Here is a 55,853-nt window from a genome sequence, read left to right as displayed (position 1 = left end):
GCACGCCCCCCATAGCGCGAATGCGCCACTGGTGCTGGTGTTGCACGGCCTGACCGGCTCATCGAATTCGCCTTATGTGGCCGGGATGCAAAAGGCGCTGGGCGCCCAGGGTTGGGCCAGCGTCGCGCTGAACTGGCGAGGCTGCTCCGGCGAGCCCAATCTGTTGCCACGCAGTTACCATTCCGGGGCCAGTGAAGACCTGGCGGAAACCATCAAACACCTGCGAAACCAACGCCCCCTTGCACCGCTGTATGCGGTCGGTTATTCCATGGGCGGTAACGTGTTGCTCAAACATCTGGGCGAAACCGGCAGCAACAGCGGTGTGCTAGGCGCCGTTGCAGTGTCGGTGCCGTTTCGCCTCGATCACTGCGCCGATCGTATCAGCCAGGGGTTTTCCAAATTCTATCAAGCGCATTTCATGCGAGAGATGGTCGCCTACATCAAGAACAAGCAGCGCAGGTTCCAGCATGAAGGGCATCAGGATGGCCTGGCGGCATTGGAGGCGCTGGGCTCACTGGAGAATATGCGCACCTTCTGGGATTTCGATGGCCGGGTGACCGCACCGCTGAATGGTTTCGCCGATGCCGCGGATTATTATCGCCGCGCGTCGAGTCGTTATTTCCTCGGAGAGATTCGCACACCGACCCTGATTATCCAGGCGGCCGATGACCCGTTTGTCTTTCCTCATAGCCTGCCGCAAGCCGACGAGTTGTCTGCCTGCACGCAATTCGAGTTGCAGGCCAAGGGCGGACATGTCGGCTTCGTCGAGGGCTCGTTCCGGCAACCGGGTTATTACCTGGAACGGCGCATTCCCCAATGGCTGGCCACCACAGGGCGCAAGTAACCCATGGATTCCGATCAGGGTGAGTCGATTCACTTCTGGCAAACGGCGCCGTTGGCCGGGGTCGAGTTGTTGTCCGCGCGCTACATCGAACACCGCTTCGCCCCCCACGTGCATGACGGCTATGTGATCGGGATGATCATGGCCGGCGCCCAACGTTATCGCTATCGAGGTGCCGAGCATCTGGCGGGCAGCGGCACGCTGGTGCTGATCAATCCGGATGAACTTCACACCGGCCACAAAGGTACGCAAGACGGTTGGTTGTACCGGGCGTTTTATCCCGACAGCGGGCAGATTCTTTCACTGCTGGACGAGCTCGAACTGCCGACCGATATCTTGCCGGCGTTTGGCGCCACGTTGTATCGCGATCCGGATCTGGTGAAGGGATTCTGCCAACTGCATTGTTTGCTGGAGAGTCCGTCCACGGCGCTGCAGCAGCAAACGGTCTGGCGGGAAATGATGCTGTCGCTGTTACAACGTCACGCAGCCGTTCCGATCGCCAGCAAACCCGGCAAGGAACACCGGGCGGTGGCCCTGGCCAAGGAACTGCTGCAATCACGCTTGGCGGCGCCGCCCTCGCTGGAAGAACTGGCGGCGACGGTGAACCTGTCGCCCTTCCACTTCGCCCGAGTATTCCGCAGAGCCACCGGCATGCCGCCACACACCTGGTTGATGCAGCAACGCATCGCTCGGGCACGGTCACTGTTGCAGGGCGGCTGCCTGCCGCTGGAGGTCGCGACGCAGCTGGGTTTTGCCGATCAAAGCCATCTGAGCCGGCAATTCAAACAGGTTTACGGCGTAGGACCGGGGGCGTATCGCAGTGCGCGGCAGCTACCCGGTTATGGATGACGAAGATCCAAATGTGGGAGCAGGCTTGCTCGCTCCCACAATGGATTGGGGATTACTCGCCCTTGGCGACGCCTCGCGCAGGATCGTTGATCCACTCGCTCCACGACCCGGCATACAACGCCCCCAACGGATAACCCGCCAGGCACAGGGCGAACAGGTTGTGGCAGGCGGTCACACCGGAACCGCAATACGCGACCAACTCCGTCGGTGAACGATCACCGAGCTTCGCGGCAAACCGCTGCTTGAGCTGTTCGGCCGGCAGGAACCGTCCGTCGCTGCCCAGGTTATCGGTGAACGCGGCACATTGTGCACCGGGGATGTGCCCGGCAACCGGATCGATCGGTTCCACTTCGCCCTTGAAGCGCGGCAAGCCACGGGCGTCGAGCAAGGTCAGCGCAGGCTGGGCGAGACGTTGCTGGAGTTGTTCGGCGCTGAGCACCAACGAAGCATCCGGCGTCCCGGTGAAGGTGCCACGGGTAACCGACGGCGGATCAAGACTCAGGGGTAATCCGGCGGCGTGCCAGGCTTTCAGCCCGCCATCGAGAATAAACACACCATCGCGCTTGCCCAGCCACGCGAGCAACCACCAGGCCCGCGCCGCGTAGGCACCGGGACCGTCATCGTACAAAACCACTTCGCTGTCGGCGTTGATGCCCCAGGCTTGAAAGCGTTCGATCAAGTCGGCGGGGTCAGGCAATGGATGACGCCCGGTAACCCCCTTGACCACTGCACCGCTCAAATCACGCTCCAGGTCGGCAAAGCTCGATCCGGCAATATGCCCTTCGGCGTAGCTGCGCTGACCGTAATCAGGGTCTTCGAGGGCAAAACGACAATCCAGAATCACCAGCCCCGGCGCCTCCTTTTTCAGGTCCAACGCTTGCGGGCTGATCAGTTGCGCAATGGGCATAACGGGCTCCTGTGATGTTGTCTGTCTGGAATCCTACTGCACTCTTTATCCCACTTCTTCCAGCGCCTGGGCCAGCGGCACATAAAACTCTTCGAACAGTGCATTCACCGCATCGTGAGCTTGATCCGTGACGAATCCGGCCTCCAGCACCAGCACCTGATACACGCCCCGTTTGATGGCCTGTTCGCTCAGATGGTTGGAGTTTTCCCGCGTGGTGCACAGAAAACGCACCCACGAGGTGAGGATGATCCAGGCATTGAGGGTCAGGGATTCGATCTGAACCTTGTCCATGCACAGAATGCCGGCCTCGACGAAGCCCGCGTAGATGTGCGTGCCCTGGATCAGGCAGCGCTGGGAAAAGCGCCGGTAACGGGCGGCCAGCTCGGGATCGCTGTCGAGCAAATGCTCGAGGTCGCGATGCAGGAAGCGGTATTGCCACATGGCTGCGAGCAATTCCTTGAGGTAGAAGCGCTTGTCTTCGACCGTCGCAGCGCGCCCCTGGGGCGGGCGCAGGAAGCTGTCCACCAGGTTTTCGTACTCACTGAACAACACGGCGATGATCGCCTGCTTGTTGGGGAAGTGGTAGTACAGGTTGCCCGGGGAAATCTCCATGTGGGCAGCAATGTGGTTGGTGCTGATGCTGCGCTCACCCTGCTGATTGAACAACTCCAGGCTGTTCTGCACGATGCGCTCGCTGGTTTTGATCCGAGGGGCCATGGCTTGAGCTTTAATTCAGAGTGCGATGAGGGGCATCTTACGACCTATCCACGCATGGATAAAACAAAGCCGTACCAGAGTGTCATTTGACATTCTAGAGCATAGACTCTAAAAAGTTCCTCATTACAATAAATCCGGAGCCGACCATGCCTGCTGACATCGCCTACCTGAAGAACCTGCAGCAGCCTCTGGACGAACTCCAAGCCCTGTTCGATGCTCAACGCGCAGCGTATGCAGCCAACCCGATGCCACCCGCGGCTCAGCGCCAGCAATGGCTAAAGGCGTTGAAGGACCTGCTGAGCAATGAGCGTCAGGCCCTGATCGACGCCATCAGCCAGGACTTCAGCCACCGCAGCGCCGATGAAACCCTGCTCGCCGAACTGATGCCCAGCCTGCACGGCATTCACTACGCCAGCCGGCACCTCAAAGGCTGGATGAAAACCTCGCGACGCAAAGTCGGCCTCGCCTTTCAACCAGCATCGGCCAAAGTGGTTTACCAACCGTTGGGCGTGGTCGGCGTGATCGTGCCGTGGAACTACCCGCTTTACCTGGCCATTGGGCCGCTGGTGGGTGCGTTGTCGGCGGGCAATCGGGTGATGCTCAAACTCAGCGAATCGACCCCTGCCACCGGTTTGCTGCTCAAGGAATTGCTGGGGCGAGTTTTTCCTCAGGACCTGGTCTGCGTGGTACTGGGCGAGGCCGATATCGGTGTGGCGTTCTCGCGGCTGCGTTTTGATCATTTATTGTTCACCGGCGCCACCAGCATCGGCAAACACGTGATGCGCGCGGCGGCCGAGAATCTGACGCCGGTGACCCTCGAACTGGGCGGCAAGTCCCCGGCCATCGTTTCCCGCGATGTGCCGCTCAAGGACGCCGCCGAACGCATCGCTTTCGGCAAGACCCTCAACGCCGGGCAAACCTGTGTCGCCCCGGACTACGTGCTGGTGCCGGAAGACCGCGTCGGCTCTTTCGTCGAAGCCTATCGTCAGGCGGTTCGCGGGTTTTATCCGACGCTGGCCGACAACCCGGACTACACCGCCATTATCAACGACCGGCAGCTGGCGCGGCTCAACGGCTACCTCAGCGATGCCACCAGCAAGGGCGCGTTGCTGATTCCGCTGTTCGATCAGGGCCAGGGGCGGCGCATGAGTCATAGCCTGCTGCTCAACGTCAGCGACGACATGACGGTGATGCAGGACGAAATCTTCGGACCGCTGCTGCCGATCGTGCCGTACAAGGATCTCGATGAAGCGTTTGCCTACATCAACCAACGCCCTCGCCCGCTGGCGCTGTATTACTTCGGCTACGACAAGCGCGAGCAAAACCGCGTCCTCCACGAAACCCATTCCGGTGGCGTTTGCCTCAATGACACCTTGCTGCACGTTGCTCAGGACGACATGCCGTTCGGCGGCATCGGTGCCTCAGGCATGGGCCACTACCACGGCCACGAAGGTTTCCTGACCTTCAGCAAGGCCAAAGGCGTGCTGATCAAACAGCGCTTCAATGCGGCGAAGTTGATCTATCCGCCCTACGGCAAATCCATTCAGAAACTGATCCAGAAGCTGTTTATCCGCTAACGATCATCACCGCCGGGTAATAACAATAATGAGCCCAAGCCTGTCCGACACACCCGCGCTGTCACGGCGCGGCCTGCTTAAACTCAGCCTCGGCGCCAGCGCCTTTCTGGCCACGGCTGGATTGGGCGCGAGCCTCAGCGGCTGCTCGTCGAGCAACCCGGCCAGCGGTTTCGCGATTCTGCGTAGCGGCGACCTGCTGTTTCTGCGGGCAGTGATCCCGGTGATGCTCGACGGTGCCGTGGCCGTCGAAAAAATTCCGGCCGCCGTCGCCGAGACTCTGCACTGCCTGGATAACGGCCTGAATCACCTGTCGCCGGAAATGCTCAAGCTGACCCGGCAATTGTTCGATGTGTTGGGGATGAGCATTACTCGCGGCCCATTGACCGGAATCTGGGGCAGTTGGGAAAACGCCAGCAGCGAACAGATCCGGCACTTTCTCGACCGCTGGGAAAACAGCTCGTTGAGCCTGCTGCGCATGGGCCATAGCTCGTTGCTGCAAATGGTGATGATGGCGTGGTACAGCCGGGCAGAGTCGTGGGCGCATTGCGGGTATCCCGGGCCGCCCACGGTTTGAGACCGAGTCGACCCTATCGCGGGCAAGCCACGCTCCCGCAGGTTTTGAGATGGAGCACCCTTTTGTGAACGACTCAAACCCTGTGGGAGCGTGGCTTGCCCGCGAAGACGTCAGCCGCCACACCACTGCATCCAAAACATAACAACAAGAGCCCCCCAAACATGCCCGTACCCGATCCGTTCCGCGAAGGCCTGGCCCGTGGCTGGAAAACCTACAACGGCGCCCAACTGACCCAGGACCTGACCCTCGAAGCCGACGTGGCGATCATCGGCAGCGGTGCCGGCGGCGGGACCACCGCCGAAATCCTCAGCGCCGCCGGCTACAAGGTGCTGCTGATCGAAGAAGGCCCGCTCAAGACCAGCAGCGACTTCAAGATGCTCGAAGACCAGGCCTACACCAGCCTCTATCAAGAAGGCATCGGGCGCATGAGCAAGGACGGCGCGATCACCATCCTCCAGGGTCGGGCGGTAGGCGGCACTACGCTGATCAACTGGACCTCGAGTTTTCGCACCCCGGACCCGACGCTGGAACACTGGGCCAAAGAGCACGACGTCATAGGCCACACATCGGCCGAGATGGCGCCCTGGTTCGAGAAAATGGAACAACGCCTGGGTGTCGCCCCGTGGCTGGTGCCGCCCAACGCCAACAACGACGTCATCCGCAAAGGCTGCGAAAAACTCGGCTACGCCTGGCATGTGATTCCGCGCAACGTGCGCGGCTGCTGGAACATCGGCTACTGCGGCATGGGTTGCCCGACCAACGCCAAGCAATCAATGCTGGTCACGACCATTCCGGCGACCCTGGAAAAAGGTGGCGAGCTGCTCTACCTGGCCCGCGCCGAAAAGCTGTCGATCAAAGACGGCAGGGTTACGGGCCTGCAATGTTTGGCGATGGATGAACGTTGCGTCGCGCCCACCGGACGCACGATTACGGTCAAGGCGCGGCATTACGTGCTGGCCGGCGGCGGGATCAACAGCCCGGCGCTGCTATTGCGCTCCGAGGCGCCGGATCCGCACGAGCGGCTGGGTAAACGGACCTTCCTTCACTTGGTAAACATGTCCGCCGGGCTGTTTGATGAGGTGATCAACCCGTTCTACGGCGCGCCGCAGTCGATCTATTCCGACCATTTCCAATGGCAGGATGGCACCACCGGCAAGATGTCCTACAAACTTGAAGTTCCACCGCTCCACCCGGCGCTGGCCAGCACATTACTCGGTGGTTTCGGCACGGAAAGCGCCCGGCATATGGAAAACCTGCCGCACACCCACGCCATGCTGGCGTTGCTGCGGGACGGTTTTCACCCGGACAGCCCTGGCGGCAGCGTTGAATTGCGCGGTGACGGTACACCGGTGCTCGACTATCAGGTTTCACCGTATGCCTGGGACGGGTTGCGCCGGGCGTTCCACAGCATGGCCGAGATCCAGTTCGCCGGGGGCGCCAACGCCGTGATGCCGATGCACGCCGACGCTCGTTACGTGAAAACACTTACCGAAGCGCGCGCATTAATCGACGATTTGAGCCTTGAGTTGTACCGCACGCGCTTGGGCAGTGCTCATGTGATGGGCGGTTGTGCCATGGGTGAAGACCCGAAAAACGCCGTGACCGACAGCCTCGGCCGACATCACCAATTGCGCAATCTGTCGATTCATGACGGCTCGCTTTTCCCCACCAGCATTGGGGCAAACCCACAATTGTCGGTCTACGGACTGACGGCGCAATTGGCCACTTCGCTGGCCGAACGTTTGAAAAACCCATGAAAACGCGGAATATTCCCATCGTCTATAGTGCTTTCTTACCCAACAGGCGACTTGGCCGACCGGGAAGGCTGCGATACCATCCGACTCCCCAACGGACTCCCGCCAGGACGACGCGATGAACCGAGTGTTGTACCCAGGTACCTTCGACCCTATTACCAAGGGCCATGGCGATCTGGTCGAACGCGCCTCGCGCCTGTTCGATCATGTGATCATTGCCGTCGCCGCCAGCCCGAAAAAAAACCCGCTGTTTCCTCTGGAACAACGTGTGGAGCTGGCCCGCGAGGTCACCAAACATTTGCCGAACGTTGAAGTCGTCGGCTTCTCGACGTTGCTCGCGCACTTCGCCAAAGAGAAGAACGCCAACGTATTCCTGCGTGGTTTGCGCGCGGTATCGGACTTCGAATACGAATTCCAGCTGGCCAACATGAACCGCCAACTGGCACCGGATGTGGAAAGCCTGTTTCTTACCCCGTCCGAGCGTTATTCGTTCATTTCCTCGACGCTGGTTCGTGAAATCGCAGCCTTGGGCGGCGATATCACCAAGTTCGTCCACCCGGCGGTGGCCGACGCCCTCACCCTACGCTTTAAAAAGTAGGAGCTGCCGCAGGCTGCGATCTTTTGGGGTTGCCGCAGTCTTCGATCACTGCACTTGATCGTGCCCGCGTGCACTGCGGGCGCCAATGCGGCACAATTGTGCGCATTGATTTATTGCGCCCGGGCCTGCCGCCCCGGCTGGAGTTAGCATGTCCCTGATCATCACCGACGATTGCATCAACTGCGACGTCTGCGAACCCGAGTGCCCGAACGCCGCCATCTCCCAGGGCGAAGAGATCTACGTGATCGACCCGAACCTGTGTACACAATGTGTCGGCCACTACGACGAACCGCAGTGCCAGCAGGTCTGCCCGGTGGATTGCATCCCGCTGGACGAGGCTCATCCGGAGACTGAAGAACAGTTGATGGAGAAGTACCGCAAGCTTACCGGTAAGGCTTGAGTCATCCGGCGACTTCAACGCCGCCATCGCGGGCAAGCCCGCTCCCACAAGGACCGCGTAAACCCTGTGGGAGCGGCGGTGCGGCGATCCGACTTGCCCGCGATGAGGTCATCAGCCACACCGTAGATGTAACTGATTTCACTCCCGCTGCTCAAATCCCTCCCCGATACACCCCAGGCACCGCACAAATGCGGCTTTCGCCGGGTCGACCACCAACGCCTGCCCCGCATCGCCAATGCCGCCACCCAGCGCGGTAAACGGTAACGACACCACAAATGCCCCGGCACCGATCACCGTCGCCACCACCAATAACGGTCGGGCAATCAGTAAATCGCCAAGCATGGCGTAGGCCGGTGGGTTCTGGATGGTGTAACGCGGATCGCCGCTGCCGTTCTCAGCCGCCAGCGCGGATGCACCGACGCTCAGCAGCAGCGTAACAACAAGGGTTCGAAACAGATTCATGGCACGGTCCTTCGGCTAGGCAGTGAGAACACTGACTATAGACCGTAGCCGATATCAGCTCTGGCAGCGCGGACAAAAGACGCTGGCGCGCTGCCCAAGCTTGACTTCCCGCAGCCCTGTGCCACAGACCTTGCAGTGCTCACCACCACGGCCGTACACGAACAGTTCCTGCTGGAAGTAACCCGGTTGACCGTCGCCGCCGATAAAGTCCCGCAACGTGGTGCCGCCGCGCTCGATGGCGAGGGCCAGGATGCGCTTGATCTCGATCGCCAGCTTCAAATAGCGCCCCCGGGAAATGCTCTTGGCTTCGCGACGCGGGTCGATGCCAGCCGCAAACAACGCTTCGGTCGCGTAGATATTGCCGACGCCGACCACCACCGCGTTATCCATGATGAACGGCTTGACCGCCATGGAACGCCCGCGCGATTGCTGGAACAGCCGCTCGCCGTCAAACAGATCGGTCAACGGCTCCGGCCCGAGGCGAATCAGCAATTCGTGGTTCAGGGGATCCAGGCTCCAGAGCATCGCCCCAAACCGTCGCGGGTCGGTGTAGCGCAGGGCCAGGCCCGATTCCAGTTCAATGTCCACATGCTCATGCTTGGCCGCCGGCATGCCGACTTCCACCAGCCGCAGGTTCCCCGACATCCCCAAATGGCTGATCAGTGTGCCCACTTCGGCGTTGATCAGCAGGTACTTGGCGCGCCGCTCCACCAGCACGATGCGCTGGCCGGACAGCCGCACATCCAGGTCTTCGGGGATCGGCCAGCGCAGACGGCGCTCACGCACGATCACCCGGCTGACGCGCTGGCCTTCCAGGTACGGTGCAATCCCGCGGCGGGTGGTTTCGACTTCCGGCAGTTCAGGCATGGGGCTCTCGAATCAGGCGAGGCTCGACACTCAACGAGTGGCGAGGTCGCGAATCTCTTGTTTCTGGGTTTCGAAATCGTATTCCGACAGACCGATGTAATCGAGCACAAGAGGCCCGACACTGTTCCATTCATGGTCTTCAGACTGGTTGCCCAGCACCCGGAAGGAGGCGCAAATGTGCTCGGCCATCTTCAGGATCGCCAGCAAGTTTTTCAGCGGCGTGTTGCGTGACGATTCATCGCTGAAAATAGCCAGGGAGTTGTGATGGTTGGCAATGGCCTGAGTGACGTGTTCCGGCAGGCGCCAGGATTTGGCGGTGTAATACCCGACCACGGCATGGTTGGTGTTGTATTGCTTGTTCTCGGTATCCACCACGCGGCATTCGGCGCTGGCATTGCCATAGGCCTGTTCCAGCACTTTCATGTAGTCGGGGAATTTCTTGAGCATCAACGGGATGCCGCAATCGTGGAACAGCCCCAGCGCATAGGCTTCATCACCGGCCTGGACACCAACGCGCTTGGCCAGAGTCAGGCATGTCATCGCCACGTCCTGCGCCGTGTCCCAGAAACGGTTGAGGGTGCCGATGGCGTCGTCGTTCAGTTCGCCCTTGATCGACTGGGCATTGATCAGGTTGATGATCGAACGGCTGCCCAACAGGTTCACTGCCCGCTGGATCGCGGTGATTTTGTTACTCAGGCCGTAATACGGCGAGTTGACGATTTTCAGCAAGGCGCCGGAAAGGCCTGGGTCCTGGGAGATCAGCTTCGCGATCACTTCCAGGTCCGGGTCGGGCATGTATTGCTCCATCTGCAGATCCACCATGATCTGCGGCTGAGGCGGAACACTGATGCCTTGCAGGGACTGTTGAATCTGTTCGGCCGTCAGCTCTTGGGACATAAGTACACACTCCGGGTCAGGCGGGGATTCTAACCCTTAAGAAGAGGGATCTGACACTGTGGCCGGAACATCGCTTGAAGTTTCATCAGAAAATGCTCAGGCCCTCTTCCAGGTACAAAACAACTCCTGTGGCGAGGGAGCTTGCTCCCGCTCGGCTGCGAAGCAGTCGCAAATCCAGCGAATGCGGCTTGTCTGATGCACTGCAACTACCGATTTTGGGACGGCTTCGCCATCCAGCGGGAGCAAGCTCCCTCGCCACATGTCCACTCGCCGGCCTATCCAGGATCTCAACACGCTATACTCCCGCTCTTTTTTCCGGAGCGACGTCATGTCCCTGCCTAGCCTGCGCCTCAAAGCCAACGCCGACCGTCGCCTGCGAAACGGCCACTTGTGGGTCTACAGCAACGAAATCGATGTAGCCGCTACGCCTTTGCACGGTTTCAAGGCCGGCGACCAGGCGATCCTCGAAGCCGCCAGCGGCAAGCCGCTGGGCATCGTGGCCATGAGCCCGAACAACCTGATTTGCGCCCGCCTGCTGTCGCGCGACATCAAGTTGCCGCTGGACAAGTCGCTGCTGGTGCATCGCCTGAACGTTGCCCTGTCCCTGCGCGATCGCCTGTTCGACAAGCCGTTCTATCGCCTGGTCTACGGCGACTCCGACCTGCTGCCAGGCCTGGTGGTCGACCGTTTCGGCGACATTCTGGTAGTCCAGATCGCCTCGGCGACCATGGAAGCTCATAGAGATGACGTGATCGCGGCACTGACCCAAGTGCTCAAGCCAAGCGGCATTCTGTTTAAGAACGACTCTGCTGCCCGTGATGCCGAAGGCCTCAACCGCTACGTCGAAACCGTATTCGGCCTGGTGCCGGAATGGGTCGCGCTGGAAGAGAACGGCGTGAAATTCGAAGCGCCAGTCATCCAGGGGCAGAAAACCGGTTGGTTCTACGACCACCGCATGAACCGCGCGCGTCTGGCACCTTACGCCAAAGGCAAACGCGTACTGGACTTGTACAGCTACATCGGCGGCTGGGGCGTTCAAGCGGCTGCCTTCGGCGCCAGTGAAGTGTTCTGCGTCGATGCTTCGGCCTTCGCCCTCGACGGCGTCGAGCGCAATGCCGCACTGAACGGTGTCGCCGAAAAAATGACCTGCATCGAAGGCGACGTATTCGAAGCCCTGAAGGAACTGAAAGCCAGCGAAGAGCGTTTCGACGTCATCGTGGCCGACCCTCCTGCCTTCATCAAACGCAAGAAAGACATGAAAAACGGTGAAGGCGCCTACCGTCGCCTGAACGAGCAAGCCATGCGCCTGCTTAGCAAGGACGGCATCCTGGTCAGCGCTTCGTGCTCGATGCACCTGCCGGAAGACGATCTGCAGAACATTCTGCTGACCAGCGCCCGTCACCTGGACCGCAACATCCAGATGCTGGAGCGCGGCGGCCAGGGCCCGGATCACCCGGTACACCCAGCGATTGCCGAGACTCGCTACATCAAGAGCATCACCTGCCGTCTGCTGCCAAACAGCTGAGTACGCTGGTTTGACGGGGAGTCAACAGGCTCTCCGTCAGCCGTTTTAACGCCACACCATCCACTCTTCAGCCTCTGCTTCTTACTCTTGCGGTCCTACTGACTTGCAGGACGTTTCTCTGCATTTTTTATTTAAAAGAATATAACTTACAAACTTACTCCTACCGCCAGATCGCTCCGACAAAATTACTAGAATATTCCTACTTAATATCCCCTTGATAAGAGCTCATTACAGCCTATGATTGAGTTGTCACCGCGAAGTGACACTCACTATCAATGACAAGGAGTCAAAAAACATGAAAGCAATTATTCTGGAAACAAACAAAATCGCTAACCTGGCTTTTCTGGTTGCGCCAAAAACCCGCTAAGTAGATGAAACGCTGGGGAGTGCCGGCTACCCAGCGTTTTCTATGGCACAGCCCAGAGTGAACCGCCCATCATGCAGATAAATCCATACTTGTTCATACTTCCCCGTACGCCCGGCCAAATAGTCTGGGATTACAAAAGCCACAAACAATTTGAACTTAATCTTGAATATTCAACCCGGCTTGCACAACTTATCAACAACCCCGAACTGTATAACAACAGCAACATAGTAGACACTCAACTTCTAAACTCCGGAATACTGACCACCTCAATACAAGGCACTATTGAATGGGGCTGGGATGAACTGTCGAAGATATTCCATATCGGCACCAAGAACATTCCCTGCGAACATGTTCCTCAGAATATTCATGAATGGTCGAGACACTATCTGGACCATTGCACCGAAGTACTGGACGCACCCGCGCCGGACGCCAGGCTCACAGAGCGCCAGGCATACGAGCTGATTACCCTGCCAAAACCGTCCTGTCTGCCGGAGGGCTCTCTTGCCACCGTCCTGATCGGCCGAAAAACCTGCCGCACCTTCACGGATGAAGTGGTTTCACTGGAAGATGTCGGCACACTGCTTTACCTGTCCCTGGGCTACTTGCATGAGCGCGAAAATGACGTCGACGAAACCACTGTCGAAGGTCTCGGTGCCCGACGCAGCAGCCCGTCCGGCGGCGGGTTGAATGCCTGCGAAGGCTTTCTTCATGTACAAAACGTCAGCGGCCTGAATCCAGGGCTCTACGCCTACCATCCCACCGACCATGCACTGAGCTTCGTCAACCCGGTACCTGACTCGCCCCTGGGGCAATTGCTGTGTGGGCAACACTTCATCAATAACCTGCCCGTGGGCTTGTTCATTACTGCTCGCTTCGACAAGTTGTGGTGGAAATATGGACACTCACGAGCCTACCGAATGGCTTACGTCGAGGCAGGCCATATCTCCCAGACCTTTCAACTGGTGGCCACTGCACTGGGGTTGAACACGTGGCTGACCGGAGCACTGACGGACGATCAGGTCGAAACATTGCTGGGGCTCGAGAACAACGCAGAACAACCCCTGTTTTTTGTTGGCTGTGGCCACAGTGATGGACAAGTGATGTGCAAGGAATTGAAGGATCTGCTGAGCAGTCGGGAGTCGCAACAATGATCGACCCCATCATTGCCCCGTTGGACCACACCGTGTCCTGGCCTCTGCGTTTCACCCTCGGCGACTGGAATACCCGCGCGTCGGTGCGAACCAGCGAGCATGACTATCTATTACCGCCAGACCTGGAACAGCAACTGGAAACACGTCACTGGTTTCCCCCAGGCTTGCTGGCTTACCTGAATCACCCGGCTATCAAAGCACTGGGTCCAACCGTCATCCATCGGCTGTCGGCCAATCATCTGGTGTACTTCCTCGACTACACCACCGTGCTCGAACACCGCATCGTCAACCGTTCCGTGGAGACCATCATCCACGGTGAACTGAAGGTCCACATTCCCTCACGGATGAAAACCGCTGCGCTTCAGCTTTACACCGACGAGGGTTATCACGCCCTGTTCTCCAATAGCCTTGCCGAGCAGATCGCCAAATATTATGGAATCGGCCTGCGCCCGGTCATGCCCCACCGCATCACGCGATTGAACACCCTGCTCGACCGCACACCCGACAAACACCGGGCGCTGGCCTGGTTTCTCGTCGGGTTCGTGTCGGAGACGATCATTGCCCGGGAACTGCTCGACGCCTGCCGTGACGATCTGGTGTCCAGCGTCCAGGCAATGCTCAGGGATCATCTCGCGGACGAGGCGCGCCACAGTCGCTATTTCTCTGAAGTGTTCCATTACCTGTGGCTGACGCTGAACAGCCGTCAACGCGCGTTCGCCGCCAGGCTGCTGCTGGACAGCATCCGGATTTTCTTCGAGGCCGATGACGCATGGCTGCGGGAAAGCCTGCGCAGCGCGGGTATCGGCGAGACTGCCGTCACGGAAATTCTCGGCGAACTGACCAGCCCCCAGGCCACCCTTCAGCGTGTGCGATCCGGCGCCGGCGCGACGCTTCAGGCGTTGAGAAAAGCCGGCTTCTTCGCCCTGTCTTACAACCAGCAACTGTTCCTGAAGGCAGGACTTATCGATGGATGAAGGTCACTCTGCCGCAACCTCCAGACACCGCCGAGGAAAGGTCAGCCTGTTGTTGGCAATGGTGCTGCTTGGCGTGTTCCCGCTGGATGTCCTGCTTCCTTCGTTCCCTGCGCTCGCCGAACACTTTCGCAACACGCGCGCCGATATTGCGCTGTCGGTCAGTCTGTTTGCCATCGGCATAGCGGCCTCTCAACTGCTGATCGGGCCGCTGTCGGATGTGATCGGGCGCAAAGGGCTGCTGCTCGCCGGAATAACCGTTTCGATGCTGGGCGCAGTGGGCTGCCTATTGACCACGGACTATGCCTACTTCCTGCTGTTTCGTGTCATTCAAGCCTTGGGCTGCGGGTGTTTCGTACTGTCACAAGCGCTGGTTCAGGATCTGTTCGAGGGTGAGGAACGTACCCGGTTGCGGGTCCTGATGGTCACCGCCAGCGGCATTTTCATCTCGGTCTCGCCATTGGCCGGGACATTCCTGCAAGCCACGCTGGGCTGGCAGGGCAGCTTCTGGATGTTTATCGCAGTGGCTGGCGTGGTACTGCTCAAAGCCTGTCTGTTTCTCGAAAACACCCGTCCGGTGGCAACCGGAGCCCGGCCAAGTATCCTCCAGTCCTATGGTCGGGTCCTGCGTGATGCCGACTTCCTGCCCTACTGGTTGATCTCTGCCTTTGCTTTCGCCTGCCATTTTTCGTTCATCGTCATTTCGCCGCTGATTTTCATGGATCAACTCCAGCTATCGGCCTATGACTTCTCGCTGATTCTGTTGATGTACGGCGGCGCCTACATTGTCGGCGGCATGGTGGCGACTCTCTTGGGTAAACGCATCAGTCCCGGTCATCAAATCATCAGCGGGCTGAGCCTGATCCTGCTGTCTGGCCTCATCATGCTTTACCTCGCGAGCCACTTTGCGCTGTCCCCGATCACCGTCCTGGTACCGATGCTTATCTGTACCGCCGGCACCACCATCACTCGACCGGCCGCCAGTTCCAAAGCCATGAGCCTGTTCCCTGAAAATGCGGGAACCTCCGCGTCGGCCGGCAGCACAGTGACTTTCATCTGCGGCGGATTGATCAGTGCGCTCATCAGCTTGAGCCCGGCCAATCTGCAATCCACTCTTGGATACAGCTTCATCATTTTGAGCTGCGTGGCGCTGGCGCTGAACAGTCGCATCAATCGTCGAGCCAAAAGCCCAAGAGCCAGCCCAAGCGTCGAATAATCCGGCCGATCGTCACCCCACACGCGCCATCAGCGCTGGTTCAACACTTTCCGGCATTCCCTCCTGACGCCAGCGGTGTAGAATCGCGAGATTCATCGCCATTCATCCCCCGGCGGGTTTATGAGCTCAAGCTGAAGCGCGCGGCGATCCCGCAAAGTTATCGGCAACTTCCGGACACACGGCCATTTCTGAGTGTTCCAGACGTCAATAGAAGCTCACTTCCCTTTTGATACCTGATTAGCCGCCCGGAGTGCTTCATGCCTGATTACCGCTCGAAAACATCCACCCACGGCCGCAACATGGCCGGTGCCCGTGCACTGTGGCGCGCCACGGGGATGAAAGATGACGACTTCAAGAAGCCGATCATCGCCATTGCCAACTCCTTTACCCAGTTCGTACCGGGCCATGTGCACCTCAAGGATCTGGGGCAACTGGTCGCTCGCGAAATCGAACGGGCCGGCGGCGTCGCCAAGGAATTCAACACCATCGCCGTGGATGATGGCATCGCCATGGGCCACGACGGCATGCTCTATTCGCTGCCGAGCCGCGAGATCATCGCCGACTCCGTCGAATACATGGTCAACGCCCACTGCGCCGACGCCATCGTCTGCATCTCCAACTGCGACAAGATCACCCCTGGCATGCTGATGGCCGCCCTGCGCCTGAACATCCCGGTGATCTTCGTGTCCGGCGGCCCGATGGAAGCCGGCAAGACCAAACTGGCCAGCCACGGTCTCGATCTGGTCGATGCCATGGTGATCGCCGCCGACTCCAGCGCATCCGACGAGAAAGTCGCGGAGTACGAGCGTAGCGCCTGCCCGACGTGCGGCTCCTGTTCCGGCATGTTCACCGCCAACTCGATGAACTGCCTGGTTGAAGCCCTGGGCCTGGCATTGCCGGGCAACGGTTCGACCCTGGCCACCCACAGCGACCGCGAACAGCTGTTCCTGCAGGCCGGCCGCACCATCGTCGAGCTGTGCAAGCGTTACTACGGCGAGAACGATGAGTCGGTGTTGCCGCGCAACATCGCCAACTTCAAGGCGTTCGAAAACGCCATGACCCTGGATATCGCCATGGGCGGTTCCACCAACACCATCCTGCACTTGCTGGCCGCGGCCCAGGAAGCCGAGATCGATTTCGACCTGCGCGACATCGACCGTCTCTCCCGCCATGTGCCGCAACTGTGCAAGGTCGCGCCGAACATCCAGAAGTACCACATGGAAGACGTGCACCGTGCCGGCGGGATCTTCAGCATCCTCGGTTCCCTGGCCCGTGGCGGTCTGTTGCACACCGACCTGCCGACCGTGCACAGCAAGTCCTTGGCTGAAGGCATCGCCAAGTGGGACATCACCCAGACCACCGACGAAGCCGTGCATCACTTCTTCAAGGCCGGCCCGGCGGGCATCCCGACGCAAACCGCGTTCAGTCAGTCGACCCGTTGGGAAACCCTGGATGACGACCGTGAAAACGGCTGCATCCGCAGTGTCGAACACGCTTACTCGAAAGAAGGCGGCCTGGCCGTTCTGTACGGCAACATCGCTCTGGATGGCTGCGTGGTGAAAACCGCCGGCGTCGACGAGTCGATCCACGTCTTCGAAGGCAACGCGAAGATCTTCGAAAGCCAGGACAGCGCCGTACGCGGCATCCTCGCCGACGAAGTGAAGGCCGGCGACATCGTGATCATTCGTTACGAAGGCCCGAAAGGCGGCCCGGGCATGCAGGAAATGCTGTACCCGACGTCTTACCTGAAATCCAAAGGCCTGGGCAAAGCTTGTGCCCTGCTCACCGACGGCCGCTTCTCTGGCGGTACTTCGGGCCTGTCCATCGGCCACGCTTCGCCAGAAGCCGCTGCCGGCGGCGCGATCGGTCTGGTGCAGGATGGCGACAAGGTACTGATCGACATTCCAAACCGCTCGATCAACCTGTTGATCAGCGATGAAGAAATGGCCGCGCGCCGTGCCGAACAGGACAAGAAAGGCTGGAAACCGGTGGAAGTGCGTCCACGTAAAGTGACCACTGCGCTGAAAGCGTATGCCCTGTTGGCCACCAGCGCCGACAAGGGTGCGGTACGTAACAAGGCGATGCTCGACGGGTTGTAATACTTAACCGTCGAACAAAAAAATGCCCCGCCAAGTGCGGGGCATTTTTTTTCATTTAGCTCGGTTAAATGTGGGAGCGAGCCTGCTCGCGAAGCGGTGTGTCATTCAACATTAATGGTGAATGTTATGGCCCCATCGCGGGCAAGTCGGATCGCCGCACCGCCGCTCCCACAGGGATCTTCGGTGTTCATACAATCTACGTATCACCTCAGCCCCTGTGGGAGCGAGGCTTGCCCGCGATGGGTGCGACCCGGTCTTACTGAATCTCTTCCGGCTTCACGATCACCCAGTTCTTGTCCGCCGTCACCGCCAACCCTTCTTTCGCCTGGGCTGCTGCGTTTTTGGCCATCATGCCGTTAATCTGGGTCATGTATTTGTCTTTGCGGTTCACCCACAAATGGATGCCGCCCTTGGACACGTCGACGCTGTGGAACAGCATGTAACCATCGCTGGTCGGAGTATCACCGCCCACCAGGACCGGTTTTTTCCATTCATCGATGTACGTCAGGATCGCCGCTTGCTTGCCAGCCATCCAGGTGGCTGGGGTCCACAGGTACGGGGTCAGTTCGAGGCCCAGGTTGGCCTTCTCGTCATACTTGCCAGCAGTGACCTGCTTGCGTGCCGTGGTCAATTCGCCGGTCTTGCGGTCCTTGAGCAACAGGCTCACGCCGATCACGTTCTGTGGTTTGACGTTGTAGCCATACTTCGGATCGGAGGCGACCATGCGCACCAGCTCTTCGGAGGCGGCGGTCATCACATAGACCTCGATGCCGTTCTCCATCAGCTTGTTGTAGAGCTCTTTCTGGCCGGTGAAGATTTTCGGCGGGTTGACGTCGATGGTCTTCACCACGTCGCCGTCATAATAAGTGCTCGGCACCGGTTTGCCGGACGCCATCAGCTCATCGACGTTGCCCTTGAGCTCCTGAAGCGTGAACCCGGCAAACACTTGGGCGACCCATGGATAGCAAACCATGTCGTCGATTTCACAGAGGCGATAGTAATAGCTGAACAAGCTTTCCTTATGGTCGGCCGTATCCTTGAACGGGATCAGTTTCAGGGAGGGATCGAGGCTCTCGCGGGTAATCAGGCCCTTGTTTTCCATGAACGGCAACAAGGACTCTTCGAGGTCGTAGCGATAACTGGTGTTGTCCATGTCGAACACCGCGAAGTTACCCTTGTTGGCGTTGGCCGCGATCATCGCATCCAGCGCCTTGGCCTGATCGGCTGGCCAGTGCTTCAGGTCAGTAGCGAACGCCTGGCCGGCAAGGCCAAAGCCCAAACTCAATCCAAGTGCGACAGCCAGAAATTTCGGTGCGAGCTTCATCGGCGTTTCTCCCAGATTCAAAGAAATCGACGCTAACAAATAAGTGTGACAGTCCTCGTCTGTCAGCGACCGCCCGCGTTCCTATAGCGCCAACTGCATCTCCGACAGCGACACCCGCTTATTCCAAAAACGACAGTAGCCATACGTTTTTGATATTAATTCATTAATTTTCAAGCTGTTAGGCTTCCCGGTTCGCAGCTGCCCCGGAAGGCAGTTGGCACACGTCCTATGGGAGTTCCAATGAATCTGCCGCTGATCCTCAATCTGTTGGTATTCCTCGCCTTGCTCTTTGGCCTGGCGCAACCCCGTCACACCACTTGGAGCCTGGCCAAAAAGGTTCTGCTGGCGCTGCTCCTGGGCGTGGTATTTGGCGTCGCTCTGCACACGATTTACGGTGCGGGCAACCCGGTACTGAAAGCCTCAATCGGTTGGTTCGATCTGGTGGGCAACGGTTATGTGCAGTTGCTGCAAATGATCGTGATCCCGCTGGTGTTCGCCTCGATCCTCAGCGCCGTGGCACGCCTGCACAACGCTTCGTCGCTGGGCAAGATCAGCGTCCTGACCATCGGCACGCTGCTGTTCACTACCGCCATCGCGGCACTGATTGGCATCGGCCTGACCAACCTGTTCGGCCTTACCGCCGAAGGCCTGGTCGCCGGCACCCAGGAAATGGCTCGACTGCAAACCATTCAGAGCGATTACGCGGGCAAGGTCGCTGACCTGAATGTGGCGCAATTGCTGCTGTCGTTCATCCCGCAGAACCCGTTCGCCGATTTGGCCCGCGCCAAGCCGACATCGATTATCAGCGTGGTTATTTTTGCTGCATTCCTTGGGGTCGCCGCACTGCAACTGCTCAAGGATGATGTCGAGAAAGGTCAGAAAGTGATCAACGCCATCGACACCCTGCAAGCCTGGGTGATGCGTCTGGTACGCCTGGTGATGAAGCTGACCCCGTACGGCGTATTGGCGCTGATGACCAAAGTGGTTGCCGGCTCCAACCTGCAAGACATCATCAAGCTCGGTAGTTTTGTGGTGGTGTCCTACATCGGCCTGGGCTTGATGTTTGTGGTCCATGGCGTGCTGGTGTCTGCGACCGGGATCAACCCGCTACGGTTCTTCCGCAAAATCTGGCCGGTGCTGACGTTTGCCTTCACCAGCCGCTCCAGCGCCGCGACTATTCCGCTGAGCATTGAAGCCCAGACCAGCCGTTTGGGTATTCCACAATCCATCGCCAGTTTCGCCGCCTCGTTTGGCGCGACCATTGGCCAGAACGGCTGTGCCGGTCTGTACCCGGCAATGTTGGCGGTGATGGTGGCGCCGACCGTGGGCATCAACCCGCTGGACCCACTGTGGATCGCGACGTTGGTGGCGATTGTGACGCTGAGTTCGGCCGGCGTGGCCGGGGTCGGTGGCGGCGCGACCTTCGCCGCGTTGATCGTGCTGCCGGCCATGGGTTTGCCGGTATCACTGGTGGCGTTGCTGATTTCGGTTGAGCCGCTGATTGATATGGGTCGTACGGCGTTGAACGTGAGTGGTTCGATCACGGCGGGTGCGATTACCAGCCAGATGATGCAGCAGACGGATAAAGAGTTGCTGGAGGCGGATGAGCATTCTGAGTTGGCTCACGCTTAAGTCTTTCAGCGACTGGGCGGGCCTCTTCGCGGGCAAGCCCGCTCCCACAGGTTTTTTGGTGTTTACACAATTTGTGTTCCACCTTGATCACTGTGGGAGCGGGCTTGCCCGCGATGCTTTTTAAGCTTTTTCCCACACTTCAAAGCTATACGCCGGCTTGTCACCCTCCGCCGGATTCGGAACATTCGACACCAGTTTCCACTGGTTCAAATCAAACTCCGGAAACCACGCATCCCCTTCCGGGCTCAGCGCCACGCGGGTCAGATACAACCGATCGGCCTGCTCCAGGCCTTGCGCATACAACTGCGCCCCGCCAATCAACATCACCTCATCGACGCCCTGCTCGTTCGCCCATTGCTGCGCGCGAACCACCGCTGCCTCCAGCGACGGATAAACCTCCGCGCCTTCCAGCTGCAGATCCGCCTGACGGCTGACCACGATGTTCAATCGGCCCGGCAGCGGACGACCGAGGGAATCCCAGGTCTTGCGACCCATGATGATCGGCTTGCCGAGGGTGGTGGCCTTGAAGTATTTGAAGTCCCCCGGCAAGTGCCAGGGCATGCTGTTGTCGACGCCGATCACACGGTTTTCACCGAGGGCTGCGATCAGGCTGAGGGGGAGTGATTTAGTCATGTCGGCGAGGATACCAGAGCCTCCCTTACCCCGATAAGCGTCACAGCGGTTATGCTCATCGCTCAATTAAGCGACGGGATGCCGCGTGACTGAACTGACTCCACTGCAAAACCTCTGGCTGAGCGAAACCGTGCGCCTGCGTGAAGAACACGCCGGCCCCTTGGACGATCTGGAAGCCAATCGAATCGCCCGTAGCGCCGGCGGCGACCTGCCGACGCGCATTCAACGCCGCGCCCTGTGGCTGGCCGAGCGCGACGGACAGACCCACGCCCTCAAACATTGGCTGCAAGGCGCGCGACTGGCGCTGATCGTGCTGGCCGTTCTGGCCGTGATCAGCGGCGCCGGCCTGGCGTTTGCCGCGCTGGGCGACGGCCAAACCCCGGTCAATGTGTTCTGGGCGTTGGGCAGCCTGCTCGGGTTGAACTTGATTCTATTGCTGAGCTGGGCCCTGGGTCTGGTGTTTGCCGGTGAGCAGGGTGCAGCCCTTGGACGATTATGGCTGTGGCTCAGTGAAAAACTCGCCCGCGATGCCAACGCCGCGCAACTGGCGCCAGCCCTGCTGCTGTTGTTGCAACGGCAGAAACTCAATCGTTGGGCGCTGGGCGTGCTGGTCAACGGATTGTGGTTGCTGGCGATGCTCAGCGCTTTGGTGATGGTGCTGACACTGATGGCAACCCGGCGCTACGGCTTCGTCTGGGAAACCACCATTCTCGGCGGCGACACCTTCGTCGCCATGACCCAAGCCCTCGGCGCCCTGCCGTCCCTGCTTGGTTTCAGTGTGCCCAGCGTAGAGATGATCCGCGCCAGCGGCGATGCCGCGCTGAACATCGAAAGCGCCCGCCAGGCCTGGGCGGCGTGGCTGGTGGGCGTGTTGCTGGTGTACGGCGTGTTGCCGCGCTTGCTGCTTGCACTGTTCTGCCTGTGGCGCTGGAAAACCGGTCAAGCAGCCCTGCATCTGGATTTGAACCTGCCCGGCTACGCCCAACTGCGCGAACGGCTGATGCCCACCAGCGAACGCCTGGGCATCAGCGATGCCGCACCAGAACAACTTCATCGGGTTGAAAACACTGCCAGCGACCTGCAAAGCGATGGCGCGTTGTTGGTGGCCATCGAACTGGACGACCAACGCCCCTGGCCGCCGCAGTTGCCGAAAACCGTCAACAACGCCGGCGTCCTCGACAGTCGCGAATCCCGGCACAAACTGCTCGAACAGCTGAGCCGTTTTCCCCCGGCTCGTCTGGCCATCGCCTGTGACCCACGGCGTTCGCCAGACCGTGGCAGCCTGGCGCTGATTGCCGAACTGGCTCGCAGCGCCAGCGCCACCCGCGTGTGGTTGTTGCAAGCGCCGCCCGGCGAAGCGCTGGATGCCGAACGCTTGGGCGACTGGCATGTTGCGCTAGGACAACTGGACCTGCCATTCGCCGATTGCGCGCCGTTGAACTGGCTGGAGACGGGTCATGACTGATGCCTGGCATAAGCCATTGAAGCTCGCCGTGGTCGGCCACACCAATGTCGGCAAAACCTCGTTGCTGCGAACGCTGACGCGAGACGTCGGCTTCGGCGAAGTGTCCCATCGCCCCAGCACCACTCGCCACGTCGAAGGCGCGCGATTGTCGGTAGACGGCGAGCCATTGCTCGATCTCTTCGACACTCCGGGCCTGGAAGACGCCATCGCCCTGCTCGACTACCTCGAACGCCTGGAACGACCCGGCGAACGCCTCGACGGCCCGGCACGGCTGGCACGATTCCTTGAGGGCAGCGAAGCCCGGCAGCGCTTCGAACAGGAAGCCAAAGTGCTGCGGCAATTGCTCGCCTCGGACGCCGGCCTCTATGTAATCGACGCCCGGGAGCCGGTGCTGGCCAAGTACCGCGACGAACTGGAAGTGTTGGCCAGTTGTGGCAAACCGCTGCTGCCGGTGTTGAATTTTGTCAGCGGCGCCCAGCATCGCGAACCTGATTGGCGTGAAGCCCTGGCGCGATTGGGCTTGCACGCACTGGTGCGTTTCGACAGCGTCGCGCCACCGGAAGATGGCGAGCGTCGACTCTATGAAAGCCTCGCGCTGCTGCTGGAAAACTCCCGCGAACAACTGCAGCGTTTGATCACCGACCAGCAAGCCCAACGCCTGGCCCGTCAGCAGAGTGCAGCGCGGCTGATTGCCGATTTATTGATCGATTGCGCCGCCTGCCGACGCAGCGTGGTCAGCGAGGCGGCGCAGGAACAGCAAGCGATCAGCGAACTGCGCAAAGCAGTGCGTCAGCGCGAACAACGCTGCGTCGAGGCCTTGCTCAAGCTCTATGCCTTCCGTCCACAAGATGCGGCGGCCAGTGACTTGCCGCTGCTCGATGGCCGCTGGGGCGATGATCTGTTCAACCCGGAAACCTTGAAACAGCTCGGTGTGCGAGTCGGCGGCGGTATCGCGGCCGGCGCGGCGGCCGGGGCCGGGGTGGATTTGCTAGTGGGTGGCCTGACACTCGGCGCGGCGGCACTGGCCGGAGCGATTGCCGGCGGCGCCCTGCAAACCGCTCGCAGTTACGGCAGCCGCCTGCTGGGCAAGATCAAGGGCCAGCGCGAACTGACCGTCGATGACGGCGTGCTGCGGCTGTTGGCCTTGCGCCAACGGCAATTGCTGCAAGCTCTGAATTCCCGCGGGCACGCGGCGATGGACAGCATTCAGGTCGCCACGCCGCAGGATAAAACCTGGCGCGAAGGGAAACTGCCGGATGCGCTGAACAAGGCGCGGGCGCATCCGCAGTGGTCGTCGCTGAATCCTCATTCGAAGTTGAGTCAGGCGGAGCGGCAGGAGCAGGTTGAGGTGTTGGCGCAGCAGCTGTAGAGCCCGAGAGATGTGCTGTTCAGGCGGGCCTCTTCGCGAGCAAGCCCGCTTCCACATTGGATCTGCGTCGTACACAAAAACTTTGGTCACCGAAGATCAAATGTGGAAGCGGGCTTGCTCGTGAAGGCGCCAGACCAGTCACCGCAATTCTTAAGCCGGGGCCTCAGCAAATCGCCTATTTACGCAACAGGCGCAAACCGTTGAACACCACCAACAGGCTCACGCCCATGTCGGCGAACACCGCCATCCACATGGTGGCGATCCCGGCGAAGGTTACCCCTAGAAAGATCGCTTTGATGATCAATGCGAGGGCAATGTTCTGTTTGAGGATATTCGAAGTCTGCCGCGACAGGCGGATGAATGCCGGAATTTTGCGCAGATCGTCGTCCATCAGGGCGACATCAGCGGTTTCAATGGCGGTATCGGTACCGGCGGCCGCCATGGCAAAACCGATCTCGGCCCGCGCCAGTGCCGGTGCATCGTTGATGCCGTCGCCGACCATCCCGACCCGATGGCCTTGGGCATAAAGCGTTTCGATGGCTTGTAGCTTATCGGTCGGCAACAGATCACCCTGCGCCTGATCGATGCCCACATGGGCGGCGATGGCCTGAGCGGTATGAATGTTGTCGCCGGTCAGCATGAGGGTTTTGATGCCCAACTCATGCAACTGCTGGATCGCTTCGCGACTGGAGGCTTTCACGGTGTCTGCCACGGCAAACAATGCCAGTGGACCGGATTTATCGAGCAATAGCACCACCGACTTGCCCTGTTTCTCCAGAGCAAACAGTTTCTCTTCCAGCGCTGGCGAACACAGGCCCAAATCTTCCACCAGGCGATGGTTGCCCAAGTGGTAGAGCTCACCGTTGATCTCGCCGCGCACACCACGACCCGCCAGGGCTTCGAAGTTATCCACAATCAGCGGCTTGAGTTGTTTATCCACAGCCGCATTGGCGATGGCCAGCGACACCGGGTGATCCGAACGACCGGCCAGTGCCGCCGCAATGGCCGGGGCTATTTCATCAGCGATTGGGTCGAGGGATAAATAGTCGGTCTGCACCGGCTTGCCGTGAGTGAGGGTGCCGGTCTTGTCGAGGGCCAGGTAATCGAGTTTGTGGCCGTGCTCCAGATAAACGCCGCCCTTGACCAGAATCCCTTTGCGCGCCGCAGCCGCGAGACCGCTGACGATGGTCACCGGGGTGGATATCACCAATGCACACGGGCAGGCGACTACCAGCAACACCAGCGCCCGGTAGATCCAGTCGAACCACAGCGCATCCATGAACAGTGGCGGGATCACTGCCACGGCCAAGGCCAGGATGAACACCGCCGGGGTGTAGATTTTCGAGAAGGCGTCGACGAAACGCTGGGTCGGAGCGCGCGCACCCTGAGCCTGTTCCACGGCGTGGATAATCCGCGCCAGGGTCGAATTGTTCGCCGCTGCAGTTACCGTGTATTCCAGCGAACCGGACTGGTTGATGGTGCCGGCGAACACCTTGTCGCCGATGGTTTTCTCCACCGGCAGGCTTTCACCGGTGATCGGCGCCTGATCGATGGTCGAGTTGCCGGACAGCACTTCGCCGTCCAGACCGACCCGTTCGCCAGGACGCACCCGCACCCGCGCACCCAGTTCGATGTTTTTAACCGGTTGGGCGACCCAACTGCCGTCGGCCTGCTGCACCGTGGCTTGCTCGGGAGCCATCTGCATCAGCCCACCGATGGCGTTGCGCGCCCGGTCCAGAGACCTGGCTTCGATCAACTCGGCCACGGTGAACAGGAACATCACCATCGCCGCTTCCGGCCATTGGCCGATCAGGATCGCGCCGGTCACCGCGATGCTCATCAGCGCGTTGATGTTCAGGTTGAGATTTTTCAGGGCGATCCAGCCCTTTTTGTAAGTGCTGAGGCCACCGCTGAGGATCGAGATCAGCGCAATAACCGCCACCACCCAATTGGGCGCAGCGTTAGTGAAGTGGATAACTTCAGCCGCCAGCGCACCAACGCCGGACAGCGCCAATGGCCACCAAGGTTTTTTCTCTGGCACAGGAGTTGGCGCTTCGACGCCTTGTTCCAGTGGCTCGGCGTGCATGCCGAGGGACTTGATCGCGTCGATGATCGGCGTGGTGCTTGGCAGGTCATGGGTCACGCCCAACACCCGGTTGATCAGGTTGAATTCCAGTTGCTGCACACCCGAAAGCTTGCCGAGTTTGTTCTGGATCAGCGTCTGCTCGGTCGGGCAGTCCATCGCCTCGATGCGGAAACTACTGAGCCGCGCACTGGCGGTCGGCGTCTCGCTCAACACAATCCGCGAAGGTGCCGCGGCTTTGGAGGAACAGCAGGAATCCCCGCGGCCGCCATGGTCATGCGTCTGCACAGGCTGCAGCTTGTGACTGTGATCGTGCCCGGCCTCGGGTTTGTGGGTGTGAAGAGAATCGCTCATTGGTCGCGTCCATGAAGGTGCCTGTTGCCAAGTAAAGACCCTGTAGCCACTATAGGGTCAAGCATCCTTTTGGAGATTGACGCGATGAAAATCGGAGAACTGGCGAAACTCACCGACTGCGCCGTGGAAACCATTCGCTACTACGAGCGCGAAAACCTGCTGCCGGAGCCGGCCCGCAGCGATGGCAATTACCGCGTCTACACCCAGGCCCACGCCGAACGCCTGACCTTCATCCGCAATTGCCGCACCCTCGACATGACCCTCGAGGAAATCCGCAGCCTGCTGGCCCTGCGCGACAGCCCGCAGGATCAATGCGAAAACGTCAACGCGCTGATCGATGAACACATCCACCATGTGAAAGCTCGAATCGACGGTTTGCTGGCCTTGCAGACACAACTGCTCGACCTGCGCCAACGCTGCAGCGAAGGGCCGGATATCGATCAGTGCGGGATTTTGCAGCGGTTGGAAGTGAGCGGCGGGGTTGTGGCGACGGAGGTTGAGCATTCTCATGTTGGGCGCAGTCACGGCCACTAAGAACACCACAAAAACCTGTGGGAGCGGCGGTGCGGCGATCCGACTTGCTCGCGAAAGCGGTTTGTCAGTCACATCAATGTTGGATGTGGCGCCGTCATCGCGGGCAAGCCCGCTCCCACAGGTTCAGTAGTTGATCTTCAGACCGCCATCGGCGCGGTCATCGGCGCGTGGTGCTCATAGCCTTCCAGCGAAAAATCACTCGGCTCGATCAACTCCAGCCATTCCGGCTGATAAACACCGGTCTTGGCAAACTCCGGCACGCGATCGGAAATCACCAGTTTCGGCATTGGGAACGGCTCGCGCTTGAGCTGTTCGTTGAGCATGTCCAAATGGTTTTCGTAGACGTGGGCGTCGCCGATGAAATAGGTGAACCAGCGCGGTGTGTAACCGGTCAGGCGACCGATCAGGCTCAGCAGCGCGGCGCCTTCGGTGAGGTTGAACGGCGTGCCCAGACCCAGATCGTTGGAGCGAATGTAGAGGGTCAGGGAGATTTCCCTGGTCTCGACGTTCGGGTGGAACTGGTACAGCAAGTGGCACGGCGGCAGGGCCATTTCGTCGAGTTGGGCAACGTTCCAGCCGTGGAACAGAATGCGACGGCTGCCCGGGTCCTTGATGATGGTGTCGACGCACTGGCGGATCTGGTCGATCGCCTTGTACAGCACCACGTAGGCCTGACCGTCTTCTTCGCCTTCGGCAATCTGACGATAACCCTGGCTCAGGGTCTGCTCGATGGCGACCTGGTTGCTGACCGGAATCTGCTTGTACGCCGGCCATTTGCGCCATTGCACGCCGTAGATCTCGCCGAGGTCGTCTTCACCCTGACGGAACGGGCTGGCCAGCCACTGAGCGTTTTCGTTGGCGTTCTGGTCCCAGACCTTGCAGCCCAGCGCACGGAATTCGGCAGCGTTGTTCACCCCGCGCAGAAAACCGCACATCTCGCCGATGGCGGATTTGAAGGCCATCTTGCGAGTGGTGATCGCCGGAAAACCTTCCTGCAGATCGAAGCGCAGCATCGCGCCCGGAAAGCTGATGGTGTTCACGCCGGTGCGGTTGGCCTGTTTGGTGCCGTTCTTGATGACGTGGGCGACCAGTTCGAGATATTGCTTCATGAATTACCTGTGTCCTTGAACCCGGGACCGTCGCCCCGGGGTTCGAATTTATAGCGCCTGCTTCTTATACAGCAGCTGCGGGGGCCGCCGGGGCGCGTCGATAAGCCAGCCAGATCAGGAACAGCCCGCCGACAATCATCGGTACGCACAGCACTTGGCCCATGGTCAGCCAGTTCCACGCCAGATAGCCCAATTGCGCATCCGGGACGCGAACAAACTCGACAATGAAACGGAAGATGCCATAGAACAGCGCGAACATCCCGGACACCGCCATGGTCGGCCGCGGCTTGCGGGAGAACAGCCAGAGGATCGCGAACAGCGCCACGCCTTCCAGCGCGAACTGATACAGCTGCGACGGATGACGCGCCAGTTGCGCCGGATCGGTCGGGAAGACCATCGCCCACGGCACGTCGGTCGCCTTGCCCCACAATTCAGCGTTGATGAAGTTGCCAATGCGCCCGGCACCCAGGCCAATCGGCACCATCGGCGCGACGAAGTCCATCAGTTGGAAGAACGACTTGTCATTCTTTTTACCGAACCACAGCGCCGCCAGCATCACACCGATAAATCCGCCGTGGAACGACATGCCGCCCTTCCACACTTCGAAAATCAGCAGTGGGTTGGCGATGTAGGCGCTCAGGTCGTAGAACAGCACATAACCCAAACGGCCGCCGACGATGACGCCCATCGACATCCAGAACACCATGTCGGAGAGTTTCTCTTTGCTCCAGGTCGGGTCGAAGCGGTTCAGCCGACGGGACGCCAACAGCCATGCACCGCCGATGCCGATCAGGTACATCAGGCCGTACCAATGGATTTTCAGCGGACCGATGGCCAGGGCCACCGGGTCGATCTGCGGGTAAGGCAGCATTGCGACTCCTCGTTAGAGTTGAAACCTTCAAAATTCCCGGGTGACGCTGTCACGCCAGGATTAAGCCAGGATTGCGCTACGCGTCAGAGCAAGAAGCTCAAGCCGACGCAAAACAGCAAAGCGGCAAACAGTCTTTTCAGCAAGCGCGGCGACAGCGTGTGGGCCAGTCGCGCACCGAGGCGGGCGAAAACCATGCTGGTCAGGGCGATCCCCAGCAGCGCCGGCAAATAAACAAAACCGAGACTATGGGCCGGCAACAGTGGATCGTGCCACCCCAGAATCATGAAACTTAATGCACTGGCCAAGGCGATTGGCAGGCCACAGGCCGACGAAGTCGCCACCGCTTGCTGCATCGGCACGCTGCGCCAGGTCAGGAACGGCACGGTCAACGAGCCGCCGCCAATCCCGAAAATCGCCGAGGCCCAGCCAATCACGCTGCCGGCCACGGTCAGACCGACTTTGCCCGGCACCGTTCGGCTGGCCTTGGGCTTAAAGTCCAAAGCGAGTTGAACGGCGATGATCAGCGCGAATACGCCGATGATCTTCTGCAAATGCGGCCCGGAGATCGCCTCCGCAGTCAGCGCGCCGAAACCGGCACCGATCAGAATGCCCAGCGTCATCCAGGCAAAAATCGGCCAACGCACGGCGCCGCGGCGATGGTGCTCGCGAACCGCATTGACCGACGTAAAGATGATCGTCGCCAGCGAGGTGCCGACTGCCAGATGCGTCAGGATCGAGGCATCAAATCCCTGCAAGGTGAAACTGAACACCAGCACCGGGACAATGATGATCCCGCCGCCTACCCCGAACAGCCCGGCCAGCACGCCCGCACAGGCGCCCAGCGCCAGATAGAGCAGAAATTCCATGGCCGCATCCCCAAGCATCCCGAATCAGGAGCGGCATGGTAACGGAAGCATGGCCTCGGGCTCCACTGTGGATGGCGATGGATCGATGAGCGATGTCTGCGTAGAGTGAGCAAAAAACACACAAGGACCACCTTATGTGCCTGATTGTTTTTGCCTGGCGGCCGGCTCATGCCCAGCCACTGATCGTGGCAGCCAACCGCGACGAATTCTATGCCCGGCCCAGCCTGCCCCTGGCGCAATGGCCGCAAGCCCCACACGTGTATGCCGGTCGTGACCTTGAGGCTGGCGGTACGTGGCTCGGTGTCGGCGCCAACGGGCGCTTTGCCGCGCTGACCAACATCCGTGATCCCCTCCAACCGCCGGCGCGCAAGTCACGAGGTGAACTGGTGGCGCAGTTTCTTAGCGGGGACATGTCGATTGACGACTATTTGAGGGACGTTGTTGCACGTTCGCTGGAATATGCCGGGTTTAACCTGCTGATCGGCAATGCCAATGAGCTATGGCACTTCAATGCCCGGGAGACAGAGGCGGTCATGCTCCAACCAGGCATTTATGGGTTATCGAACGCGGGGCTGGATACGCCGTGGCCGAAAGTGCTCAAGGTCAAGGCTGCATTGAGCGAGGTGTTGGGCGATCCGCAGCCGCAGGCGCTATTGGCCTTGCTCAGCGACCCGCAGACGGCGCCGCTTGCCGAACTGCCGGACACTGGAGTGGGGCAGGCTACCGAGACGTTGTTGTCGAGCGTGTTTATCAAGAGCCCGACTTACGGGACACGGGCGAGCACCGCGTTGATTGTTCAGGCAGATGGGGGGCGGCATATGGTCGAACGGAGTTTCGGGCCGTATGGGGGGCATTTGGGGGAGGTAGAGATCAGGATTTGAAGCTCGGGCGATTAATTGTGGCGAGGGAGCTTGCTCCCGCTGGAGTGCGAAGCGCTCCCGATCCGGCCAATGCGTTCTTTCAGAAAGATCGCATCGGCCGGATTACGACTGCTTCGCAGCCGAACGGGAGCAAGCTCCCTCGCCACAGGCCCTCAGCGTTTTAGAGCGTTTTAACCGAAGCCGGATTAATCATCCGCGCCAACCCAAGGTTCTTCAGCGCCAACTGCAGCGAGCTGTGGATAACTTGCGGGTTGTCGATAGTCATCAGCTCAGCCAGCAATTCCTTGGCCTTGCTCAAGTTGATCTGACGCAGCATCCACTTCACTTTCGGCAAGTTGGTGGCGTTCATCGACAGGCTGTCGAAACCCATCGCCATCAACAACACCGCCGCCGCCGGGTCACCGGCCATTTCGCCGCAGATACTCACGGGCTTGCCTTCGGCATGAGCGTCGCGCACGACGTTCTGCAAGGCTTGCAATACAGCCGGGTGCAGGTAGTCGTAGAGATCGGCCACCCGCGGGTTGTTGCGGTCCACGGCCAGCAAGTACTGGGTCAGGTCGTTGGAGCCGACCGACAGGAAGTCCACTTGTCGCGCCAATTCCTTGGTCTGATACACCGCCGCCGGAATCTCGATCATTACGCCAATCGGCGGCATCGGCACGTCGGTGCCTTCGTCGCGGACTTCGCCCCAGGCCCGGTGAATCAGGTGCAGGGCTTCTTCCAGTTCATGGGTGCCGGAAATCATCGGCAGCAGAATGCGCAGGTTGTTCAAGCCTTCGCTGGCCTTGAGCATGGCGCGGGTCTGCACCAGGAAGATTTCCGGGTGGTCGAGCGTCACGCGAATGCCGCGCCAGCCGAGGAACGGGTTGTCTTCCTTGATCGGGAAGTACGACAGCGCCTTGTCGCCGCCGATGTCCAGGCTGCGCATGGTCACCGGTTGCGGATGGAACGCGGCGAGTTGCTCGCGATAGATTGCCAGCTGCTCTTTTTCGCTCGGGAAGCGCTGGTTGATCATGAACGGCACTTCGGTGCGGTACAGACCCACGCCCTCGGCACCGCGCTTCTGCGCCCGCGCCACGTCCGCCAGCAGGCCGGTGTTGACCCATAGCGGCATGCGGTGACCGTCGACCGTTATGCACGGCAGGTCCCGCAGAGCATCCAGCCCGAGGGCCAGTTGTTTCTCTTCCTCGACCACCTCGGCGAACTGCTTGCGCAGCACGTCACTCGGGTTGGTATAGACCTCACCGTGGTAGCCGTCGACGATCATCTGGATCCCGTCGACCTTGGAGTACGGCAAGTCGACCAGGCCCATCACCGTCGGAATACCCATGGCGCGCGCCAGGATCGCCACGTGGGAGTTGCCGGAACCGAGTACCGACACCAGACCGACCAGCTTGCCTTCCGGCACCTCGCCGAGCATCGCCGGCGTCAGCTCTTCGCTGACCAGAATGGTGTTGTCGGGGTAGACCAGGGTCTGCTGCCGCTCTTCCTGCAGATAAGCCAGCAAGCGTCGACCGAGGTCTTTGACGTCCGAGGCGCGCTCACGCAGGTAGGCGTCGTCCATCAATTCGAAACGGTTGACGTGTTCGGTGACCACCTGACGCAACGCGCCCTGAGCCCACTGCCCGGTCTTGATCACTGTGGTGATTTCGCTGCCGAGCGAGGCATCGTCGAGCATCATCAGGTAAACGTCGAACAGCGCCCGCTCTTCAGGCCGCAGCTGGGTCGCCAGTTTGGCGGACAAGGCACGCATGTCGGCGCGCACGCCCTCGATGGCGGTCTTGAACAGGCCAAGTTCCGCGTTGATGTCGGTGATGGTCTTGTCCGGCACCACATCCAGATCGGCCGGAGGCAGCATGACGACCGCGGTTCCGACCGCCGCGCCCGGCGAGCCCGGTACACCGACGAACTTTGCTTCCTGGATACCTTTACCCTGACGGCCCAGGCCACGGATCGAACCGGTGGCCTCGGCGTGGGCGATAACGCCGGCGAGTTGCGCGCTCATGGTCACGAGGAAGGCTTCTTCACCCTCATCGAACTGGCGGCGTTCTTTTTGCTGAATGACCAACACGCCGACGACGCGACGGTGGTGAATGATCGGCGCCCCGAGGAACGAGGCGTAGCGTTCTTCACCGGTCTCGGCGAAGTAACGGTAGCGCGGGTGATCCGCGGCGTTTTCGAGGTTCAGGGGTTCTTCACGCGTGCCGACCAGGCCGACCAGACCTTCGTTGGGTGCCATGCTGACTTTGCCGATCGAGCGCTTGTTCAAGCCCTCGGTGGCCATCAGCACGAAGCGGTTGGTCTCTGGGTCAAGCAGGTAGACCGAGCAGACCTGGCTGCCCATGGCCTCTTTGACGCGCAACACAATAATCCCCAACGCCGCCTTGAGATCCTTGGCGGAGTTAACTTCCTGGACGATCTTGCGCAGCGTATTGAGCATGGCTCGGGGTCGAACTCCGTCGTCAGTCGCGCGCTAAAAGGCGCGGGGCAAGCTCTTTGAGAGCGCGGCGATAAACCTCGCGCTTGAATGTCACCACCTGGCCCAACGGATACCAATAACTGACCCAGCGCCAGCCATCGAATTCCGGTTTACCGGTCAAATCCATCCGCACCCGCTGCTCGTTGGAGACCAGGCGCAGGAGAAACCATTTCTGCTTCTGGCCGATGCACAGCGGTTGGCTGTGCGTCCTGACCAGACGTTGCGGCAAACGATAGCGCAACCAGCCCCGGGTGCAGGCGAGTATTTCAACATCTTCGCGCTCCAGGCCCACTTCTTCGTTCAACTCGCGGTACAAGGCGTCTTCCGGCGTCTCCTGGGGGTTGATCCCTCCCTGTGGAAACTGCCAGGCATCTTGATTGATACGGCGAGCCCATAGCACCTGGCCGGCATCATTCGTCAGAATGATCCCGACATTGGGGCGGAAACCATCGGGGTCGATCACGGCAACAACCTCGCAAACGCATGTCGTCGCATTGTTCCACAAAGGTTGTGAAAGCAGCAACGAGCCGACCTACCTTATGTGCACTCTTGTGAAAAGTCCGTATTCTGGACACCTTTCTACAGACTTTTCAGCGAGTAACTGCAATGCGGCTGGCTTTATTCGACTTGGACAACACGCTTCTGGGCGGTGACAGTGACCACGCCTGGGGCGATTATCTGTGCGAACGCGGTTTCCTCGACGCCGTCGCCTACAAGGCACGCAACGACGAGTTCTATCAGGATTACCTGGCCGGCAAGCTGGATAACGACGCGTACCTGAACTTCTGTCTGGAAGTTCTCGGCCGCACCGAGATGGCCATGCTGGATCAATGGCACCTGGACTACATGCGCGACTGCATCGAACCGATCGTGCTGCCCAAGGCTATCGAACTGCTGGCCAAGCACCGTGAGGCCGGCGATAAGCTGGTGATCATCACCGCCACCAACCGCTTTGTAACCGGGCCGATTGCAGCACGTTTAGGTGTTGAAACCCTGATCGCCACTGAATGCGAAATGATCGACGGCCGTTACAGCGGGCGCAGCACCGATGTTCCGTGCTTCCGTGAAGGCAAGGTGACGCGGTTGAATCGTTGGCTGGAAGAGACCGGCCATAACCTGGAAGACAGCTATTTCTACAGCGATTCGATGAATGACTTGGCGCTGCTGGAACAGGTGGCGAATCCGATTGCTGTTGATCCGGACCCGAATCTGCGGGCCGAAGCGCAAAAGCGCGGTTGGCCGGTGATCAGCCTGCGCGACTAAAAGCCGTCTCAATGCCCACAGTGGTTGCCGCCGCCCCCCCTGTGGGCGTGCTTTCAAGCGGGCTTGGCCGCCATCAGGTAGAAGATCGCCATGAAAGCCAAAAACGCCGGCCAGCCCAAGGCAAACCACCAGCGCATGTAGGTCACTGCCTTGATCGGCATAGGCGTGCCCTCCAGCAAAGCCTTGTCGGCCATTTTGTGCACGCGGATTTGCAGCCACACCACCGGCAACCAGCAAATCCCCGCCAGGCAATAGAGACCGATGCTCCACATCAGCCAGGTCTGTTGCAGCGGCCAGCCTGCCAGATGCATCAGGCCCAAACCGCTCAGCGGCTGGAGAACGGCCGTGGTGGCGGTGAAAGCCCAGTCGGCAAAAACCAGATGTTTGAAGGTGACAGCAATCACTTCGACCTTGCCGGTGCGCCAGGCCCGAAGTGCGTAATAGGCGGACCCGGCTCCAAGGCCAAAGAGAATAGTCGACGACAGGATGTGCAGGGTTTTCAGTAGCAGATAAGCGCTCATCGTCGGGGTTCAGTCCAAAGAAGCCATAAAGTAGCCACCATCAGCACCAGATTCTTGCCAACAGCCGCGTAAGGATCAAACCAGTAATGGGGCAGCACGAAGCTGATGCAGACGGTGTAACCGAGCATCAAGCCCAATTGCAGCCGCAACGCCAATCGGCGCCAGCGCTTGAACAGCATCCCCAACCCCAGCAAGCCGTCACACACGGCGCCACTGATGACTGCAAACTTCGCCCAGCTACCGTGTATGCCGGTTTCAGCCATGATCCGCAGGCTCCACTCGTAGCCGGGGCCGAGACAAACCACTGCCGTCCCCAGCCAGATCAGTGCCAGCACCGCCAACATCAGCGGGCGCAAGGCACGCTGACTGCTTTGAGCCACCGAGGGCCAGTCTTGCAAACAGATTTGCACAGGCGCGGCGCGATAGCAGCAGACCGAAGCCAGTACTTCGGGGTCAGCCAGGTTGTCCCGTTGCGCCAGGGTCACGCTTTGCCGGTTCAAGGCTCGCCAGCCGGATCGGTCTCCCAGCCAGCTGCCCACGCGGGTCAACAAGTCAGGTACCTTTACATATCGCCCGGGCGCCCAACCCTGCGCCGCTCGCATATGATCGATGACCTCGGCTAGCGTCATCGGCTCGGGGCCAACGAGCGGCAACACCATTGACTGAGCCGGCCATTGCCGCAGCAGGGCCATCACAGCACCCACCAGATCATCGATATGCAGGGGTTGCAGCCGAGCCTTGAGATCCAGCAAGGGGATCAACGGCCAAGGGGAAAGGACGGCCAGCCAGGCACTGCTCGCACCGCCCGCGCCCAGCACCAGCGAGGGCCGCAAGACGACTGAGGCGATGTTCAGCCCCAACAGATGCTCGTCTGCCACACCTTTGCTGGCAAGAAACGGCACATCGGATTGAGCCGCCGCCCCCAGCGCGGAAATCTGCAGCACCCGGACACCCTGGCGCGCAGCCTGATCGAACAACACTCGGGTGCCGCAATCCTGAATCAGACTCAGCGTCTGCGCGTCGACGCTCAGGAGACCGGCGGCGTTGATCAACAGATCGACATCGTAGGGAAAAACAAAATGCGCGGGATCGCCCGCCAATAACCCGAGATCCAGTCGCCGCCACTCAACACCCGGCCAACCCGGAGCCTGAGGTTCGCGGCTGGTGGCAATGACCGAATGGCCCGCACCGTGCAGCGCACGCAACAGATGGCGGCCCACAAAACCTGTGCCACCCGCCAATAGAATTTTCATGAACGTCCTTGTTGCTTAAACAGGTTTTGCACCCATCAATGCAGCAATGGAGAGAAAACCGACGCCACTGACGATCGCCAGCCCCAGCGTGAACTTCCAGCTGCCGGCACCGCCGGTGCGCAGGCGATTCAGTCGCGCCAGCAGCCACAGTGCGCTAAACGCCGCGATGACATAGATGACACTGGAACCCAGCACCCATGTCTGACCCAACGGCCAGCCGACCAGATGTACCAGCCACCAGCCTGTGAACGGCATGCTGAGCATGCACAGCAGCGCCAGATACCAGACAAACAACCACGGCCGGCGCAGCGTACTGGCCGGCCCCTCGCCACGCTTACGCCAGGTCAGAACCGCGAGCCCCAGACCGCAAGCCAGCAACACAATGGTCGCCGCGACGTGGAGGACTTTGAGGGTAGTCAGGGTTTCCATGTGTTTTCTTCCTTAGGCCGTGCCCATCAGCGTAGCCGCTCAGCCGAGAAACAGCTGATAGGCAGGGTTATCGCTTTCGTCCCAGTATGGGTAACCGATTTCTTCCAGCGCGGCCGGTACCAGATGACGCTCATCGTGCGGCACTTGCAGGCCCGCGACCACACGGCCATCCGCCGCGCCGTGATTGCGGTAGTGGAACATCGAAATGTTCCAGCGCCCGCCGAGTTTGTTGAGGAAGTTGAACAACGCACCCGGACGCTCCGGGAACTCGAAGCGCAGCACCACTTCATCGACAACCTGGGCAGCACGCCCGCCAACCATATGGCGAATGTGCAACTTGGCCAGTTCGTTGTCGGTCAGGTCGAGCACCGGGAAACCCTGCTCGGTGAGACTGGCGAGCAGCGCACTGCGCGGGTCGTTTTCCGGATGCGTCTGCACGCCGACAAAGATGTGCGCTTCGCTGCCGGTGTTGTAGCGGTAGTTGAATTCGGTGATCTGACGCTTGCCGATGGCTTCGCAGAACGCCTTGAAGCTGCCCGGTTTCTCGGGGATGGTCACGGCGATGATCGCTTCGCGGCCCTCGCCCAGTTCAGCCCGCTCGGCCACGTGGCGCAAGCGGTCGAAGTTGACGTTGGCACCGGAATCAATGGCCACAAACGTATGGCCGGTTACGCCGCGTTGCTCGACGTATTTCTTGATCCCGGCCACGCCCAAGGCGCCGGCAGGTTCAGTGATCGAGCGGGTATCGTCGTAGATATCCTTGATTGCCGCACAGATTTCGTCGGTGCTGACGGTGATGACTTCGTCTACGTAATCTTTGCAGATATCGAAAGTGTGCTGACCGATCTGGGCCACTGCAACGCCGTCGGCAAAAAGCCCCACGGTCGGCAGCACCACCCGCTCGCCGGCCGCCATGGCGGCTTGCAGGCAGTTGGAGTCATCCGGTTCGACGCCGATGATTTTGATGTCCGGGCGCAGGTATTTCACGTACGCCGCGATCCCGGCGATCAGCCCGCCGCCGCCCACCGGAACGAAGATCGCATCCAGGCGCCCAGGGTGCTGGCGCAGAATCTCCATGGCCACCGTGCCCTGCCCGGCAATGGTGTGGGGATCGTCGTAAGGGTGAATGTAGACGTAGCCTTTTTCGTCGACCAGTTTCAGCGAGTAGGCCAGGGCTTCCGGGAACGAATCCCCGTGCAGCACCACTTTGCCGCCGCGCGAACGCACGCCTTCGACCTTGATCTCCGGGGTGGTCTTGGGCATCACGATGGTCGCTTTCACGCCCAGGACCTTGGCCGCCAGGGCCAAGCCTTGCGCATGGTTGCCCGCCGACGCGGTGACCACGCCGCGAGCGCGCTCTTCATCGCTCAGTTGCGTGAGCTTGTTGTAGGCGCCACGAATCTTGAACGAGAACACCGGTTGCAAGTCTTCACGCTTGAGCCAGATATCGTTGCCCAGCCGCTCGGAGAGCTGGCGGGCAGTCTGCAATGGGGTTTCTACGGCAACGTCATAAACGCGCGAGGTGAGGATCTTTTTGACGTACTGTTCGAGCATCGGAAAGCATCACTGAGCGGGTTGGGCAGGGCCAAGGAGTCTAACCCGGCTTTCGGGCGGGCGACCACACTAAACAGGTGGTTTTAGCCGCTCGCGAGCGCAAGAAACTCATTGTGGCGAGGGAGCTTGCTCCCGTTGGAGCGCGAAGCGCTCCCCAAAACGGACACCCCGATCTTTCAGACACACTGCATCGGCAGGCTTTACGACTGCTGCGCAGCCGAGCGGGAGCAAGCCCCCTCGCCACAGGCAAGCCCCTCGCCACCATTCGACATACCGACAATGACCTTCCCCATCGCGAGGCCTATAATGCCGGCCTTTCGTTCCCCTTTCGGCACTTCGGAGCCCGCATGACCCAGGATCAACTCAAACAGGCCGTAGCCCAGGCCGCCGTCGACTTCATCCTTCCGAAACTCGACGACAAGAGCATCGTCGGGGTCGGCACCGGCTCCACCGCCAACTGCTTCATCGATGCCCTGGCCAAGCACAAAGGCGCGTTCGATGGCGCGGTCGCCAGTTCCGAAGCCACCGCCGCCCGCCTCAAGGGCCACGGCATTCCGGTGTATGAGCTCAATACCGTCAGCGACCTGGAGTTCTACGTTGATGGCGCCGATGAAAGCGACGAACACCTGAATCTGATCAAGGGCGGCGGCGCAGCCCTGACCCGCGAGAAGATTGTCGCGGCCGTGGCCAAGACCTTCATCTGCATCGCCGACGCCAGCAAACTGGTGCCTGTGCTCGGTGCGTTCCCGCTGCCCGTGGAAGTGATCCCGATGGCCCGCAGCCACGTAGCCCGCCAACTGGTGAAGCTCGGCGGCGACCCGGTTTACCGTGAAGGCGTGCTGACCGACAACGGCAACATCATCCTCGATGTGTTCAACATGCAGATCACCAACCCGGTGGAACTGGAAACACAGATCAATGCGATCGTCGGCGTGGTCACCAACGGCTTGTTCGCAGCCCGCCCGGCTGATTTGCTGCTCCTGGGCACGAGTGAAGGCGTGAAAACCCTGCGCGCCCAGTAAGCGAAATCGCCCGGATTTATGGGCAAATAAAATACCTGTGGGAGCGGGCTTGCCCGCGATGAGGCCGTCACATTCGACATTGATGTTGACTGAAAGGCCGTCATCGCGGGCAAGCCCGCTCCCACAGTGTTTTGGGTTGTTGGTTAGGGTTGTGCCGGCTTTTTGAAGACGTAGAAAAGGTTCGGCTCGCTGACGAGGTACAAGGTGCCGTCGTCGTCCATTGCGATGCCTTCTGCTTGCGGCACAGTCTTCTGCAATCCCTGACGACCCTTGCTCAGTGACAAGGTGGTCAGCGGTCGCCCATCGACATCCAGCTCCAGAATCAGTCGTGACTCATCGGACAGCGCCAACAGATGGCCACTGCGCTCGTCGTATTGCAGGCTCGACAGGTCTCGCACGAACATCCCGGCATCGCGCTTGGGGTTGTTCACCACATGCACCGCGTAGGATTTCTCCGGGTTGTAATGAGGGAAGCCCTGAACTTCGTAGATCAGCATCGGGTCGCGCTCCTTGGCGACGAACAAACGCTTGCCCGCCGAGTCATAGGCCAACCCTTCAAAACCTTTGTTGCCGCTCATGTGCACGCCGAGGGTCATCTGCTCGGCGTCCGCGGCATCGAGGAACGTCGTGTCCTTTTCCAGATGAATCTTGATCAGCCGTTGCTTGCGCTCGTCGGTGATCACGTAAGTGTCAGCACTGATGAATTCCACCGCCTCCGGGTCGCCAAACCCGACCAACGCCACACGCCGCAGGATTTTGCCTTCCAGGGACAATTCGATCAGTTCGGCATTTTTGTTGGTAACGGTGAACAGGCTTTTACGCACGGGATCGAAGGTCAGCGCCGAAACATCGGCGTCCAGACCATCAATGACTTGCGCCTCGATTGCTACCTGATACTGATCCAGGCCAATGGACTGGGCATTCATCGGCTGCCATAACGCCTGCACATTGAACCAGGTGCGCTCGAACAGACGCAGGTACTGGCCGACGGCAATCAGCACGATCAGCGCAATTACCGACAGGATCAGCATCAGGGGTTTGGGACGGGCAAGTCGGCGCATTCAGGCGAGCTCGGCAACAAGACGGGCGGATGAAATACCACGGCAGTATGAATTCAAGCTTAATGGCCAGTGGCCTTCGACCACAATTACCGAACTCTACGGTTGTTTTTCGAACCGGTAGAACAGGTTCGGTTCGCTCACCATGTACAGCGTGCCCGCTTCGTCCATGGTCACGCCTTCGGCACGAGGAATGGTTTCCTTCAGACCATTGAACCCCCCAAGCAAAGTCATGAAGCTGACCTGCTCGCCTTTCTCGTTCAATTCCAGCAACAAGTGAGAGTCGGCGGACAGCACCAGGGTGTGGCCGGTGCGCGGATCGATAGCCAGGGCCGAGAGATTGCGGATGTCCAGCTCATCGCTGGGCAGCTTTTGCTTGTCGCCCTTGAGGATTTGGCTTCCGTCGCTTTTCCAGCTGAACAGTGCCGGCGGACGCTCTTCACCCAGCAGCAGTTGCTGGTTGCGCGCATCCCAGACGATCGCCTCGAAGGCCTTATTCTGGTTTTTCGACGGGCCAAGGTCATATTTCGGGAAACTGTCGATATTCAATTCGCGAGTATCGGCATCGACCTTGACGATGGAAAGCAGGTGTTTGCGCTCATCGGTAATCGCCAGCAAACCGTTACCCATGGCCGTCACGCCTTCCGGGTTACCCCAACCCACCAGCGGCATCTTGCGTAACACGTCGCCTTGCAACGTCAATTCGACCAGAAACGGGTTCTTGCCCATCACCGCAAACAGGGTTTTGGTCTGCGGGTCATAAGACACGTCCGATGCTTCATCCTTCTCCATGCCCGGCAATAGCTTGGCATCGATCACCGTCCGGTAATCCGGCAGCCAGACACTCTCTTGACGTTCGGCCGGGCTCTCAAAACGTTCCATCACCCAGAGCACGCCGCGATCATCCCAGTGCATCGCAAACATGAGGCCATACACGGCAGCCGCCACCAGCAAAAGCCAGGAATACCACCGCATGACAAAGCGCGAGCGGCGGGCAGTTTTCAGCTTGGGCAGCGGTTGGGTGGCCATGCAGGGATGCGTTCCAGAAATTCAGGCTATGGGTAATAGCACATTGGGACTGGCTCAGACGCCAGAAGCCCCGGAATTATCCGGACAAAATGTGAAAAAAACGGGAAATGGCGGGATTGCCCTGTGTAAACACAGAAACTTGCGAACGCTAAAAACCATTGTGGGAGCGGGCTTGCCCGCGATGAGGCCATAACAGTCAACATTGATGTTGACTGAACGACCGCCATCGCGGGCAAGCCCGCTCCCACAGGGTTTTGCGGTGTTTGTGCTAGCGGACGCTGCTGGTGAAGCGGCTGGCGCCCGGCAGTTCGAGCACCAGTTCGTCACCGACATTCAGCGGACCAACGCCCACCGGCGTACCCGTGAGAATCACATCACCGGCCTGCAGCGAGAAGCAGCCGGCCATGTACTGGATCATCGGCACGATCGGGTTCAGCATGTCCTTGCTGTTGCCATCCTGGCGGACTTCGCCATTGATGGTCAGGCGGATGCCAATGTCGGTCAGGTCGGCGAAGGTACTGCCCGCCACGAATGGTGCAATCACCGCCGCGCCATCGAAGGATTTGGCGATTTCCCACGGCAGGCCCTTGGCTTTCAGCTCGGCCTGTTTGTCGCGCAGGGTCAGGTCCAGCGCCGGGGCGATGCCGGAGATGGCATCCAGCACTTCTTCACGGCTCGGTTTGGTCGACAATGGCTTGCCAATCAACACGGCGATTTCCGCCTCGTAATGCACCGAGCCACGCTCGGCTGGAATGCTGAAACCGCCTTCCAGCGGCACCACGCAACTGCCCGGTTTGATGAACAGCAGTGGCTCAGTAGGCACCGGATTTTCCAGTTCCTTGGCGTGTTCGGCGTAGTTGCGGCCGATGCATACCACTTTTCCCAGCGGGAAATGAATACGCGTACCGTCGACATACTGGTGCTGGTAGCTCATTACCGACTCCTGCTTCGTGCTTTTAAAGTTCGAAGAATCAAACAGCGAAAATCTTGCCCGGGTTCATGATGCCATTCGGGTCGAATACCGCTTTGACGGCTTTCATGTACTCGATCTCAACCGGCGAGCGACTGTAGGTCAAATAGTCACGTTTAGTCATGCCCACACCGTGTTCGGCGGAAATCGAACCGTTGTACTTTTCGACGGTTTCGAACACCCACTTGTTGACAGTCGCGCACTTGGCAAAGAACTCGTCCTTGCTCAGGTTATCCGGCTTGAGGATGTTCAAGTGCAGATTGCCGTCGCCGATGTGGCCGAACCAGACGATTTCGAAATCCGGGTAGTGTTCGCCGACGATCGCGTCAATTTCCTTGAGAAACCCCGGGACTTTCGACACAGTGACCGAAATGTCGTTTTTATACGGCGTCCAGTGGGAAATGGTTTCGGAGATGTACTCGCGCAGCTTCCAGAGGTTCTGCAACTGGGTTTCGCTCTGGCTCATCACACCGTCCAGCACCCAGCCTTCCTCGACGCAGTGCTCGAAGGTTTCCAGGGCATGGTTGGCCACTTCTTCAGTGGTCGCTTCGAATTCCAGCAGCGCGTAGAACGGGCAATCGGATTCAAACGGTGCCGGCACATCGCCGCGCGCCATGACCTTGGCCAAGGCTTTATCAGAGAAGAATTCGAAGGCGGTCAGGTCAAGTTTGCTCTGGAACGCGTGCAACACCGGCATGATCGAATCGAAATCGGCGGTGCCGAGGACCATTGCGGTGAGGTTTTTCGGCGCACGGTCCAGACGCATGGTGGCCTCTACCACAAAACCCAGCGTGCCTTCGGCGCCGATAAACAGCTGACGCAGGTCGTAGCCTGTGGCGTTCTTGATCAGGTCCTTGTTCAGTTCCAGCAGATCGCCCTTGCCGGTGACGACCTTCATGCCGGCCACCCAGTTGCGGGTCATGCCGTAGCGAATCACCTTGATCCCGCCGGCATTGGTGCCGATATTGCCGCCAATCTGGCTGGAACCTGCCGACGCGAAGTCCACCGGGTAGTACAGGCCGTGTTCTTCGGCTTTATTCTGTAATTGCTCGGTGACCACGCCTGGCTGACAAACGGCCGTGCGGTCGGTCAGGTTCACGTCGAGGATCTGGTTCATGTAGTCGAAGGACACGACCACTTCGCCATTGGCGGCCACGGCCGCAGCCGAAAGCCCGGTACGACCGCCGGACGGCACCAGCGCCACCTTGTGTTCATTGGCCCAACGAACAATGGCCTGGACCTGCTCGGTGGTCTTGGGAAACACGATGGCCGTCGGGGCCGGGGCGAAATGCTTGGTCCAATCCTTACCGTAAGCATTCAGGGAGTCGGCGTCGGTCAGCACCTTGCCAGGCTCAACCAGGGTCTTCAGCTCATCAATCAGGGCAGGATTGGTCATCGACAGAACTCTCGAACAATTCATGGTCATCCTGAAGACGCTTCACGTCGCAGGAATGAGTGTTTAGCGGGGTGCATATGCTAGCATACCGACCCCGCAGGATAGTGCCCAAAGGCTGTTCTGCGGTGACGGCTTTCTTGCCGTCCGGGTCAGCGTCTGCTGGCTATCTCCTGCCAATTTTCTCCGGGATACAGGTTTACGCAGATGAGCAAGACTTCTCTCGATAAGAGCAAGATCAAGTTCCTTCTTCTCGAAGGCGTCCACCAATCGGCTGTCGACGTCCTCAAGGCGGCGGGCTACACCAGCATCGAGTACCTCACAGGTTCTCTGCCGGAAGCCCAGCTGAAGGAAAAGATCGCTGATGCTCACTTCATCGGCATTCGCTCCCGCACTCAACTGACCGAAGAGATCTTCGATCACGCGAAGAAACTGGTGGCGGTTGGTTGTTTCTGCATCGGCACCAACCAGGTCGACCTCAACGCGGCTCGCGAACGCGGCATCGCGGTATTCAACGCGCCGTACTCCAACACTCGCTCCGTAGCCGAGCTGGTATTGGCCGAAGCGATCCTGTTGCTGCGCGGCATTCCTGAGAAGAACGCTTCCTGCCACCGTGGCGGCTGGATCAAGAGCGCAGCCAATTCCTTCGAAATCCGTGGCAAGAAGCTCGGCATCGTCGGTTACGGCTCGATCGGCACTCAATTGTCCGTTCTGGCTGAAGGCCTTGGCATGCAGGTGTACTTCTACGACACCGTGACCAAGCTGCCACTGGGTAACGCCACCCAGGTCGGCAACCTGCACGAGCTGTTGGGCATGTCCGACATCGTCACCCTGCACGTTCCGGAAACCGCTGCCACCCAATGGATGATCGGTGAGAAAGAAATCCGCGCCATCAAGAAGGGCGGCATTCTGATCAACGCTGCTCGCGGCACTGTTGTTGAACTGGACGCCTTGGCGGACGCGATCAAGGACAAGCACCTGATCGGCGCGGCCATCGACGTATTCCCGGTGGAGCCGCGCTCTAACGAAGAAGAGTTCGAAAGCCCGCTGCGTGGCCTGGACAACGTGATCCTGACCCCGCACATCGGTGGTTCCACCGCTGAAGCGCAGGCCAACATTGGTCTGGAAGTGGCGGAAAAACTGGTCAAGTACAGCGACAACGGTACGTCGGTATCGTCCGTGAACTTCCCGGAAGTGGCTCTGCCGGCTCACCCTGGCAAGCACCGTCTGCTGCACATCCACGAGAACATTCCGGGTGTGATGAGCGAGATCAACAAGGTCTTCGCCGAAAACGGTATCAACATTTCCGGTCAGTTCCTGCAGACCAACGAGAAAGTCGGCTACGTCGTGATCGACGTCGACGCCGATTACTCGGAAATTGCCCAAGAGAAGTTGCAGCACATCAACGGCACCATTCGTTGCCGCGTGTTGTTCTGATAGTGACTTGAGTGACAAAAAAGGAGACCTTCGGGTCTCCTTTTTCATGGGCGCGACAAATGTTACTTAACGTTGACGGTGATTTTCTCCGACACGATCGGCGGATCGAACGGCATGTGACCGCTGTCGCCCAACTCCAGCTGCAAGGTGTGTTTGCCCGGCGTCAGCTTTACTTCAGCCTGGGTCTGCGCCTTGCCAAAGTGCAGGTGGTTGGCATCGTTGGGGATCGGTGCACCGGCGGCTGGCAGCTCATCGACATCGATCAGCAAGTGGTGATGGCCGGTGTTCTTGGTGACATCGCCCGCAGGCGCTAGCGCAATGTTCTCGACAGCGAACTTGACGACGACGGTTTGCGGAACCGTGGCTCCGTCCACAGGAGAAACGATGGACACTTCTGCACCTTTGGGAGCCGGTGTAGCAGCCGTTGCCAACATCGATGCACCCAGCAACAGGCCAGCCAACGCTGCACGTGACATAAAGCTTTTCATTCTCTTCTCCAGTTTTTCCGTAAAATCCGCTCGACCGTGACAACTTCACGGCCATTCGTTGTCGAAGTCACTCAATAACCATAGCAAAGCGAGCCTGAACAGCGCGTCGCGATAAATGAATTCAAAGGAGTGACCATGCGCTTTTTGCCTGGCCTGATCTGCCTGCTACCCCTTTTGAGCCCTTTGGCTCATGCCGAACTGATTGACGATGTAAACGACCGCGGCGAATTGCGCATTGCCCTTGAGGCTAATACACCGCCCTTCAATTTCAAGGAGGACGACAAACTGACCGGGTTCGAGGTCGAGCTGGGGCAGTTGTTGGCCGCTGAGCTGGATGTGCGCGCCGACTTTGTCGTCACCGATTCCAGTGATTTGCTGACCGGCGTCGAAAGTGGCAAATACGACGTGGCCATCAACCACATCACAGAGACCCCGGCGCTCACGGAGCGTTTCGACTTCAGCCAACCTTACATTCAAACCGATGCGCAATTGATCGCGCAGAAGGAAGAACCGCGCTCAATACTATTGGTGCAGTCACTGACGGAGGAAAAGCCGAAAGCCAGCCAGACCGTGAGCCTGGCGATTCCGTTTCAGAAGGGTAACCCGGCGTTCCACGTCAGCCTCGAAAACGCCTTGCAGCGGATCAAGGGGGATGGCCGATTGGAAGCGTTGTCGCAAAAGTGGTTCGGGGCGGATACGAGCGTGGCGCCGAAACCCTGATTCAAGGCTGACGAGTAACCCTGTGGGAGCGGGTTGTGGCGAGGGGGCTTGCCCCCGTTGGGTCGCGCGGCGGACCCAGAATCTGCGAGCGCTGCGCACTCGAACGGGGCAAGCCCCCTCGCCACATAGCCCGCTCCCACAGGGATTTGTGCAGGGCCGTTAGTCGAGGGTTGCCAGAGCTATCGCCGCTTCGGCCAACTCCCGCTCGCTGAAAACCTGGACACCATTGCGCTTGAGCAATGCCGCGGTGACACCCTCACCACTGACCTTCACGCCACTGAACGTCCCGTCATAGGTCAGCAGATTCCCGCAAGACGGGCTGTTGGCCTTGAGCACGGCAATGCGGATGCCGTGCTGCTGCACCAGTTCCAGCGCCTGATAAGCCCCCGAAAGAAACTCGGCACTGACGTCCTCGCCCTCGGTGGTGATGACCGATGCAAGGCCATCAAGCACTTCAGCGCCCTGCCCGCCCGGAATCTCCGCCTCGGCCCTTGGCGTCGGTAAACCGCCGGCGACTTCCGGGCACAACGGCACCACCCGGCCTTCGGCAATCCACTGTTCCAACAGGTTGAATGGCCCACTGGCGCCGCCGTCGTAACGGACGCGGTGACCAAGCAAACAGCGGCTTACCAGAATCTTTTGCATGATCAGAACGGCTCGTTGCCACGACGCCGGAACCAGCCCGTCAACGACAGGCGATCTCGGGTCGCAGGCAGGACTTCGTGAGGGACTTCGCCCGACAGGAACACTACCAGGCATCCGCCGGTAGGCACCACATCGTGTTCGACGCCTTCGTCGAGGTACATGCGCAGCTGACCGCCATGCTCGGGCAGCCAGCCGTCATTGAGGTAGATCACCGCCGAGACCATGCGCCGGTCGTCGTCGCGGAAACGGTCGACATGCTTTAGGTAGAAAGCGCCAGGCGGGTACAGGGCGAAATGGCTTTCGAAATCTTCCAGGCCCAGAAACAAACCGCGATTCATCGCCTCACGCAGGCTGTCCATCAACCCCAGATAACGGTCGCAGGCCTCGGCCTGACCGGGTTCTATCCACTGGATATGGTCACCACGAATGCCCTCGCGAATTTCCGAAAACGGCCCGCGCCCCACGGCGGCCGGGGCGAGCTCACCCTCAGCGGCACGTTTTCGGCACTCGGCTGCCAGCGCCTGGGTCAGATCCAGAGGCAGGAAAATATTCTGCCGCGACCAGCCGCGCTCAGCCAGGTCGTCGACGATACGTAACAGCAGCGGATGATCAGAGGATATTTGCATGGCGCGCATAGTATTCCTGTGCCCGCAAATCCGACAGAGCCGCGTAGCGGAGGATTGGTCGGATAAGGCACTCAACCTGATACGAATTCTCGACAAGTACGAATGCCGCACGGAGAATAGTCGCCTGCTGACAGGAGTCCCTATGCGTCGCTTGCTTTTCTCACTGTTAATGTTCTGCGTTTTGCCCGCTTGGGCGGACGGCCACGACCAGTTGTACAAGGTCGCCGGTTGGCCAGAACAACGCGCGCATTTCAACGATGCTCTTTCGGCCGCTCAGCAGCGTTACCAGAACAGCCTGCCGCCGGCGGTGTTCCAGGCTCTGGTCAACAACAGCAATCAGCGCTTTGCTCCCAAAGCCATGGACCAGCGTGCCGAAGCGCAATTGCGCAAAAAGCTTGCCGATCCAAAACCTGCCTTGACCTTCTTTCAATCGGCCCTGGGCAAGAAAATCGTCGCCGCCGAACTGCTGGCGACCCGTCGCGACCAATTGGCGAAAAACGCCAAGGGCTTGCCGAAAATTCAGGCCAGCGATACCCGTCAACTCATCATCGGGCACCTGGCCCAAGCCCTGCCCGCTCGCGAGGCCGGCGCTGAAGTCAGCCTGGCGATCGCGGGCGTGGCGGCCGACAGCCTGAGCTCGATGATCCCCGGCCTGCTCGGCGGCGGCCAGGCGCAAGGCATGTTGAACGGTCAGCGCCAGCGCCTGATGGAGCAGATCGGCGCCGACCTGAACAACACGCTGCTGTATGTCTATCGCGACCTGTCGGATGACGAGCTGGAAGAGTTCGCGACTTTTGCCGAGTCCATTGAAGGCAAGGCTTACTACCAAGCGGCATTGGCGGCGATTCGGGCGGGGTTGGCGGTGGGACAGAGTACGTCGAGCCTTGCCCAATAGTTTTTGGTGTCCGTCTGATCGCCATCGCGGACTTGCCCGCGATGGGGCCCTGCCTACCGCTAAAGATTCCGCCCCTTCATCCGCTTAGTCAAAAACCCGAAATACTCCTGCCGCAATCCCGGTGACTCATTCGCCAGATGATGCCGCGCTTCAGGCAGCATCAGCACCTGAGGCCGATCGAACTTGCCCCGCAACACCTCAAGGTTGTGCTTCCAATCCACCGTCATGTCCGCCTGCCCCTGCACGATCAGCGGCCGCCGCGGGCTGCGCGGTGCCGCTTCGATGCGCTTGATCCACCGACCCAGCGCACCGACCCAGGCCGTTGGCAGACGCAGCGGTTGCAACGGATCGGCTTGCAGGAACGTCAGGAAGTCAGGGTCGCTGGAGTTCTCGCTGAAACGCCGGGCGATGCCTTTGACGAACGGCTTGAGCAAGTAATAACTGAGCTGCGACCAGCCCCAGGCTCGCGGACGCACCAGTGGCGACAGCAGAATCACCTGCCCTTGGGCGGGACTGTTCGCCCCCTGATTGAGCACATGATCGATCACGATCGCCCCGCCGGTGCTTTGCCCGCACAGGTGCCAGGGCTGCGGAAGGCCCAGCGATTGCGCCTCGGCCAACAGACCTTGCAGCGTGCTCTGATACTCGGCGAAATCCTTGATGCTCGCCCGTTCGCCGCTGGAAAGGCCATGCCCCGGCAGGTCACAGGCGATCACCGCAAAACCCTGGTCCAGCGCCCACTCGATCACATGCCGATAGAGCCCGGTGTGATCGTAGAAACCGTGAAACAGAAACAGCGTCGCCTTCGCCCGCTCGGGCCACCAGAGCTGGCTGACCACTTCATAGCCATCGACCTCGAAACGCCCCAGGCCACTGCGCAAGGTTCGCCGGGGAAAATCCAGCCGATAAAAATGCTGATAGGCCATCGCCTCCGCCGACAGCGGCTGCCACTCGGCCAATGGCCGCAGGCTGGCACGCAAATGATCGGGGTCGAAAGTGGCAGACATGGGCTATTCCAGAGCGCGAAACGGACTTTATGGGCCTGCGATATTCATCTGTCGCGGCAAGCATGGCAAGCTAGCCGACCTTCGAGGATTGAAACCCATGCGTCCGGCCTACCGCACCACACTGCTTGCCAGTCTGCTCGCCCTTGTGTGTGCCGGCGTGCTGTGGGCCGCCTATGACTGGTTTCAGGGGCGCTACTTGCGCGCCTTCAGTTCGCACACTGCGGTGTTCTCCGGCGACCCATTGCGCCTGCCGGACGAACTTGCCGGCCCCGGCGCCATTCGCCTGGTGCACTTCTGGGACCCGGCCTGCCCGTGCAATGTCGGCAACCAACAACACCTGACCGAACTGGTTGAGCGCTATGTACCGCAGGGCGTCGAGTTCTATGCGGTCCAAAAGCCCGGCAGCCACGGTCAATTGCCCAGCACCTTGAGTCGCCTGAAAACCATCACCGTCCTGCCAGGCTCCGAACAAATCCCCGCCAGCCCGGCGGTGGCGATCTGGGACCGCAGTGGCAAGCTGGCGTATTTCGGTCCGTACAGCGAAGGCCTGACCTGCAATTCGAGCAACAGCTTTATCGAGCCTATCTTGCAAGCGCTGAATGAAGGCCGGGCGGTGAACGCCACCCATACGCTGGCGGTGGGTTGCTACTGCCCGTGGCCTACTGAGGTGAAGTAAGGCATTCCTGACTTTTCCAGGACCGCGATGCCAGGCACAGGAGGTCTGTGCTACACGTTTGCAGCCCACACGGGCAGCAATCCCGAAAGAACAAGGAGTCACCATGAAACGCGTCCTGACCGTACTTGCCTTGCTGATCGTCGTACTCGTCGCCGGGGGCGGCTGGTATGTGTACAGCAAGCAACCGACGCGCCAGGGCCAGGTGCAATTGCAACACCTGCAAGGTTCGGTGACCGTGCGCTACGACGTGCGCGGCGTGCCGCATATCCGTGCCGAAAATGAAACCGACCTCTACCGCGCCCTCGGCTATGTGCAGGCCCAGGACCGATTGTTCCAGATGGAAGCCGTGCGGCGTCTGGCCCGTGGTGAACTGGCCGAAGTCCTCGGCCCGAAACTGCTCGACACCGACAGACTGTTTCGCAGCCTGCGCATCCGCGAACGGGCTGAAAGCTACGTGGCCGCGCTGGATCGTCAGTCGCCGGCGTGGAAGGCCCTGCAAGCTTATCTGGACGGCATCAATCAATATCAGGACAGCCACGCTGCGCCGGTAGAGTTCGATGTGCTGGGGATCCCCAAGCGCCCTTTCACCGCCGAAGACAGCATCAGCATCGCCGGCTACATGGCTTACAGCTTTGCTGCGGCGTTTCGCACCGAACCGTTGCTGACTTACGTGCGTGACCAACTGGGCGCCGAGTACCTGAACATCTTCGATCTCGACTGGCAGCCCAAGGGCGTGCTGGCCAAAGGGCGCGCCAACCCTGCGCCGGCCCTTACCGCCAATGACTGGAAGGGTCTGAACGCCCTCGCCCGTTTGAGTGAGCAGGCGCTGGCCGATAATGGCCTGCCACAATTCGAAGGCAGCAATGCCTGGGCGATTTCCGGCAACCGCAGCAAAAGCGGTAAGCCACTGCTGGCCGGCGACCCGCACATTCGCTTCTCGGTGCCGTCGGTGTGGTACGAAGCGCACCTGTCGGCACCGGGTTTCGAGCTGTATGGCTACCACCAGGCGCTGGTGCCGTTTGCGTTCCTTGGCCACAATCTGGACTTCGGCTGGAGCCTGACGATGTTCCAGAACGACGATCTGGACCTGATCGCAGAGAAGGTCAACCCGGACAACCCGAACCAGGTCTGGTATCGCGGCCAGTGGGTCGACATGGTCAACACCGAACAACAGATCGCGGTCAAAGGCCAGTCACCGGTCACGCTGACCCTGCGCCAGTCGCCCCATGGCCCGATCATCAACGATGCGCTCGGCACCGCCGCCGGCAAGACGCCGGTCGCCATGTGGTGGGCCTTCCTCGAGACGCCGAATCCGATCCTAGACGGCTTCTATCAGCTCAACCGCGCCGACACCCTGGCCAAGGCCCGCGCCGCGTCGGCCAAGATCCAGGCACCGGGGCTGAACATTGTCTACGCCAACGCCAAGGGTGACATCGGCTGGTGGGCCTCGGCGCTGCTGCCCAAGCGCCCGGCCGGAGTGAAGCCCGGTTTCATCCTCGACGGCAGTACCCCTCAGGCAGACAAGGAAGGCTTTTACCCGTTCAGTGCCAACCCACAGGAAGAGAACCCGGCGCGGGGTTATATCGTCTCGGCCAACTTCCAACCGGTGTCGCCGACCGGCATGGAAATTCCCGGTTACTACAACCTCGCCGATCGCGGTCAGCAGCTCAATCGTCAACTCAGCGACAAGAACATGAAGTGGGACAACGAGTCCAACCAGAAGCTGCAACTGGGCACCACCACCGACTACGGTCCACGTTTGCTGGCGCCGTTGCTACCGGTACTGCGTGAAGTGGTGAGCGATCCCGCCGAGCTCAAACTGGTGGAGCAACTGGCGCAGTGGAGCGGCGATTACCCGCTGGACTCCATCAGCGCCACGCTGTTCAACCAGTTCTTGTTCAACCTTGCCGACGCGGCGATGCGCGATGAACTGGGCAATGACTTCTTCGAAACGCTGCTCCCGACTCGGGTGATCGATGCCGCACTGCCGCGTCTGGCGGCCTCCGCCGACTCACCGTGGTGGGACAACCGCAACACCCCCGGCAAGGAAACCCGCGCCGATACGGTCAAGGTTGCCTGGCAAGCGAGCATGGCTCACCTCAAAACCACCCTTGGTACTGATTCGACACAATGGAAGTGGGGCAAGGCGCACACCCTGACTCACGGCCATCCGTTGGGGACGCAGAAACCGCTGGAGCGGATCTTCAACGTCGGGCCATTCGCCGCGCCCGGCACCCACGAAGTGCCGAACAACCTCTCGGCCAAGATCGGCCCGGCGCCGTGGCCCGTGACTTACGGCCCGTCGACGCGGCGCCTGATCGACTTCGCCGACCCCGCCCACAGCCTGACCATCAACCCGGTCGGCCAGAGCGGTGTGCCGTTCGACAGCCACTATGCCGATCAGGCCGAGGCGTATATCGAGGGGGTTTACTACCAGGCGCATTTCAATGATGAAGAAGTGACGGCCAATACTCGCAGTACGTTGAAGCTGTTGCCGGCGCGGGCTGCGCAGTAGATTTTAGTTGGCCGGGCTGACGCCTTCGCGGGCAAGCCTCGCTCCTACCGTTGATCTTCAGCGAACACAAAACATGTGTATGACAGAAAACCAATGTGGGAGCGGGCTTGCCCGCGATGGCGTCCTCACCTTCAACATAAATGTCGATGGATAGATCGCGATCGCGGGCAAGCCCGCTCCCACAGGGATTTGGGTTGGCCACACATGCGTGGTCAACCCGGCATCAGGCTCAAGCCGCTTCCGGCGCCTGCGCCCGGCGCACGTCCGGTTGTTTCCAGGAATCGGCGGCGCCTTCTTCGATGGCCTGCTGGATCGCACGCTTGCGAATCTCTTCGGCACGACGGCTGAAGTACCAGACCAGGAACGTCACCAGCGACACCGCCAGCAGAATCAGGCTGGCCACGGCGTTGATCTCAGGCTTCACGCCCAGGCGCACCGCCGAGAACACTTCCATCGGCAAGGTTGTGGAACCCGGACCGGACACGAAGCTTGCCAGTACCAGGTCATCCAGCGACAAGGCAAACGACATCATTCCACCTGCCGCCAGCGACGGCGCGATCATCGGAATGGTGATCAGGAAGAACACCTTCCACGGCCGCGCACCGAGGTCCATGGCCGCCTCTTCAATCGATAGGTCCAACTCACGCAAGCGCGCCGACACCACCACCGCCACATACGCTGCACAGAAGGTGGTGTGGGCGATCCAGATGGTGACGATGCCGCGCTCCTGTGGCCAACCGATCATCTGCGCCATCGCCACGAACAGCAGCAACAACGACAGACCGGTGATCACTTCCGGCATCACCAGCGGCGCGGTGACCAGACCACCGAACAGCGTGCGACCCTTGAAGTGGGTGATACGGGTCAGCACGAACGCCGCCAAGGTGCCGAGCGCCACCGCTGCAATCGCCGTGTAGCAGGCGATTTCCAACGAGCGCACCACCGAGCCCATCAGTTGGGTGTTGTCCATCAACCCCACGTACCACTTGATCGACCAGCCGCCCCACACCGTCACCAGTTTCGAGGCGTTGAACGAGTAGATCACCAGGATCAGCATCGGCGCGTAGATGAACAGCAAACCCGCTACCAGCATGAAACTTGAGAAACGGAAGCGCTTCATTCCTTGCCCTCCATTTCTTTGGCCTGACTACGGTTGAACAGGATGATCGGCACAATCAGGATCGCCAGCATCACCACCGCAAGCGCTGATGCCACCGGCCAGTCACGGTTGTTGAAGAACTCTTGCCAGAGCACTTTACCGATCATCAGGGTTTCCGGACCGCCGAGCAGTTCCGGGATCACGAACTCGCCCACGACCGGGATGAACACCAACATGCAACCGGCGATGATGCCATTTTTCGACAGCGGCACGGTGATCTTCCAGAAACTGTTGAAGGTGCTTGAACCGAGGTCAGACGCGGCTTCCAGCAGGCTGGTGTCGTGTTTGACCAGGTTGGCGTAGAGCGGCAGGATCATGAACGGCAGATAGGAGTAAACGACCCCGATATAGACCGCGAGGTTGGTGTTGAGAATCTGCAGCGGCTCGTCGATCCAGCCCATGCTCATCAAAAAGCCGTTAAGCAGACCGTTGTTGCTGAGGATGCCCATCCACGCGTAAACGCGGATCAGGATCGCGGTCCAGGTCGGCATCATGATCAGCAGCACCAGCACCGTTTGCAGCTCTTTGCGGGCGCTGGCAATGGCGTAGGCCATCGGGTAGCCGATCAGCAAACAGAGAATGGTGCTGATCAACGCCATCTTCAACGAGCCGAGGTAGGCGGCGATGTACAACTCATCATCGCCGAGCATCGCGTAGTTGCTCAGGTTAAGCAGCACCTGGAGCTTCTGGTCGATGAAGCTGTAGATCTCGGTATACGGCGGAATGGCCACGTCGGCTTCGGCGAAGCTGATCTTCAATACGATGAAGAACGGCAGCATGAAGAACATGAACAGCCAAATGAACGGAACCCCGATGACCAGCTGACGGCCACCGGGAATTATTCGATTGAGCCGGCGTTTGAATTTGCGCATGTTCATGAGCGAAGTACCACGCCGCTGTCGTCTTCCCACCACACGTAAACCTGGTCACCCCAGGTTGGGCGCTGACCGCGACGTTCGGCGTTGGCGACGAACGACTGGACGATCTTGCCGCTTGGCAGCTCGACGTAGAACACCGAGTGACCGCCGAGGTAGGCGATGTCATGCACTTTGCCGCTGGACCAGTTGTATTCGCAGGTCGGCTGCGTCGGTGTCACCAGCAGTTTTTCCGGACGGATCGCATAAGTCACGGACTTGTCCTGCACCGACGTGCTGATGCCGTGGCCCACATAAATCTGCCGGTCCAGGTCCTTGCAGGTGATGGTCGCGTGGCCTTCGGCGTCGTCGATCACTTCACCGTCGAAAATGTTGACGTTGCCGATGAACTCGCAGACCAGGCGGCTGGTCGGAGTTTCGTAGATGTCGATCGGGCTGCCGATCTGGGCGATCCAGCCCAGGTGCATGATCGCGATGCGCTCGGCCATGGTCATGGCCTCTTCCTGGTCGTGGGTCACCATCACGCAGGTCACGCCGACCCGCTCGATGATCTCGACCAGTTCCAGCTGCATTTGCGAACGCAGTTTCTTGTCCAGCGCGCCCATCGGTTCGTCGAGCAGCAACAGCTTCGGCCGTTTGGCCAATGAACGGGCCAGCGCCACACGCTGACGCTGACCGCCGGACAACTGATGGGGTTTGCGCTTGGCATACTCGCTCATCTGCACCAGCTTGAGCATGTCGGCCACGCGTGCATCGACTTCAGCGGTGGGAAGCTTGTCCTGCTTGAGGCCGAAGGCGATGTTCTGCGCCACGGTCATGTGCGGGAACAAGGCATAGGACTGGAACATCATGTTGATCGGTCGCTCGTACGGCGGCATCTCCGTGATGTCGACGCCGTCGAGGTAAATGCGCCCCTCCGTGGGCCGTTCGAAACCTGCCAGCATCC

52 protein-coding genes (2 of these 52 running past the window's edge) are annotated in these 55,853 nt (G+C 60.0%); 24 read left to right on the top strand and 28 right to left on the bottom strand.

Translation table 11 applies throughout. The features are described from left to right. Together ACZ3HH_RS09225 and ACZ3HH_RS09220 are read left to right on the top strand one after the other, a co-directional pair. Positions 1–844, top strand: the 3' portion of a protein-coding gene (locus ACZ3HH_RS09225; RefSeq protein WP_465804146.1) for a hydrolase. Its footprint begins 167 nt before the window's first position; 844 of the gene's 1,011 nt are visible here — the last part of the coding sequence; the start codon falls outside the window, past its left edge; it ends in the stop codon at positions 842–844. Between the two features lie 3 nt (positions 845–847). Further along, positions 848–1,690: a helix-turn-helix domain-containing protein gene (locus ACZ3HH_RS09220; protein WP_465804145.1), complete on the top strand. Its 843-nt coding sequence runs from the start codon at positions 848–850 to the stop codon at positions 1,688–1,690. A 52-nt stretch (positions 1,691–1,742) separates the two neighbouring features. Here ACZ3HH_RS09220 and ACZ3HH_RS09215 read toward each other — a convergent pair whose 3' ends face one another. Both ACZ3HH_RS09215 and ACZ3HH_RS09210 read right to left on the bottom strand, forming a co-directional pair. Then, positions 1,743–2,597, bottom strand: coding sequence for a sulfurtransferase (locus tag ACZ3HH_RS09215; RefSeq protein WP_465804144.1), 855 nt, complete (start codon positions 2,595–2,597; stop codon positions 1,743–1,745). A gap of 45 nt (positions 2,598–2,642) precedes the next feature. After that, the gene (locus tag ACZ3HH_RS09210) at positions 2,643–3,314 is read right to left on the bottom strand and encodes a TetR/AcrR family transcriptional regulator (protein WP_192344927.1); all 672 of its coding nucleotides are present in this window, start codon (positions 3,312–3,314) and stop codon (positions 2,643–2,645) included. A gap of 146 nt (positions 3,315–3,460) precedes the next feature. Here ACZ3HH_RS09210 and ACZ3HH_RS09205 point away from each other — a divergent pair, with 146 nt between their 5' ends. The 5 genes from ACZ3HH_RS09205 to ACZ3HH_RS09185 all read left to right on the top strand — a co-directional run bounded on the left by ACZ3HH_RS09205 (position 3,461) and on the right by ACZ3HH_RS09185 (position 8,217). After that, positions 3,461–4,891, top strand: a complete 1,431-nt coding sequence (locus tag ACZ3HH_RS09205; RefSeq protein WP_465804143.1) for a coniferyl aldehyde dehydrogenase — start codon at positions 3,461–3,463, stop codon at positions 4,889–4,891. A 28-nt stretch (positions 4,892–4,919) separates the two neighbouring features. Beyond that, entirely contained in the window at positions 4,920–5,465 is a 546-nt protein-coding gene (locus ACZ3HH_RS09200) for a twin-arginine translocation pathway signal protein (RefSeq protein WP_465804142.1), read from the top strand. Positions 5,466–5,626: 161 nt separating this feature from the next. Next, on the top strand, positions 5,627–7,222 hold the full coding sequence (locus tag ACZ3HH_RS09195; RefSeq protein ID WP_465804141.1) for a GMC family oxidoreductase: 1,596 nt from the start codon (positions 5,627–5,629) through the stop codon (positions 7,220–7,222). A gap of 115 nt (positions 7,223–7,337) precedes the next feature. Next, the gene (gene coaD, locus ACZ3HH_RS09190) at positions 7,338–7,817 is read left to right on the top strand and encodes a pantetheine-phosphate adenylyltransferase (protein WP_007897855.1); all 480 of its coding nucleotides are present in this window, start codon (positions 7,338–7,340) and stop codon (positions 7,815–7,817) included. Between the two features lie 148 nt (positions 7,818–7,965). Next, positions 7,966–8,217, top strand: a complete 252-nt coding sequence (locus ACZ3HH_RS09185; protein ID WP_008150569.1) for a YfhL family 4Fe-4S dicluster ferredoxin — start codon at positions 7,966–7,968, stop codon at positions 8,215–8,217. Between the two features lie 138 nt (positions 8,218–8,355). Here ACZ3HH_RS09185 and ACZ3HH_RS09180 read toward each other — a convergent pair whose 3' ends face one another. The 3 genes from ACZ3HH_RS09180 to ACZ3HH_RS09170 are packed head-to-tail and all read right to left on the bottom strand — an operon-like array spanning position 8,356 to position 10,443. Next, positions 8,356–8,679: a multidrug transporter gene (locus ACZ3HH_RS09180; RefSeq protein WP_465804140.1), complete on the bottom strand. Its 324-nt coding sequence runs from the start codon at positions 8,677–8,679 to the stop codon at positions 8,356–8,358. A gap of 54 nt (positions 8,680–8,733) precedes the next feature. After that, positions 8,734–9,546: a bifunctional DNA-formamidopyrimidine glycosylase/DNA-(apurinic or apyrimidinic site) lyase gene (gene mutM / locus ACZ3HH_RS09175; protein ID WP_465804139.1), complete on the bottom strand. Its 813-nt coding sequence runs from the start codon at positions 9,544–9,546 to the stop codon at positions 8,734–8,736. Between the two features lie 30 nt (positions 9,547–9,576). After that, a complete protein-coding gene (locus ACZ3HH_RS09170) occupies positions 9,577–10,443 on the bottom strand; it encodes an HDOD domain-containing protein (RefSeq protein WP_465804138.1) in 867 nt (288 codons plus the stop codon). 328 nt (positions 10,444–10,771) lie between these two features. Between ACZ3HH_RS09170 and ACZ3HH_RS09165 the strand changes: the two genes are divergently transcribed. From ACZ3HH_RS09165 to ilvD, 5 genes are all read left to right on the top strand, one after another. Further along, positions 10,772–11,968 carry a class I SAM-dependent rRNA methyltransferase gene (locus tag ACZ3HH_RS09165; RefSeq protein WP_465804137.1) on the top strand — a complete coding sequence of 399 codons (1,197 nt, stop codon included), beginning with the start codon at positions 10,772–10,774 and terminating at the stop codon, positions 11,966–11,968. A gap of 438 nt (positions 11,969–12,406) precedes the next feature. After that, a complete protein-coding gene (locus tag ACZ3HH_RS09160) occupies positions 12,407–13,486 on the top strand; it encodes a SagB family peptide dehydrogenase (protein WP_465804136.1) in 1,080 nt (359 codons plus the stop codon). Further along, positions 13,483–14,460, top strand: a complete 978-nt coding sequence (locus ACZ3HH_RS09155) for a diiron oxygenase (protein ID WP_465804135.1) — start codon at positions 13,483–13,485, stop codon at positions 14,458–14,460. Before ACZ3HH_RS09160 ends, ACZ3HH_RS09155 begins: the two co-directional genes overlap by 4 nt. Further along, on the top strand, positions 14,453–15,673 hold the full coding sequence (locus tag ACZ3HH_RS09150; RefSeq protein ID WP_465804134.1) for an MFS transporter: 1,221 nt from the start codon (positions 14,453–14,455) through the stop codon (positions 15,671–15,673). Before ACZ3HH_RS09155 ends, ACZ3HH_RS09150 begins: the two co-directional genes overlap by 8 nt. A gap of 257 nt (positions 15,674–15,930) precedes the next feature. Then, positions 15,931–17,772: a dihydroxy-acid dehydratase gene (gene ilvD / locus ACZ3HH_RS09145; protein WP_123719714.1), complete on the top strand. Its 1,842-nt coding sequence runs from the start codon at positions 15,931–15,933 to the stop codon at positions 17,770–17,772. 256 nt (positions 17,773–18,028) lie between these two features. On the opposite strand, the gene ACZ3HH_RS09140 is transcribed toward ilvD, so the two are convergent. Further along, positions 18,029–19,096, bottom strand: a complete 1,068-nt coding sequence (locus ACZ3HH_RS09140) for an HAD family hydrolase (RefSeq protein ID WP_367373332.1) — start codon at positions 19,094–19,096, stop codon at positions 18,029–18,031. Between the two features lie 240 nt (positions 19,097–19,336). Here ACZ3HH_RS09140 and ACZ3HH_RS09135 point away from each other — a divergent pair, with 240 nt between their 5' ends. Next, positions 19,337–20,728: an L-cystine transporter gene (locus tag ACZ3HH_RS09135; protein WP_465804133.1), complete on the top strand. Its 1,392-nt coding sequence runs from the start codon at positions 19,337–19,339 to the stop codon at positions 20,726–20,728. A 120-nt stretch (positions 20,729–20,848) separates the two neighbouring features. On the opposite strand, the gene ACZ3HH_RS09130 is transcribed toward ACZ3HH_RS09135, so the two are convergent. Continuing rightward, positions 20,849–21,361 (bottom strand): dihydrofolate reductase, encoded by a 513-nt coding sequence (locus tag ACZ3HH_RS09130; protein ID WP_123719718.1) that lies wholly within the window; start codon positions 21,359–21,361, stop codon positions 20,849–20,851. Between the two features lie 85 nt (positions 21,362–21,446). Here ACZ3HH_RS09130 and ACZ3HH_RS09125 point away from each other — a divergent pair, with 85 nt between their 5' ends. Continuing rightward, positions 21,447–22,826, top strand: a complete 1,380-nt coding sequence (locus ACZ3HH_RS09125) for a DUF2868 domain-containing protein (protein ID WP_465804132.1) — start codon at positions 21,447–21,449, stop codon at positions 22,824–22,826. Then, the gene (locus ACZ3HH_RS09120) at positions 22,819–24,195 is read left to right on the top strand and encodes a GTPase/DUF3482 domain-containing protein (protein WP_465804131.1); all 1,377 of its coding nucleotides are present in this window, start codon (positions 22,819–22,821) and stop codon (positions 24,193–24,195) included. Before ACZ3HH_RS09125 ends, ACZ3HH_RS09120 begins: the two co-directional genes overlap by 8 nt. A 175-nt stretch (positions 24,196–24,370) precedes the next feature. Here ACZ3HH_RS09120 and ACZ3HH_RS09115 read toward each other — a convergent pair whose 3' ends face one another. Beyond that, positions 24,371–26,632 carry a heavy metal translocating P-type ATPase gene (locus ACZ3HH_RS09115; RefSeq protein WP_465804130.1) on the bottom strand — a complete coding sequence of 754 codons (2,262 nt, stop codon included), beginning with the start codon at positions 26,630–26,632 and terminating at the stop codon, positions 24,371–24,373. 84 nt (positions 26,633–26,716) lie between these two features. Here ACZ3HH_RS09115 and cadR point away from each other — a divergent pair, with 84 nt between their 5' ends. After that, on the top strand, positions 26,717–27,166 hold the full coding sequence (gene cadR, locus ACZ3HH_RS09110) for a Cd(II)/Pb(II)-responsive transcriptional regulator (RefSeq protein WP_007897786.1): 450 nt from the start codon (positions 26,717–26,719) through the stop codon (positions 27,164–27,166). A gap of 137 nt (positions 27,167–27,303) precedes the next feature. Here the strand turns inward: cadR and ACZ3HH_RS09105 are convergent, their stop codons facing one another. From ACZ3HH_RS09105 to ACZ3HH_RS09095, 3 genes are all read right to left on the bottom strand, one after another. Further along, positions 27,304–28,275 carry a thymidylate synthase gene (locus tag ACZ3HH_RS09105; RefSeq protein WP_465804129.1) on the bottom strand — a complete coding sequence of 324 codons (972 nt, stop codon included), beginning with the start codon at positions 28,273–28,275 and terminating at the stop codon, positions 27,304–27,306. A gap of 64 nt (positions 28,276–28,339) precedes the next feature. After that, positions 28,340–29,146: a prolipoprotein diacylglyceryl transferase gene (lgt, locus tag ACZ3HH_RS09100; protein WP_460144214.1), complete on the bottom strand. Its 807-nt coding sequence runs from the start codon at positions 29,144–29,146 to the stop codon at positions 28,340–28,342. A gap of 83 nt (positions 29,147–29,229) precedes the next feature. Then, entirely contained in the window at positions 29,230–30,012 is a 783-nt protein-coding gene (locus ACZ3HH_RS09095; RefSeq protein WP_123361009.1) for a sulfite exporter TauE/SafE family protein, read from the bottom strand. A gap of 134 nt (positions 30,013–30,146) precedes the next feature. Here ACZ3HH_RS09095 and ACZ3HH_RS09090 point away from each other — a divergent pair, with 134 nt between their 5' ends. Further along, the gene (locus tag ACZ3HH_RS09090; protein ID WP_465804128.1) at positions 30,147–30,893 is read left to right on the top strand and encodes an NRDE family protein; all 747 of its coding nucleotides are present in this window, start codon (positions 30,147–30,149) and stop codon (positions 30,891–30,893) included. A gap of 160 nt (positions 30,894–31,053) precedes the next feature. Here the strand turns inward: ACZ3HH_RS09090 and ptsP are convergent, their stop codons facing one another. Both ptsP and ACZ3HH_RS09080 read right to left on the bottom strand, forming a co-directional pair. Beyond that, positions 31,054–33,333, bottom strand: a complete 2,280-nt coding sequence (gene ptsP, locus ACZ3HH_RS09085; RefSeq protein ID WP_007897733.1) for a phosphoenolpyruvate--protein phosphotransferase — start codon at positions 33,331–33,333, stop codon at positions 31,054–31,056. 22 nt (positions 33,334–33,355) lie between these two features. Continuing rightward, the gene (locus ACZ3HH_RS09080; protein WP_008064982.1) at positions 33,356–33,835 is read right to left on the bottom strand and encodes an RNA pyrophosphohydrolase; all 480 of its coding nucleotides are present in this window, start codon (positions 33,833–33,835) and stop codon (positions 33,356–33,358) included. Positions 33,836–33,978: 143 nt separating this feature from the next. Between ACZ3HH_RS09080 and ACZ3HH_RS09075 the strand changes: the two genes are divergently transcribed. Next, positions 33,979–34,635 (top strand): histidinol-phosphatase, encoded by a 657-nt coding sequence (locus tag ACZ3HH_RS09075; RefSeq protein ID WP_465804127.1) that lies wholly within the window; start codon positions 33,979–33,981, stop codon positions 34,633–34,635. Between the two features lie 53 nt (positions 34,636–34,688). On the opposite strand, the gene ACZ3HH_RS09070 is transcribed toward ACZ3HH_RS09075, so the two are convergent. From ACZ3HH_RS09070 to ilvA, 4 genes are read right to left on the bottom strand one after another with little or no spacing between them, the layout of a single operon-like run. Further along, a complete protein-coding gene (locus ACZ3HH_RS09070; RefSeq protein WP_465804126.1) occupies positions 34,689–35,156 on the bottom strand; it encodes a DUF2269 family protein in 468 nt (155 codons plus the stop codon). Next, entirely contained in the window at positions 35,153–36,409 is a 1,257-nt protein-coding gene (locus ACZ3HH_RS09065) for an SDR family oxidoreductase (RefSeq protein ID WP_465804125.1), read from the bottom strand. The genes ACZ3HH_RS09070 and ACZ3HH_RS09065 overlap by 4 nt, the downstream gene beginning before the upstream one ends. 15 nt (positions 36,410–36,424) lie before the next feature. Then, positions 36,425–36,838: a DUF2269 family protein gene (locus ACZ3HH_RS09060; RefSeq protein WP_465804124.1), complete on the bottom strand. Its 414-nt coding sequence runs from the start codon at positions 36,836–36,838 to the stop codon at positions 36,425–36,427. Between the two features lie 39 nt (positions 36,839–36,877). After that, a complete protein-coding gene (gene ilvA / locus ACZ3HH_RS09055; protein ID WP_052964603.1) occupies positions 36,878–38,392 on the bottom strand; it encodes a threonine ammonia-lyase, biosynthetic in 1,515 nt (504 codons plus the stop codon). A 347-nt stretch (positions 38,393–38,739) separates the two neighbouring features. Here ilvA and rpiA point away from each other — a divergent pair, with 347 nt between their 5' ends. Beyond that, positions 38,740–39,414, top strand: a complete 675-nt coding sequence (rpiA, locus tag ACZ3HH_RS09050; protein WP_007897721.1) for a ribose-5-phosphate isomerase RpiA — start codon at positions 38,740–38,742, stop codon at positions 39,412–39,414. Between the two features lie 143 nt (positions 39,415–39,557). On the opposite strand, the gene ACZ3HH_RS09045 is transcribed toward rpiA, so the two are convergent. The 4 genes from ACZ3HH_RS09045 to ACZ3HH_RS09030 all read right to left on the bottom strand — a co-directional run bounded on the left by ACZ3HH_RS09045 (position 39,558) and on the right by ACZ3HH_RS09030 (position 43,867). Continuing rightward, complete coding sequence (locus tag ACZ3HH_RS09045) at positions 39,558–40,475, bottom strand: SdiA-regulated domain-containing protein (protein WP_465804123.1); 918 nt, start codon at positions 40,473–40,475, stop codon at positions 39,558–39,560. 96 nt (positions 40,476–40,571) lie between these two features. Next, positions 40,572–41,501, bottom strand: a complete 930-nt coding sequence (locus tag ACZ3HH_RS09040; protein WP_465804122.1) for an SdiA-regulated domain-containing protein — start codon at positions 41,499–41,501, stop codon at positions 40,572–40,574. A 268-nt stretch (positions 41,502–41,769) separates the two neighbouring features. Then, on the bottom strand, positions 41,770–42,435 hold the full coding sequence (locus ACZ3HH_RS09035; protein WP_465804121.1) for a fumarylacetoacetate hydrolase family protein: 666 nt from the start codon (positions 42,433–42,435) through the stop codon (positions 41,770–41,772). A 37-nt stretch (positions 42,436–42,472) separates the two neighbouring features. Beyond that, the gene (locus tag ACZ3HH_RS09030) at positions 42,473–43,867 is read right to left on the bottom strand and encodes an FAD-binding oxidoreductase (RefSeq protein ID WP_367373349.1); all 1,395 of its coding nucleotides are present in this window, start codon (positions 43,865–43,867) and stop codon (positions 42,473–42,475) included. A gap of 204 nt (positions 43,868–44,071) precedes the next feature. Here ACZ3HH_RS09030 and serA point away from each other — a divergent pair, with 204 nt between their 5' ends. Continuing rightward, entirely contained in the window at positions 44,072–45,301 is a 1,230-nt protein-coding gene (serA, locus tag ACZ3HH_RS09025; protein WP_465804120.1) for a phosphoglycerate dehydrogenase, read from the top strand. 62 nt (positions 45,302–45,363) lie between these two features. Here serA and ACZ3HH_RS09020 read toward each other — a convergent pair whose 3' ends face one another. After that, on the bottom strand, positions 45,364–45,789 hold the full coding sequence (locus tag ACZ3HH_RS09020; RefSeq protein ID WP_465804119.1) for a DUF4399 domain-containing protein: 426 nt from the start codon (positions 45,787–45,789) through the stop codon (positions 45,364–45,366). Between the two features lie 135 nt (positions 45,790–45,924). Between ACZ3HH_RS09020 and ACZ3HH_RS09015 the strand changes: the two genes are divergently transcribed. Further along, positions 45,925–46,509, top strand: a complete 585-nt coding sequence (locus ACZ3HH_RS09015; RefSeq protein ID WP_465804118.1) for a transporter substrate-binding domain-containing protein — start codon at positions 45,925–45,927, stop codon at positions 46,507–46,509. 159 nt (positions 46,510–46,668) lie between these two features. On the opposite strand, the gene ACZ3HH_RS09010 is transcribed toward ACZ3HH_RS09015, so the two are convergent. Both ACZ3HH_RS09010 and ACZ3HH_RS09005 read right to left on the bottom strand, forming a co-directional pair. Continuing rightward, positions 46,669–47,154: a 2-thiouracil desulfurase family protein gene (locus ACZ3HH_RS09010; RefSeq protein ID WP_465804117.1), complete on the bottom strand. Its 486-nt coding sequence runs from the start codon at positions 47,152–47,154 to the stop codon at positions 46,669–46,671. Positions 47,155–47,156: 2 nt separating this feature from the next. Beyond that, positions 47,157–47,789, bottom strand: a complete 633-nt coding sequence (locus ACZ3HH_RS09005; protein WP_367373354.1) for a 2OG-Fe(II) oxygenase — start codon at positions 47,787–47,789, stop codon at positions 47,157–47,159. Between the two features lie 133 nt (positions 47,790–47,922). On the opposite strand from ACZ3HH_RS09005, the gene ACZ3HH_RS09000 reads away from it, so the two are divergent. Further along, on the top strand, positions 47,923–48,675 hold the full coding sequence (locus ACZ3HH_RS09000; protein ID WP_465804116.1) for a hypothetical protein: 753 nt from the start codon (positions 47,923–47,925) through the stop codon (positions 48,673–48,675). 59 nt (positions 48,676–48,734) lie between these two features. Here the strand turns inward: ACZ3HH_RS09000 and bipL are convergent, their stop codons facing one another. Continuing rightward, positions 48,735–49,682: a phospholipase BipL gene (gene bipL, locus ACZ3HH_RS08995; protein ID WP_465804115.1), complete on the bottom strand. Its 948-nt coding sequence runs from the start codon at positions 49,680–49,682 to the stop codon at positions 48,735–48,737. Between the two features lie 97 nt (positions 49,683–49,779). On the opposite strand from bipL, the gene ACZ3HH_RS08990 reads away from it, so the two are divergent. Next, positions 49,780–50,358: a DUF6436 domain-containing protein gene (locus tag ACZ3HH_RS08990; protein ID WP_465804114.1), complete on the top strand. Its 579-nt coding sequence runs from the start codon at positions 49,780–49,782 to the stop codon at positions 50,356–50,358. Positions 50,359–50,461: 103 nt separating this feature from the next. Beyond that, on the top strand, positions 50,462–52,873 hold the full coding sequence (locus tag ACZ3HH_RS08985) for a penicillin acylase family protein (protein ID WP_465804113.1): 2,412 nt from the start codon (positions 50,462–50,464) through the stop codon (positions 52,871–52,873). Positions 52,874–53,102: 229 nt separating this feature from the next. On the opposite strand, the gene ACZ3HH_RS08980 is transcribed toward ACZ3HH_RS08985, so the two are convergent. The 3 genes in view from ACZ3HH_RS08980 to ACZ3HH_RS08970 are tightly spaced (at most 35 nt apart) and all read right to left on the bottom strand, a layout consistent with a single transcriptional unit that may run on beyond the window. Next, positions 53,103–53,993: an ABC transporter permease subunit gene (locus tag ACZ3HH_RS08980; RefSeq protein ID WP_007897694.1), complete on the bottom strand. Its 891-nt coding sequence runs from the start codon at positions 53,991–53,993 to the stop codon at positions 53,103–53,105. Then, a complete protein-coding gene (locus tag ACZ3HH_RS08975; protein ID WP_465804332.1) occupies positions 53,990–54,871 on the bottom strand; it encodes an ABC transporter permease subunit in 882 nt (293 codons plus the stop codon). The genes ACZ3HH_RS08980 and ACZ3HH_RS08975 overlap by 4 nt, the downstream gene beginning before the upstream one ends. A 35-nt stretch (positions 54,872–54,906) precedes the next feature. Continuing rightward, positions 54,907–55,853, bottom strand: partial view of an ABC transporter ATP-binding protein gene (locus tag ACZ3HH_RS08970; protein ID WP_465804112.1) — the 3' portion only. It continues 196 nt past the right edge of the window; only the last 947 of its 1,143 coding nucleotides appear in the window; the start codon falls outside the window, past its right edge — the gene reads right to left on this strand; it ends in the stop codon at positions 54,907–54,909.

Source organism: Pseudomonas sp. PME37.24/025 (genome assembly GCF_055556615.1).
Note: the sequence above shows the minus strand (reverse complement) of the source record. Positions and strands in the feature narration are given on the sequence as shown.

What these genes read in the sequence shown, in the direction of transcription:
- ACZ3HH_RS09195 (WP_465804141.1), top strand. Translation starts at nt 5,627, where the DNA reads ATGCCCGTACCCGATCCGTTCCGCGAAGGCCTGGCCCGTGGCTGGAAA.
- ilvA (WP_052964603.1), bottom strand. Translation starts at nt 38,392, where the DNA reads ATGCTCGAACAGTACGTCAAAAAGATCCTCACCTCGCGCGTTTATGAC.
- lgt (WP_460144214.1), bottom strand. Translation starts at nt 29,146, where the DNA reads ATGCTGCCTTACCCGCAGATCGACCCGGTGGCCCTGGCCATCGGTCCG.
- ACZ3HH_RS09020 (WP_465804119.1), bottom strand. Translation starts at nt 45,789, where the DNA reads ATGAAAAGCTTTATGTCACGTGCAGCGTTGGCTGGCCTGTTGCTGGGT.
- ACZ3HH_RS09115 (WP_465804130.1), bottom strand. Translation starts at nt 26,632, where the DNA reads ATGAGCGATTCTCTTCACACCCACAAACCCGAGGCCGGGCACGATCAC.
- ACZ3HH_RS09060 (WP_465804124.1), bottom strand. Translation starts at nt 36,838, where the DNA reads ATGGAAACCCTGACTACCCTCAAAGTCCTCCACGTCGCGGCGACCATT.
- ACZ3HH_RS09200 (WP_465804142.1), top strand. Translation starts at nt 4,920, where the DNA reads ATGAGCCCAAGCCTGTCCGACACACCCGCGCTGTCACGGCGCGGCCTG.
- ACZ3HH_RS08990 (WP_465804114.1), top strand. Translation starts at nt 49,780, where the DNA reads ATGCGTCCGGCCTACCGCACCACACTGCTTGCCAGTCTGCTCGCCCTT.
- ACZ3HH_RS09160 (WP_465804136.1), top strand. Translation starts at nt 12,407, where the DNA reads ATGCAGATAAATCCATACTTGTTCATACTTCCCCGTACGCCCGGCCAA.
- cadR (WP_007897786.1), top strand. Translation starts at nt 26,717, where the DNA reads ATGAAAATCGGAGAACTGGCGAAACTCACCGACTGCGCCGTGGAAACC.
- ACZ3HH_RS09070 (WP_465804126.1), bottom strand. Translation starts at nt 35,156, where the DNA reads ATGAGCGCTTATCTGCTACTGAAAACCCTGCACATCCTGTCGTCGACT.
- ACZ3HH_RS09120 (WP_465804131.1), top strand. Translation starts at nt 22,819, where the DNA reads ATGACTGATGCCTGGCATAAGCCATTGAAGCTCGCCGTGGTCGGCCAC.
- ACZ3HH_RS09075 (WP_465804127.1), top strand. Translation starts at nt 33,979, where the DNA reads ATGCGGCTGGCTTTATTCGACTTGGACAACACGCTTCTGGGCGGTGAC.
- ACZ3HH_RS09150 (WP_465804134.1), top strand. Translation starts at nt 14,453, where the DNA reads ATGGATGAAGGTCACTCTGCCGCAACCTCCAGACACCGCCGAGGAAAG.
- ACZ3HH_RS08980 (WP_007897694.1), bottom strand. Translation starts at nt 53,993, where the DNA reads ATGAAGCGCTTCCGTTTCTCAAGTTTCATGCTGGTAGCGGGTTTGCTG.
- ptsP (WP_007897733.1), bottom strand. Translation starts at nt 33,333, where the DNA reads ATGCTCAATACGCTGCGCAAGATCGTCCAGGAAGTTAACTCCGCCAAG.
- ACZ3HH_RS09010 (WP_465804117.1), bottom strand. Translation starts at nt 47,154, where the DNA reads ATGCAAAAGATTCTGGTAAGCCGCTGTTTGCTTGGTCACCGCGTCCGT.
- ilvD (WP_123719714.1), top strand. Translation starts at nt 15,931, where the DNA reads ATGCCTGATTACCGCTCGAAAACATCCACCCACGGCCGCAACATGGCC.
- ACZ3HH_RS09180 (WP_465804140.1), bottom strand. Translation starts at nt 8,679, where the DNA reads ATGAATCTGTTTCGAACCCTTGTTGTTACGCTGCTGCTGAGCGTCGGT.
- ACZ3HH_RS09155 (WP_465804135.1), top strand. Translation starts at nt 13,483, where the DNA reads ATGATCGACCCCATCATTGCCCCGTTGGACCACACCGTGTCCTGGCCT.
- mutM (WP_465804139.1), bottom strand. Translation starts at nt 9,546, where the DNA reads ATGCCTGAACTGCCGGAAGTCGAAACCACCCGCCGCGGGATTGCACCG.
- ACZ3HH_RS09030 (WP_367373349.1), bottom strand. Translation starts at nt 43,867, where the DNA reads ATGACCAATCCTGCCCTGATTGATGAGCTGAAGACCCTGGTTGAGCCT.
- ACZ3HH_RS09035 (WP_465804121.1), bottom strand. Translation starts at nt 42,435, where the DNA reads ATGAGCTACCAGCACCAGTATGTCGACGGTACGCGTATTCATTTCCCG.
- ACZ3HH_RS09220 (WP_465804145.1), top strand. Translation starts at nt 848, where the DNA reads ATGGATTCCGATCAGGGTGAGTCGATTCACTTCTGGCAAACGGCGCCG.
- serA (WP_465804120.1), top strand. Translation starts at nt 44,072, where the DNA reads ATGAGCAAGACTTCTCTCGATAAGAGCAAGATCAAGTTCCTTCTTCTC.
- ACZ3HH_RS09000 (WP_465804116.1), top strand. Translation starts at nt 47,923, where the DNA reads ATGCGTCGCTTGCTTTTCTCACTGTTAATGTTCTGCGTTTTGCCCGCT.
- ACZ3HH_RS09105 (WP_465804129.1), bottom strand. Translation starts at nt 28,275, where the DNA reads ATGAAGCAATATCTCGAACTGGTCGCCCACGTCATCAAGAACGGCACC.
- ACZ3HH_RS09045 (WP_465804123.1), bottom strand. Translation starts at nt 40,475, where the DNA reads ATGCGCCGACTTGCCCGTCCCAAACCCCTGATGCTGATCCTGTCGGTA.
- ACZ3HH_RS09130 (WP_123719718.1), bottom strand. Translation starts at nt 21,361, where the DNA reads ATGACTAAATCACTCCCCCTCAGCCTGATCGCAGCCCTCGGTGAAAAC.
- ACZ3HH_RS09170 (WP_465804138.1), bottom strand. Translation starts at nt 10,443, where the DNA reads ATGTCCCAAGAGCTGACGGCCGAACAGATTCAACAGTCCCTGCAAGGC.
- ACZ3HH_RS08985 (WP_465804113.1), top strand. Translation starts at nt 50,462, where the DNA reads ATGAAACGCGTCCTGACCGTACTTGCCTTGCTGATCGTCGTACTCGTC.
- ACZ3HH_RS09215 (WP_465804144.1), bottom strand. Translation starts at nt 2,597, where the DNA reads ATGCCCATTGCGCAACTGATCAGCCCGCAAGCGTTGGACCTGAAAAAG.
- ACZ3HH_RS09210 (WP_192344927.1), bottom strand. Translation starts at nt 3,314, where the DNA reads ATGGCCCCTCGGATCAAAACCAGCGAGCGCATCGTGCAGAACAGCCTG.
- ACZ3HH_RS09015 (WP_465804118.1), top strand. Translation starts at nt 45,925, where the DNA reads ATGCGCTTTTTGCCTGGCCTGATCTGCCTGCTACCCCTTTTGAGCCCT.
- ACZ3HH_RS09140 (WP_367373332.1), bottom strand. Translation starts at nt 19,096, where the DNA reads ATGAAGCTCGCACCGAAATTTCTGGCTGTCGCACTTGGATTGAGTTTG.
- ACZ3HH_RS09095 (WP_123361009.1), bottom strand. Translation starts at nt 30,012, where the DNA reads ATGGAATTTCTGCTCTATCTGGCGCTGGGCGCCTGTGCGGGCGTGCTG.
- ACZ3HH_RS09005 (WP_367373354.1), bottom strand. Translation starts at nt 47,789, where the DNA reads ATGCGCGCCATGCAAATATCCTCTGATCATCCGCTGCTGTTACGTATC.
- ACZ3HH_RS09065 (WP_465804125.1), bottom strand. Translation starts at nt 36,409, where the DNA reads ATGAAAATTCTATTGGCGGGTGGCACAGGTTTTGTGGGCCGCCATCTG.
- rpiA (WP_007897721.1), top strand. Translation starts at nt 38,740, where the DNA reads ATGACCCAGGATCAACTCAAACAGGCCGTAGCCCAGGCCGCCGTCGAC.
- coaD (WP_007897855.1), top strand. Translation starts at nt 7,338, where the DNA reads ATGAACCGAGTGTTGTACCCAGGTACCTTCGACCCTATTACCAAGGGC.
- ACZ3HH_RS09205 (WP_465804143.1), top strand. Translation starts at nt 3,461, where the DNA reads ATGCCTGCTGACATCGCCTACCTGAAGAACCTGCAGCAGCCTCTGGAC.
- ACZ3HH_RS09135 (WP_465804133.1), top strand. Translation starts at nt 19,337, where the DNA reads ATGAATCTGCCGCTGATCCTCAATCTGTTGGTATTCCTCGCCTTGCTC.
- ACZ3HH_RS09185 (WP_008150569.1), top strand. Translation starts at nt 7,966, where the DNA reads ATGTCCCTGATCATCACCGACGATTGCATCAACTGCGACGTCTGCGAA.
- ACZ3HH_RS09090 (WP_465804128.1), top strand. Translation starts at nt 30,147, where the DNA reads ATGTGCCTGATTGTTTTTGCCTGGCGGCCGGCTCATGCCCAGCCACTG.
- bipL (WP_465804115.1), bottom strand. Translation starts at nt 49,682, where the DNA reads ATGTCTGCCACTTTCGACCCCGATCATTTGCGTGCCAGCCTGCGGCCA.
- ACZ3HH_RS09165 (WP_465804137.1), top strand. Translation starts at nt 10,772, where the DNA reads ATGTCCCTGCCTAGCCTGCGCCTCAAAGCCAACGCCGACCGTCGCCTG.
- ACZ3HH_RS09040 (WP_465804122.1), bottom strand. Translation starts at nt 41,501, where the DNA reads ATGGCCACCCAACCGCTGCCCAAGCTGAAAACTGCCCGCCGCTCGCGC.